Annotated in this window: 47 protein-coding genes and 1 riboswitch (1 of these 48 running past the window's edge); of the genes, 28 read left to right on the top strand and 19 right to left on the bottom strand. The window is 65.6% G+C overall.

Annotated features, from left to right (window positions below; translation table 11 throughout):
- From J2X67_RS25225 to J2X67_RS25170, 12 genes are all read right to left on the bottom strand, one after another.
- A partial coding sequence (locus J2X67_RS25225) for a tryptophan 7-halogenase (RefSeq protein ID WP_309957596.1) occupies positions 1-507 on the bottom strand: 507 nt, incomplete at its 3' end.
- Positions 508-603: 96 nt separating this feature from the next.
- Positions 604-1,518 carry a serine O-acetyltransferase EpsC gene (gene epsC, locus J2X67_RS25220; RefSeq protein WP_309957595.1) on the bottom strand — a complete coding sequence of 305 codons (915 nt, stop codon included), beginning with the start codon at positions 1,516-1,518 and terminating at the stop codon, positions 604-606.
- A gap of 140 nt (positions 1,519-1,658) precedes the next feature.
- Positions 1,659-1,874, bottom strand: a complete 216-nt coding sequence (locus J2X67_RS25215) for a molybdopterin-binding protein (RefSeq protein WP_007829250.1) — start codon at positions 1,872-1,874, stop codon at positions 1,659-1,661.
- Positions 1,875-1,939: 65 nt separating this feature from the next.
- The gene (locus J2X67_RS25210) at positions 1,940-3,229 is read right to left on the bottom strand and encodes an aminotransferase class I/II-fold pyridoxal phosphate-dependent enzyme (RefSeq protein WP_309957594.1); all 1,290 of its coding nucleotides are present in this window, start codon (positions 3,227-3,229) and stop codon (positions 1,940-1,942) included.
- Positions 3,230-3,263: 34 nt separating this feature from the next.
- Complete coding sequence (locus J2X67_RS25205; protein ID WP_309957593.1) at positions 3,264-4,094, bottom strand: ATP-binding cassette domain-containing protein; 831 nt, start codon at positions 4,092-4,094, stop codon at positions 3,264-3,266.
- Entirely contained in the window at positions 4,091-5,080 is a 990-nt protein-coding gene (locus J2X67_RS25200; RefSeq protein ID WP_309957592.1) for an aliphatic sulfonate ABC transporter substrate-binding protein, read from the bottom strand. Before J2X67_RS25200 ends, J2X67_RS25205 begins: the two co-directional genes overlap by 4 nt.
- 11 nt (positions 5,081-5,091) lie before the next feature.
- Complete coding sequence (gene ssuC / locus J2X67_RS25195; protein WP_309957591.1) at positions 5,092-5,940, bottom strand: aliphatic sulfonate ABC transporter permease SsuC; 849 nt, start codon at positions 5,938-5,940, stop codon at positions 5,092-5,094.
- Positions 5,941-5,948: 8 nt separating this feature from the next.
- Positions 5,949-7,118 (bottom strand): FMNH2-dependent alkanesulfonate monooxygenase, encoded by a 1,170-nt coding sequence (gene ssuD / locus J2X67_RS25190; protein WP_309957590.1) that lies wholly within the window; start codon positions 7,116-7,118, stop codon positions 5,949-5,951.
- Positions 7,119-7,301: 183 nt separating this feature from the next.
- The gene (locus J2X67_RS25185) at positions 7,302-8,258 is read right to left on the bottom strand and encodes a sulfonate ABC transporter substrate-binding protein (protein ID WP_309957589.1); all 957 of its coding nucleotides are present in this window, start codon (positions 8,256-8,258) and stop codon (positions 7,302-7,304) included.
- Positions 8,259-8,292: 34 nt separating this feature from the next.
- Positions 8,293-8,427, bottom strand: a complete 135-nt coding sequence (locus J2X67_RS25180) for a hypothetical protein (RefSeq protein WP_309957588.1) — start codon at positions 8,425-8,427, stop codon at positions 8,293-8,295.
- A 100-nt stretch (positions 8,428-8,527) separates the two neighbouring features.
- Positions 8,528-9,112 carry an NADPH-dependent FMN reductase gene (gene ssuE, locus J2X67_RS25175; protein ID WP_309957587.1) on the bottom strand — a complete coding sequence of 195 codons (585 nt, stop codon included), beginning with the start codon at positions 9,110-9,112 and terminating at the stop codon, positions 8,528-8,530.
- A 21-nt stretch (positions 9,113-9,133) separates the two neighbouring features.
- A complete protein-coding gene (locus J2X67_RS25170; RefSeq protein WP_274708806.1) occupies positions 9,134-10,159 on the bottom strand; it encodes a sulfate ABC transporter substrate-binding protein in 1,026 nt (341 codons plus the stop codon).
- A gap of 137 nt (positions 10,160-10,296) precedes the next feature.
- Here J2X67_RS25170 and J2X67_RS25165 point away from each other — a divergent pair, with 137 nt between their 5' ends.
- Both J2X67_RS25165 and mnmC read left to right on the top strand, forming a co-directional pair.
- The gene (locus tag J2X67_RS25165) at positions 10,297-10,569 is read left to right on the top strand and encodes an oxidative damage protection protein (protein WP_070060844.1); all 273 of its coding nucleotides are present in this window, start codon (positions 10,297-10,299) and stop codon (positions 10,567-10,569) included.
- Between the two features lie 7 nt (positions 10,570-10,576).
- Complete coding sequence (mnmC, locus tag J2X67_RS25160) at positions 10,577-12,418, top strand: FAD-dependent 5-carboxymethylaminomethyl-2-thiouridine(34) oxidoreductase MnmC (protein ID WP_309957586.1); 1,842 nt, start codon at positions 10,577-10,579, stop codon at positions 12,416-12,418.
- Here the strand turns inward: mnmC and J2X67_RS25155 are convergent.
- Positions 12,415-12,750, bottom strand: a complete 336-nt coding sequence (locus J2X67_RS25155; protein WP_309957585.1) for an antibiotic biosynthesis monooxygenase — start codon at positions 12,748-12,750, stop codon at positions 12,415-12,417. The genes mnmC and J2X67_RS25155 overlap by 4 nt on opposite strands.
- A gap of 113 nt (positions 12,751-12,863) precedes the next feature.
- Here J2X67_RS25155 and J2X67_RS25150 point away from each other — a divergent pair, with 113 nt between their 5' ends.
- Together J2X67_RS25150 and J2X67_RS25145 are read left to right on the top strand one after the other, a co-directional pair.
- Positions 12,864-13,763, top strand: a complete 900-nt coding sequence (locus tag J2X67_RS25150) for a transglutaminase family protein (RefSeq protein ID WP_258506031.1) — start codon at positions 12,864-12,866, stop codon at positions 13,761-13,763.
- Positions 13,764-13,962: 199 nt separating this feature from the next.
- Entirely contained in the window at positions 13,963-15,468 is a 1,506-nt protein-coding gene (locus J2X67_RS25145) for an alpha/beta hydrolase (protein ID WP_309957584.1), read from the top strand.
- Between the two features lie 58 nt (positions 15,469-15,526).
- Here J2X67_RS25145 and J2X67_RS25140 read toward each other — a convergent pair whose 3' ends face one another.
- Both J2X67_RS25140 and J2X67_RS25135 read right to left on the bottom strand, forming a co-directional pair.
- Positions 15,527-17,050, bottom strand: coding sequence for a HAMP domain-containing sensor histidine kinase (locus J2X67_RS25140; RefSeq protein WP_309957583.1), 1,524 nt, complete (start codon positions 17,048-17,050; stop codon positions 15,527-15,529).
- Positions 17,047-17,775 (bottom strand): response regulator transcription factor, encoded by a 729-nt coding sequence (locus tag J2X67_RS25135; RefSeq protein ID WP_309957582.1) that lies wholly within the window; start codon positions 17,773-17,775, stop codon positions 17,047-17,049. The genes J2X67_RS25140 and J2X67_RS25135 overlap by 4 nt, the downstream gene beginning before the upstream one ends.
- A gap of 97 nt (positions 17,776-17,872) precedes the next feature.
- On the opposite strand from J2X67_RS25135, the gene J2X67_RS25130 reads away from it, so the two are divergent.
- From J2X67_RS25130 to msrA, 4 genes are all read left to right on the top strand, one after another.
- Positions 17,873-18,505 (top strand): cytochrome b/b6 domain-containing protein, encoded by a 633-nt coding sequence (locus J2X67_RS25130; protein ID WP_309957581.1) that lies wholly within the window; start codon positions 17,873-17,875, stop codon positions 18,503-18,505.
- Positions 18,505-19,296, top strand: coding sequence for a molybdopterin-binding protein (locus J2X67_RS25125; protein ID WP_309957580.1), 792 nt, complete (start codon positions 18,505-18,507; stop codon positions 19,294-19,296). The genes J2X67_RS25130 and J2X67_RS25125 overlap by 1 nt, the downstream gene beginning before the upstream one ends.
- A gap of 102 nt (positions 19,297-19,398) precedes the next feature.
- Positions 19,399-19,650, top strand: a complete 252-nt coding sequence (locus J2X67_RS25120; protein ID WP_309957579.1) for a pentapeptide MXKDX repeat protein — start codon at positions 19,399-19,401, stop codon at positions 19,648-19,650.
- Positions 19,651-19,746: 96 nt separating this feature from the next.
- Positions 19,747-20,448 (top strand): peptide-methionine (S)-S-oxide reductase MsrA, encoded by a 702-nt coding sequence (gene msrA, locus J2X67_RS25115; RefSeq protein WP_309957578.1) that lies wholly within the window; start codon positions 19,747-19,749, stop codon positions 20,446-20,448.
- A gap of 3 nt (positions 20,449-20,451) precedes the next feature.
- Here the strand turns inward: msrA and J2X67_RS25110 are convergent, their stop codons facing one another.
- On the bottom strand, positions 20,452-21,483 hold the full coding sequence (locus J2X67_RS25110) for a class I fructose-bisphosphate aldolase (protein ID WP_309957577.1): 1,032 nt from the start codon (positions 21,481-21,483) through the stop codon (positions 20,452-20,454).
- A 52-nt stretch (positions 21,484-21,535) separates the two neighbouring features.
- A complete protein-coding gene (locus J2X67_RS25105; RefSeq protein WP_309957576.1) occupies positions 21,536-22,708 on the bottom strand; it encodes an FAD-binding oxidoreductase in 1,173 nt (390 codons plus the stop codon).
- Between the two features lie 85 nt (positions 22,709-22,793).
- Between J2X67_RS25105 and J2X67_RS25100 the strand changes: the two genes are divergently transcribed.
- The 16 genes from J2X67_RS25100 (at position 22,794) to J2X67_RS25025 (ending at position 40,030) form a co-directional block, all read left to right on the top strand.
- Entirely contained in the window at positions 22,794-23,687 is an 894-nt protein-coding gene (locus tag J2X67_RS25100; RefSeq protein ID WP_309957575.1) for a LysR substrate-binding domain-containing protein, read from the top strand.
- Between the two features lie 179 nt (positions 23,688-23,866).
- Positions 23,867-24,829, top strand: coding sequence for a MurR/RpiR family transcriptional regulator (locus J2X67_RS25095; RefSeq protein WP_309957574.1), 963 nt, complete (start codon positions 23,867-23,869; stop codon positions 24,827-24,829).
- Positions 24,826-25,788: an isoaspartyl peptidase/L-asparaginase gene (locus tag J2X67_RS25090; RefSeq protein WP_309957573.1), complete on the top strand. Its 963-nt coding sequence runs from the start codon at positions 24,826-24,828 to the stop codon at positions 25,786-25,788. Before J2X67_RS25095 ends, J2X67_RS25090 begins: the two co-directional genes overlap by 4 nt.
- Before the next feature lie 30 nt (positions 25,789-25,818).
- A complete protein-coding gene (locus J2X67_RS25085; protein ID WP_309957572.1) occupies positions 25,819-27,696 on the top strand; it encodes a dipeptide ABC transporter ATP-binding protein in 1,878 nt (625 codons plus the stop codon).
- A 58-nt stretch (positions 27,697-27,754) separates the two neighbouring features.
- Positions 27,755-29,305, top strand: a complete 1,551-nt coding sequence (gene gsiB, locus J2X67_RS25080) for a glutathione ABC transporter substrate-binding protein GsiB (RefSeq protein WP_309957571.1) — start codon at positions 27,755-27,757, stop codon at positions 29,303-29,305.
- Between the two features lie 134 nt (positions 29,306-29,439).
- Positions 29,440-30,360, top strand: coding sequence for a glutathione ABC transporter permease GsiC (gene gsiC, locus J2X67_RS25075; RefSeq protein WP_281150698.1), 921 nt, complete (start codon positions 29,440-29,442; stop codon positions 30,358-30,360).
- 10 nt (positions 30,361-30,370) lie between these two features.
- Positions 30,371-31,291, top strand: coding sequence for a glutathione ABC transporter permease GsiD (gene gsiD / locus J2X67_RS25070; RefSeq protein ID WP_309957570.1), 921 nt, complete (start codon positions 30,371-30,373; stop codon positions 31,289-31,291).
- Positions 31,292-31,303: 12 nt separating this feature from the next.
- Complete coding sequence (locus tag J2X67_RS25065; RefSeq protein ID WP_309957569.1) at positions 31,304-32,386, top strand: P1 family peptidase; 1,083 nt, start codon at positions 31,304-31,306, stop codon at positions 32,384-32,386.
- 19 nt (positions 32,387-32,405) lie between these two features.
- Entirely contained in the window at positions 32,406-33,227 is an 822-nt protein-coding gene (locus tag J2X67_RS25060) for a M55 family metallopeptidase (RefSeq protein WP_309957568.1), read from the top strand.
- Between the two features lie 242 nt (positions 33,228-33,469).
- On the top strand, positions 33,470-35,248 hold the full coding sequence (locus J2X67_RS25055; protein WP_309957567.1) for a nitrite/sulfite reductase: 1,779 nt from the start codon (positions 33,470-33,472) through the stop codon (positions 35,246-35,248).
- On the top strand, positions 35,245-35,640 hold the full coding sequence (locus J2X67_RS25050) for a DUF934 domain-containing protein (RefSeq protein ID WP_309957566.1): 396 nt from the start codon (positions 35,245-35,247) through the stop codon (positions 35,638-35,640). Before J2X67_RS25055 ends, J2X67_RS25050 begins: the two co-directional genes overlap by 4 nt.
- A gap of 21 nt (positions 35,641-35,661) precedes the next feature.
- Positions 35,662-36,294 (top strand): phosphoadenosine phosphosulfate reductase family protein, encoded by a 633-nt coding sequence (locus J2X67_RS25045; RefSeq protein WP_281150693.1) that lies wholly within the window; start codon positions 35,662-35,664, stop codon positions 36,292-36,294.
- A gap of 32 nt (positions 36,295-36,326) precedes the next feature.
- Positions 36,327-37,280, top strand: a complete 954-nt coding sequence (gene cysD / locus J2X67_RS25040; protein ID WP_309957565.1) for a sulfate adenylyltransferase subunit CysD — start codon at positions 36,327-36,329, stop codon at positions 37,278-37,280.
- The gene (locus tag J2X67_RS25035; RefSeq protein WP_309957564.1) at positions 37,280-38,617 is read left to right on the top strand and encodes a GTP-binding protein; all 1,338 of its coding nucleotides are present in this window, start codon (positions 37,280-37,282) and stop codon (positions 38,615-38,617) included. The genes cysD and J2X67_RS25035 overlap by 1 nt, the downstream gene beginning before the upstream one ends.
- A gap of 43 nt (positions 38,618-38,660) precedes the next feature.
- Positions 38,661-38,990: a ferredoxin FdxA gene (gene fdxA / locus J2X67_RS25030; RefSeq protein WP_157613716.1), complete on the top strand. Its 330-nt coding sequence runs from the start codon at positions 38,661-38,663 to the stop codon at positions 38,988-38,990.
- Positions 38,987-40,030 carry an NAD(P)/FAD-dependent oxidoreductase gene (locus tag J2X67_RS25025; protein ID WP_309957563.1) on the top strand — a complete coding sequence of 348 codons (1,044 nt, stop codon included), beginning with the start codon at positions 38,987-38,989 and terminating at the stop codon, positions 40,028-40,030. The genes fdxA and J2X67_RS25025 overlap by 4 nt, the downstream gene beginning before the upstream one ends.
- On the opposite strand, the gene J2X67_RS25020 is transcribed toward J2X67_RS25025, so the two are convergent.
- The gene (locus J2X67_RS25020) at positions 40,017-41,321 is read right to left on the bottom strand and encodes an aminotransferase class III-fold pyridoxal phosphate-dependent enzyme (RefSeq protein WP_309957562.1); all 1,305 of its coding nucleotides are present in this window, start codon (positions 41,319-41,321) and stop codon (positions 40,017-40,019) included. The genes J2X67_RS25025 and J2X67_RS25020 overlap by 14 nt on opposite strands.
- A gap of 111 nt (positions 41,322-41,432) precedes the next feature.
- Between J2X67_RS25020 and J2X67_RS25015 the strand changes: the two genes are divergently transcribed.
- Positions 41,433-42,167, top strand: a complete 735-nt coding sequence (locus J2X67_RS25015; RefSeq protein WP_309957561.1) for a TetR/AcrR family transcriptional regulator C-terminal domain-containing protein — start codon at positions 41,433-41,435, stop codon at positions 42,165-42,167.
- Between the two features lie 27 nt (positions 42,168-42,194).
- Positions 42,195-42,302: riboswitch (TPP riboswitch) on the top strand.
- 76 nt (positions 42,303-42,378) lie between these two features.
- Entirely contained in the window at positions 42,379-43,734 is a 1,356-nt protein-coding gene (locus J2X67_RS25010; protein WP_309957560.1) for a cytosine permease, read from the top strand.
- On the opposite strand, the gene thiD is transcribed toward J2X67_RS25010, so the two are convergent.
- Positions 43,685-44,548 carry a bifunctional hydroxymethylpyrimidine kinase/phosphomethylpyrimidine kinase gene (gene thiD, locus J2X67_RS25005; RefSeq protein WP_309957559.1) on the bottom strand — a complete coding sequence of 288 codons (864 nt, stop codon included), beginning with the start codon at positions 44,546-44,548 and terminating at the stop codon, positions 43,685-43,687. The two genes, J2X67_RS25010 and thiD, sit on opposite strands and share 50 nt — an antisense overlap.
- Before the next feature lie 140 nt (positions 44,549-44,688).
- Here thiD and J2X67_RS25000 point away from each other — a divergent pair, with 140 nt between their 5' ends.
- Both J2X67_RS25000 and thiS read left to right on the top strand, forming a co-directional pair.
- Positions 44,689-45,780 carry an FAD-dependent oxidoreductase gene (locus J2X67_RS25000; protein ID WP_309957558.1) on the top strand — a complete coding sequence of 364 codons (1,092 nt, stop codon included), beginning with the start codon at positions 44,689-44,691 and terminating at the stop codon, positions 45,778-45,780.
- Positions 45,777-45,865, top strand: the beginning of a protein-coding gene (gene thiS, locus J2X67_RS24995; RefSeq protein WP_309957557.1) for a sulfur carrier protein ThiS. It continues 115 nt past the right edge of the window; only the first 89 of its 204 coding nucleotides appear in the window; the start codon lies at positions 45,777-45,779; its stop codon lies off the right edge, out of view. The genes J2X67_RS25000 and thiS overlap by 4 nt, the downstream gene beginning before the upstream one ends.

Raw genomic sequence — 45,865 nt, 5'->3', positions numbered from 1 at the left:
CCAGCTGCGCTTGGCGCCGTCGTCCATCTCGGCCTGCACCGTGGCGCCATCGGCGTCGAACGCCACATCGCGCACCTTGCAGCCCTCGATCGTTTCCGCGCCGCGCGTGGCGGCATTGCGAAAGAGCAGTTCGTCGAGTTCCGAGCGGCGCACCTGCCAGGCCGAGTCGAGCGACTTGTCCCAGCCCTCCGCAAAATCGACATAGCTGCGGTGTTCGTGGTCCGGCGAGACAAACTCGATGCCGAACTTGGGCATGCCGATTTTCTCGACCTGGTCGCGCACGCCCAGCTTGTCGAAAAGCTCCACGTTGGCCGGCAGCAGCGATTCGCCGATATGAAAGCGCGGGTGATGCGCTTTCTCGAGCAGCACCACCTTGCGGCCCTGCTGCGCGAGCAACGCTGAAATCGTCGAACCCGCGGGCCCGCCGCCGATCACGAGTACGTCGCAGGATTCGTCGGCCTCCCGCGGCATGGAAGAAGCAGAAGAAGTAGCTTGAGGCAAGGACATGCGAAGACAGGCGCCATTGTTGACAATCGTTAAGCATAGCGCGGCTGGCCTGCGCCCCGCACCGCGCAATGGTGCGATGGGCGCTGCCAGGCAGTCCTATGGCGCGCCGGTTTTCGGTGCGTTCTGCAGGCTGGCCTGCGTCACGCTCGCGCCCGCGGGCACGTTGTCGGTAATCCACACGTTGCCGCCGATGACGGCGCCCTTCCCCAGCGTGACTCGCCCCAGGATGGTGGCGCCGGCGTAGATCACCACGTCATCCTCCACCACCGGATGCCGCGGAAGGCCCTTTTGCAGGTTGCCCTCGGTATCTGTCGGAAAGCGCTTGGCCCCCAGTGTCACAGCCTGGTAAAGCCTCACGCGCTTGCCGATGACAGCCGTTTCGCCAATGACGACGCCCGTGCCGTGGTCCATGAAAAAGCCCGCGTCGATCGTCGCGCCGGGGTGAATGTCGATGCCCGTTTGCGCATGCGCCAGCTCGGCCACGATGCGCGCCAGGAGCGGCAGGTCGAGCTTGTAGAGCTCGTGCGCGAGCCGGTGGTGAATCATGGCCAGCACGCCCGGGTAGCAAAGCAGCACCTCGTCGACACTGCGCGCGGCGGGGTCGCCCTGGTAGGCCGCGAGCACGTCGCTGTCGAGCAGGCGGCGCAAACCCGGGAGCGCGCTTGCAAACTGGCGAACGGCGCCGGTGGCAATCTGGTCGATCTCGCTCGCGGGCCGCGGCTCGTGGCGGGCATTGAAGTTCAGCTCCAGGCGCGCCTGCACCAGCAGCGAATGCAATGCGGTGTTCAGCGTGTGGCCAACGTAGAAATCCTCGCTCTCGTGGCGCAGTTCAGGCGGGCCAAGCCGCATTGGAAAGAGCGCCCCCTTGAGCGATTCCACGATCTGCGCAAGCGCATCGCGCGACGGAAATTCGCGTGCACCGGGCTCGCGCGAACGGCGCTGCGAGTCGCGCCATTCGTTGCGCGCACCGTGCAGCGCCCGAACGATGTCGCTCACATCAAAATTGACCATCTTGCTTTCTCCGGGACATGTGTAGCCACACTGTAGAAGCCCCCGGCGCTTGTGCCAAGAACTGAAAACCCGGTGACGCGGCAACCTGAAAAAAAACCCGGCGCCAGGACGGCGCCGGGTGTCGCAAGCCCGAGGGTCCGTCAGAGCTTCGCGATCGAAACCTCCGTCGACTTGACCAGCGCGACCACGTCGGAACCCACCTTGAGCTGCAGTTCGTCGACCGAGCGCGTGGTGATGACCGAGGTCACGATACCCCAGGCGGTTTCGACGTCGACTTCGGAGACGACGTCGCCGCGGATGATCTCGCGGACCTTGCCCTTGAACTGATTGCGTACGTTGATGGCTTGAATGGACATGGTGTTTCTTTCTCTTTCAGGTTGAACGAATGATTCGGGTGGGTGAATGAACCAAGGCGATGCGGTCAGCCGGCCGCGGCGGACAAGGCCTGGTCGAGGTCGGCCAGCAGGTCGTCGATGTGCTCGATGCCCACCGACAGGCGCACGGTGTCTTCCGTGACGCCGGCTCGCGCCAGCTCTTCGGGCGAAAGCTGCCGGTGCGTGGTCGAGGCCGGGTGCGTGGCCAGGGAGCGCACGTCGCCGATGTTCACGAGCCGCGTGAAGAGCTTCAGCGCATCGAGAAACTTTGCTCCGCCCTCGCGGCCGCTTCCAATGCCGAAGGTCAGCACGCCGCTCGACTTGCCGCCGAAGTACTTCCTGGCCAGCGCGTGGTCGGGGTGGTCTTCGAGCGCCGCATAGTTGACCCAGTTGACTGCCTTGTGCGTCTTGAGGTGCTGCGCCACGGCAAGCGCGTTGCTGCTGATGCGGTCCATGCGCAGCGCCAGCGTCTCGATGCCCTGCAGGATCAGGAAGGCGTTGAACGGCGAAATGGCGGCTCCCGTGTTGCGCAGCGGCACCACGCGGGCGCGGCCAATATAGGCGGCCGGGCCCAGTGCCTCGGTGTAGACCACCCCGTGGTAGCTCACGTCGGGCTCGTTCAGGCGCCTGAAGCGCTCCTTGTGCTCGGCCCACGGAAACTTGCCCGAATCGACGATGGCGCCGCCGATGCTGGTGCCGTGGCCGCCCAGGTACTTGGTGAGCGAATGCACCACGATGTCCGCGCCGTGCTCGATGGGCCGGCTCAGGTATGGAGAGGGCACCGTGTTGTCCACGATCAGCGGCACGCCGTGGCGATGCGCAATTTCGGCGATGGCCGCGATGTCGGTCACGTTGCCCGCCGGGTTGCCGAGCGATTCGACGAACACCGCCTTGGTCTTCTCGTCGAACAGCTTCTCGAAGCTCTTCGGATCGCGGTGGTCCGCAAAACGCGTGGTAATGCCGAATTGAGGCAGCGTGTGCGCAAACAGGTTGTAGGTGCCGCCATACAGCGCCGTGCTGCTGACGATGTTGTCGCCCGCCTCGGCAATCGTCTGGATCGCGTAGGTAACGGCCGCCTGGCCCGATGCCAGCGCAAGGGCTGCAATGCCGCCTTCGAGCGCGGCCACGCGCTGTTCGAGCACGTCCTGCGTCGGGTTGTTGATGCGGGTGTAGATGTTGCCCGGCACCTTCAGGTCGAACAGGTCTGCGCCGTGCTGGGCGCTGTCAAACGCATAGGCCACCGTCTGGTAAATGGGCGGCGCCACGGCGCGCGTGGTCGGCTCGGGCGAATAGCCGGCGTGCACCGACAGGGTTTCGAATTTCCAGTTTTGTGACATGGCGTTGCCTTTCTGTTTTTGCGAACGGGCGGGTTCAGACTGCCCAGCGCAGCGTGTGCGCCGACGGCTGCAGCCACTTGGCGTCTGTCTCGGCGGGCTCTGCTTCTCCGGCCTTCTGCAGCACACGGTCGAGAATGCGTTTCTCGATGGCGGCAAAGGCCGGGTCGCCTTGCGAGCGCGGCCGGGCGAGCGCAATGTTTTCGTCCAGCGCAATGCGGCCGTCCTCGATCAGGATCACGCGGTCGGCAAGCGCCACGGCTTCCTGCACGTCGTGCGTGACCAGCAGGGCCGTGAAGCGGTGGCGCTGCCACAGGTTCTCGATGAGCCGGTGCATCTCGATGCGTGTCAGTGCGTCAAGCGCTCCCAGCGGCTCGTCGAGCAGCAGAAGGCGCGGGTGATGCACCAGCGCCCTGGCCAGCGACACGCGCTGCCTTTGCCCGCCCGACAGGCGCGCCGGCCATTCGTTCTCGCGGTCGGCCAGGCCAACATGCGCGAGCACCTCCTTGCCGCGCGCCCTGGCTTCGCCCGGCAGGCCCAGCGTGACGTTGTCGAGCACGCGGCGCCATGGCAAGAGGCGCGCCTCCTGAAACATGATGCGGGTGTCGTCATGCAGGCCGTCGATGGCCTTGCCGTCCGTGTAAAGCCCGCCAGACGTCGCTTCTTCGAGCCCGGCAATGAGCCGCAGCAGCGTGCTCTTGCCGCAACCGCTGCGGCCCACGATGGCAATGAACTGACCGGGCTCGATGGTGAGCTGCGTGTTGCGCAGCACCTCGCGATCGCCGTAGCGCTTGTGCAGGCCGCGCGCCTCCAGGCGCACGCCGCCGGCAATGGCTGTCGGCTGTATGTCTTCAAGAACTGCGCTCATGATGATTTAAGGCTCGGTTGAAACAGCGCCACGTCGAGCGCGTTGATTTTTCTGGGCAGCAGCTTTTCCGCGAAGAAGGCATCGGCGATGCGCTGCTGCTCGGTGAGTGCTTCGGCCAGCACTGGGCGCACCGCGTAGCTGCGGCGTGCATTGGCTTGTTCGATCTTTGCGGCGTCCAGACCCCAAACCGGCGACAGCAGGGCTGCCGCTTCCTTCGGGTTCTGCTTGACCCAGTTGCCGGTCTTTTCAAGTTCGGCGTACACCACACGCAGCACGTCAGGGCGGCCCTTCGCGAACTTGGTGCTTGCAAGGTAGTAGCGCTGGTATGAGGCGATGCCCGTGCCGTCGGCCAGCACGCGCACCTTGGCCTGGCGCTGGGCCGCCGCGAGAAACGGGTCCCACACCACCCAGGCGTCGATGGCGCCGCGCTCGAAGGCGGCCCGGCCATCGGCCGGCGTCAGGTAGGCCGGATCGATGTCCCTGAAGGACAAGCCGGCCTTCTCGAGCGCCGCAATCAGCAGGTAGTGCGCGCCGGCCGCCTTGGCAAAGCCGATTTTCTTTCCCTTCAGGTCGGCCACCGATTTGAGCGGCGAATCCTCGCGCACCACAATGGCCTGCGCCGCGGGCGAAGGCGCCTCTTGCGCGACGAAGGTCAGGTCGGCGCCCGCGGCCTGCGCAAACACCGGCACGGTGTCGGCCACGTCGGCGCTGATGTCCAGATTGTCGAGGTTCAGCGCTTCGAGCAGCGGCAGGCCGCTGGTGAACTCATGCCAGCTCAGCGTGGCATTGAGCGACGCAAGTTGCTTTTCGAGCGTGCCCTGCACCTTCAGCAGCGCGATCAGCGTAGAAGACTTCTGATATCCGAGCCGCACCGTCACGGGCCGTGCAGCGGTGCCCTGGGCGAGCGCGGCGCCCGCGCCCAGCGCGCCCAGGCCGGCCAGTCCGGTGACGACGGTACGGCGAGAAATTGTGGAATGCGTGTGCATCTGCCCTGCCCTCACTTCGGCTTCTTCTGGTAGCCGGGGTGCCAGCGCAGCCACCACTGCTCCAGCCCGCGTGCGAACAGGTCGGCCAGCTTGCCGAGCAGTGCATACAGCAGGATGCCCACCAGCACGATGTCGGTCTGCAGGAACTCGCGGGCGTTCATGGTGAGATAGCCGATGCCTGCCTGCGCCGAAATGGTTTCGGCCACGATGAGGATCACCCACATCAGCCCGAGCGAAAAGCGCAGCCCCACCAGAATGGAAGACAACGCGCCCGGCAAGATGACCTCGCGGTACAGCTGCCAGCGAGAAAGGCCGTAGGTGCGCCCCATCTCGATCAGCTGCGGATCCACGTTGCGAATGCCGTGAAAGGTGTTCAGGTAGATCGGAAAGAACACCGACACCGAGATGAGAAACAGCTTGGCCGACTCGTCGATGCCAAACCACAGGATGACGAGCGGAATGAGCGCCAGCGCCGGAATGTTGCGCACCATCTGGATGGTCGAATCGAGCAGTGTCTCGAAGAACTTCACCGAGCCTGTCAGAAGGCCCAGCACCAGTCCCGTTCCCCCGCCAATGGCCAGGCCCGCGAGCGCACGGCCTGCGCTCACCTTGACGTGCGTCCAGAGCTCGCCCGAAACCGCCAGGCTCCAGGCCGCCTTGACCACGTCCACCGGCGCCGGGAGCACCCGGGTGGAAAGCCATCCCAGGGATGAAGCGATCTGCCAGAAGACGATGAGCCCCACCGGCACGAGCCACGGCACCAGCCGGCCCGCAACGTTGGCGCAAAAGGCCTTGAGCGCCCCGGGAGCGCTTTCTCTGGCAGGCGCGAGCGCCGGGAGTTCCTGCACTTGTTCGGTCATGACGGTCCTTAGCTTTGGGAGGCGAGGCGCGAAGGCGCATCGAGATTGGCGACGACTTCGCCGAAAGGCCCGCTCAGCGAGCCGCCCGCGAGCCGCGTTTGCGCCCTGCGCGAAAGCAGCGGAAACACCAGCTCTGCGAAGCGGTAGGCCTCTTCGAGATGCGGGTAGCCCGACAGAATGAACTTGTCCAGGCCGAGCGCCGCGTATTCCTCGATGCGCGCCGCCACGGTCTTCGCATCACCCACCAGCGCGGTGCCCGCGCCGCCGCGCACAAGGCCCACGCCGGCCCAGAGGTTGGGCGAAATTTCGAGGTCTGCACGCGAGCGCTTGGCACCGCCCGCATGCAGCGCAGCCATGCGGCGCTGCCCTTCCGAATCCATGCGCGCAAAGGCGGCCTGGGCGCGGATCACGGTGTCGTCGTCCACACGGCTGATCAGCTCGTCGGCGGCCTTCCAGGCGGCTTCTTCAGTTTCGCGCACGATCACGTGCAGCCGAATGCCGAACTCGACCTTGCGGCCCTTGCGCGCGGCACGGTTGCGCACGTCGGCAATTTTCTTGCCCACCTCGGCGGGCGGCTCGCCCCACGTGAGATAGGCATCGACCTGCTCGGCCGCGAGTTCGTGCGCAGCGCCCGATGAACCGCCGAACCACACCGGCGGATAAGGCTTTTGCACCGGCGGAAACAGCAGCTTCGCACCCTTCACGCTCAGGTGCTGCCCTTCGTAGTCGAAAGACTGGCCGTCGTGGCTGCGCGCAAGAATCTCGCGCCAGATGCGGATGAACTCGGCCGATTGCTCGTAGCGGGCCGCATGGTCCAGGTAGACGCCGTCGCCTTCGAGCTCGGCCTGGTCCCCGCCGGTGACCAGGTTCACCAGCACGCGACCGCCCGACAACCGATCGAAGGTCGCGGCCATGCGCGCAGCCAGGCTGGGCTGGTGCAGGCCGGGCCGCACCGCAACCAGGAACTTCAGCTTCTTCGTCGCGCCGATCAGGCTCGATGCGATTACCCAAGGGTCTTCGCACGAGCGGCCTGTCGGGATGAGCACGCCTTCATAGCCCAGGTTGTCGGCGGCGCCGGCAATCTGCTGAAGGTAGGCCAGGTCGACCTGGCGCGCGCCCTCGGTGGTGCCGAGATAGCGGCTGTCGCCATGGGTGGGTAAGAACCAGAATATCTGCATGTCTTCTTTCCGTCGGTTGGGCCGGGGGTCAGATGGCAAAGAAAAAACCGCGCACGCGAGGCGGCGCGAGCCGCAGGCGAGGCAACGGGGAACACGCGCGGCGGGCCTTCGGCTCCGGAATGCCCCATGCGCGCCTGGTGGTTGCCAGCACGCAGGCAGCGCGGTTGCAAGGGGTTTCGCGCGTCACGCAATGCCCGCTGGCGCGGCCTCGAGCACGTTGATTCGCTTTGGAATCAGCTTCAGGTCGAAGAAGGTGTCGGCGATCTTTTGCTGCTCGGCAAGAATCGCCTTGGTGATGGGGCCGGTTCCGTAGACCGCGCGTGCCACCGTGAGGTCGGCCACCGGCTTCGGCAGGCCCCAGAGGGCGGCCAGCTCGGCGGCAAGATCGCTCTTGTTGGCGGTGCCCCAGGCGTCGATCTTGCCGATTTCCTCAGTCACGATGGCCAGCACGTCGGCGTTCTTCGCCGCATAGTCGAGTGACGAGAAGTAGTACGAGCGGTTGCCCACCACGCCGGTCGCATCGGCCAGCACGCGCGCTTCGAGCGACTTTTCGGCGGCGGCAAGGAACGGGTCCCAGATCACCCATGCGTCGACCGAGCCCTTTTCGAATGCGGCGCGCGCGTCGGCCGGCGGCAGGTAGACAAGGTTCAGGTCGCTGTACGCAAGGCCGTGCTTCTCGGCCAGCTTGACGATGAAGTAGTGAACGTTCGAGCCCTTGTTGAGCGCGATCTTCTTTCCCTTCAGGTCGGCCACAGACTTGACGGCAGAGCCTTTGGGCACCAGCACCGCTTCCGACTGCGGGCGCTGCAGCGTGGCGGCCACATACGCCAGCGGCGCGCCTGCGGCCTGCGCAAAGATGGGCGGCGCCTCCCCCACGTCGCCAAAGTCGATGGAGCCGACATTCAGCGCTTCGAGCTGCACAGGGCCGGCGGTGAACTCGGTCCACTTGAGCGACACGCCGAGAGGCGCAAGCCGCTTTTCGAGCGTGCCGCGGCCCTTGAGAATGCTGAGCAAGCCCTTCTGCTTGCCGATGCGAAGCTGGCGCGCAGGCGTTTGTGCAAGTGCGCCGAACGAAGGCAGCGCGACAGCGGCGGCGACCCCCTGCAGCAGGCGGCGGCGCGGAATCAAGATCGAAGTCATGAAGTTGTTCTTTCGAATGCGGGGAGCACCGGCCTCAGGCCGAGATGAAGCCGACGATGAGCGCAACGGCGGTGACGACGACAGTGCTAATGGCGAGGTCTCGCAACGCGTGCCAGATGGAACGGGGCGGCGTATCGAGCGCGGAGTCTTCGGTGGCAACGGGGTTCACGTGTGGGTTCCTTTGGGCAAAGCTGTCCCCTCGCCGCTTGTGGGCGAAAAAAGGGGGACGGAGATGGGGCCGGCTGAAGGCCGGATCGACGGGGGGCCCGTCAGACGCTACATCGCACCCGTGAGAACGGCACCGGCTCGAAACCGTGCGTGGCGGGCAGCTTCAGCCCTTCGATGGCGAGCACCTCGACAGCCTCGTTGAGCCGCTCGGCAAGGTCGCCGTGCACCTGGTAGGCGTTCTCGGGCGTCAGCGTGATCTGCGAATCGGTTGCGTAGACACCCGGAAGAATGTGGCGCGCCGAAAGCGCATGAAGCACCGGCCGCAATGCGTAGTCGAGCGCAAGCATGTGATGCGGACTGCCGCCGGTGGCCAGCGGCAGCACCGTCTTGCCCTTGAGCGCGTTCTGCGCGAGCAGGTCGAGAAAGACCTTCAGCACGCCGCTATAAGCCGCCTTGTAGACCGGCGTGGCCACCACGACCACGCGTGCTTGCGCCACCTGCGCAATGGCGCGCTCGATGGCCGGATGGTTCCAGTCGGCCAGCAGCAGCGCCTCTGCGGGCAGATCGCGAATTGCGAACCGCTCGATGCGCGCATTGCGGCCGGCAAGCCGCTCGCCCACGGCCTCGAGCAAGGCGGTGGAGCGCGACGGCGCCGAGGGGCTGCCAGCAATCAGGAGAACGGACACGAGCGGCTTTCCTTGTTTGTATTACTTGTAGATCTGGTCGAACGAGCCGCCGTCGGCAAAGTGCGCCTTGTCAGCCTTGGCCCATCCGCCAAACGCTTCGTCGATGGAGACCAGCGTGAGCTTGGGAAACTGCTTGTCGTACTTGGCCTTGGCCTTTTCAGAGGTCGGGCGGTAGAAGTTGCGGCCCGCAATGTCCTGGCCCTCATCCGAGTACAGGTACTTAAGGTATTCCTCGGCCACGGCACGCGTGCCCTTCTTGTCGACCACCTTGTCGACGACCGCCACCGTGGGCTCGGCCAGGATGGAAATCGAAGGCACCACGATCTCGAACTTGTCGGTGCCGAACTCCTTCAGCGCCAGGAACGCCTCGTTCTCCCAGGCCAGCAGCACGTCGCCCACGCCGCGCTGAACAAAGGTAATGGTCGAGCCGCGCGCGCCGGTGTCCAGCACGGGCACGTTCTTGAACAGGCTGCCGATGAATTCCTTGGCCTTGGCGTCGCTGCCGTACTTGCGCTTGGCAAATTCCCACGCGGCCAGGTAGTTCCAGCGGGCGCCGCCGGAGGTCTTGGGGTTGGGCGTGATCACCTGCACGCCCGGCTTCACCAGATCGCTCCAGTCTTTCAGGCCCTTGGGGTTGCCCTTTTTCACCAGGAACACGATGGTGGACGTATACGGCGCCGAGTTTTGCGGCAGGCGCTTCTGCCAGCCTTCCTTGACGACACCGCCGTGGGTAACCAGCGCGTCGATGTCGCCGCCGAGCGCCAGCGTGGCCACGTCGGCGTCGATGCCGTCGATGATCGAACGGGCCTGCTTGCCCGAGCCGCCGTGCGACTGCTTGATGGTTACGTCCTGGCCGGTTTTGGCCTTCCAGTATTTGGCAAAGGCGCGGTTGTAGTCGACATACAGCTCGCGCGTCGGGTCGTAGGACACGTTGAGCAGCGTCACGGGCCCGGCGCCTTGCGCAAACGACGGCAACGCTGTCAGGGCCATGGCACCGGCCACGCCGGCACCCAGGGAAAGCTTGATAAAGTCGCGGCGAAGGCTCATGGTGTCTTACTCAAAAAGGCATATCAATGAAGCTACGTATTCTGAATACGACATATGGAATCTGGAACGACCGAGTTCTCAGTTCTAAATAGCAAAATCAACTAAGCAACCGCTTTCCCCACCAGAGGCAATCAAAAATGGCACGCATGGTTCAGTGCATCAAGCTCGGCAAAGAGGCCGAAGGGCTCGACTTCCCGCCCTATCCCGGAGATCTGGGCAAGCGCCTTTGGGAGAACGTCAGCAAGGAAGCCTGGGCCGCCTGGCTCAAGCAGCAGACGATGCTGGTCAATGAAAACCGGCTGAATCTGGCCGATTTGCGGGCCCGCCAATACCTGGCCCGCCAAATGGAAAAGCACTTCTTCGGCGAGGGCGCCGACGTGGCCCAGGGCTACGTTCCCCCCTCGAACTAAGACCGCCTTGGCCGCCGAGCCCGTCGCCTGGCGCGCCGACGGCGTGCCGTACAGCGAGCGCTTCGGCGACATCTACCACCCCGAAACCGGAGCACTGGCGCAGGCTCGCCACGTGTTTCTGGGCGGATGCGGGCTGCCCGAGGCGTGGTCGGGCCGGCCGAAATGGCTGATTCTCGAAACCGGCTTCGGGCTGGGCCTTCACTTTCTGACAACTTGGCAGGCATGGCGTGCGGATGCGAACCGGCCGCGCCTGCTGCACTTCGTCTCGATCGAGGCGCACCCCGTCGGGCCTGAAGACCTGTTGCGCGCCGCCGGGACTTACCCCGAACTGATGCCGCTGGCCAATGAGCTTGCCGCGCAGTGGCAGGGGCTGCTGCCCGGCTTTCACCGGCTGGCCTTTGACGCAGGCCGCGTGATGCTCACGCTGTGCATCGGCGACGTGCATCCGATGCTGCGCGCGCAGCGGTTCGAGGCCGACAGTGTCTTTCTCGACGGCTTCAGCCCCGAGCGGAACCCCGCCATGTGGTCGCCCGACACGCTCAAGGCCGTGTCGCGCTTTGCCCGCCAGAGCACCCGTATCGCGGCCGGGGCGTATGACCGAGCGGTGGGCGATGCGCTTTCGCAGAACGGTTTCCAGCTCGAAATGCGGCCAGGCCTGACGCCCGGGCGCGACTGCCTGGCCGGCGTGTTCGCCCCCGCCTGGACGGTCCGCCGCCGCGGCCCGGCGCCCGGGCATGTCGAAACGCCGGGCCGCTGCGCGGTGATCGGTGCCGGGTTGGCCGGTGCGGCGGTCGCCGCCAGCCTTGCGCGTCGCGGGTGGCAAGTCACGGTGCTCGACGCGGCCGAGCGGCCCGCCGCCGGCGCTTCGGGTCTGCTGGTGGGCGTGCTGGCGCCGCATGTGTCGCCCGACGACGCCCTGCTCTCGCGGCTCACGCGTGCAGGCATTCGCGCCACCTGGTTGGAGTTGGAGCGCCTGCTGGAAGAAGGCCGCGACTGGCATGCCGGCGGCGTGCTGGAGCGCAGGCCCGAAGGCGACACCCGCGTGCCTGCGGGATGGAGCGAAAACGGCCCGAACGAGTCGTGGCCCGCGAGCGCTGCGCAGCTGTCGGGTGCCGGTTTGTCCGTCGATGCGCCCGCGCTCTGGCATGCGCGCGCCGGCTGGGTGCGACCCTCCAGGTTGATCGAAGCGTGGCTGCGAGAGCCGGGCATCGAGTTTCGCGGCGGCGCTGCCGTCTCACGGTTGGTGCATGGCGCGGCCGGCTGGCAATTGCTGGATGCCGCTGGCCGGTTGCTGGCCGAAGCCGACCGGGTGGTTGTTGCAGCGGGCTACGAATCGGGCCGCTTCGCACCAACGCTTCCGTTGCAACCCGTGCGCGGCCAGGTCGCGTGGGGCCGCATGGCGGAAGACCTTGCATTGCCGGCCACGCCACTCAACGGCGACGGCCATCTGATCGCCCATGTACCCACAGACGAAGACGCCCTGCTCTGGCTTGCCGGCGCCACCTTCGACCGCGACAGCACTGACGTGGCGGCTCAGGCAAACGACACCGAGGCAAACCAGGCGCGCCTGAAGCGCCTGCACCCGGGCGCCGCGGCAGCACTTGCACCGGCTTTCGAGAGCGGCGGAGCCCAAGCTTGGGTGGGCATTCGTTGCGCCTCCGCCGATCGGCGCCCGCTGGTCGGCCCGGTGGGCGATGCGGGCCTGTGGGCCTGCACAGCGCTGGGTTCGCGCGGCCTCAGCTTTGCGGCGCTTTGCGCCGAGCTGCTGGCTGCGCATTGGCATGGTGAGCCGCTGCCGCTGCCCGCCAACCTGGCCAAGGCCCTCGGCACTGCCAGAGCCGCGCTCTAAGCGCCCGCGTTGCCGACCGGCGCCAGCATGTGGTCGATCTTGCTGTCGCCGTAGATGCGCACCACTTCGGAAATCACGACCTTGTAGCCGTCGAGCCAGTTGGCCTGCGCCGCCTTGGCTTGCTGGTGCACCGGATGCCGGATCAGCGCCTGCAGCGCGTCGAGCGAATCCCAGTAGTAGACGTTCGACACCAGCCCGTTGCCCGTGTTCTCCCACGTCTCCTCGCCCAGGTAACCGGGCAGCGACTTGGCGACCGCCGCAATGGTCTGGTCGAGGCGATGGAATTCGTCGTCGAACTGCTTCTTGGCAAAGATGAAGGTGGCGGAATACATGGAGCGTCAATGCAGGTGATGAAGGCCGGGCGGGCGCCGATTCTGCGGCACAGGGCTGCGGCAAGCCAACGGAAAGCCCCCGCTGGCCCCGCCGACACGTGAGAATGCACCGCATGGCCATTCAGTACGACATTACGCACACCACCGTCTACCGCTACAAGAAACCGGTGACCTTCGGGCTGCACCGCGTCATGTTTCGGCCCCGCGACAGCCACGACCTGCGGGTGCTTGCCACCGACCTGCAGGTGAGCCCGCAATCGTTCACGCGGCTCATCCAGGACCCGCATTCGAACTCGGTTGCGCTGGTGCAACCCATGGGCGAGGCCACCGAGCTGCGAATCGTGTGCTCCTTCACCATCGAGCATGTGCCGGCGCAGCAAGACCAGCTAGCGCTCGACCCGGCCGCCGAGTTCTTGCCCTTTGCGTATTCGGTGCAGGAGCGTCTCGACCTGGAGCACTATCTGCGGCCGCACCACGACGACGATGCAAACGGAACGCTCATCCGCTGGGCTCACCAGTTCCTGCACACCGACAAGCCCAACAGCACGCGCGAAGTGCTCACGCGCATGAACGCGCACATCGGCCAGAGCCTCGAATACAAGGCGCGCGACGAAGAAGGAACGCAAACGCCGCTCCAGACGCTGGCGCTCGGCAGCGGCAGTTGCCGCGACTACGCGCTGCTGATGATGGAAGCCACGCGCCGCCTGGGCATTGCCACCCGTTTTGTCTCGGGCTACATCTACGACGCGGCGCTCGACCGCGCAGCCCAGTCGCCCGGTGAATCGATGACAGGCGCCGGCACCACGCACGCCTGGCTGCAGGCCTACCTGCCGGGCGTCGGCTGGCTGGCGTTCGATCCGACCAACAACCTCATGGGCAGCGGCCAGTTGATTCGCGTCGGCGTCACGCGAGACCCGGCGCAGGCCGCGCCAATCTCCGGCAGTTGGTATGGCGACGCCGAAGCCTACGACGGGCTGGAGGCCACGGTGGTGGTTACGCGCCGCAAAGAGTGACGCCTCTGTGCACCGGCATGGCACTGGTGTCGCGTACGAGATAGCAGCTACGGGAAACCCCGGACCGTTGCGCCCCGCAACGCCCCTACGCTGCGCCGCCGGTCCAGCGAAATAGCACGGTCGTTCTCTACGGCCTGGCCATGCAGCGCTGCGCCTGGCTTCTTCTTCCCAACGCCACAAGAACGGAGAGAGACATCCCATGCATTCCGCGCGCCTGACACTCCTTGCCCTTGCAGCCAGCCTTGCCGTCGCATCCTGCGGCGGTGGTGGCGGTGGGGGCGGCTTTGCGTTCACCCCGCTGCCGCCGGCTCCGGCACCCGCGCCGCCCCCTCCTCCGCCGCCCCCGCCGCCGCCCGAAGAGACGCGCCTGCAAGACAGCCGCAATTCATTCGCGCCCGCCGATGCTTCGGCCACCACCTTTGCGGCGCTCGCCGCGGCTGCCGGCGACACCGTCGACAACGCCACCACCAGCCGCTGGGCCGGCATGCTCGGCGGCGCGCAGTACCACGTCGAGGTGCCAGCCAACTGGAACGGCAAGCTCGTGATGTACGCGCACGGATACGCCGGTGACGTCAACCTGCTGAAGGTGAACGATCCGTCGATTCGCCGCTACCTCATCCAGAACGGCTACGCGTGGGCCGCATCGAGCTACAGCAAGAACTTTTACGACGTGCGCGCCGGCGTGGAAGACACCAACGCGCTGGCCCTGCAGTTCAACGCCATTGCCAAGGCCAACGGCCGCGAGCTCGCGGCGCCTTCAAAAATCTACATTACCGGCCACTCGATGGGCGGCCACATCACGGCGGCAGCCATCGAGGACGAGGCCTATGCCACCGCCAACCACAAGGTGAAGTACAACGGCGCGGTGCCAATGTGCGGCGTGGTCGGCGACACCGAGCTGTTCGACTACTTTGCAGGCGCGCAGGTCGCCGCCCAGGCTCTTGCCGGGCTGCCCAAGTACCCCACCGTCAACTGGCTGGACATCAGGACACAGGTCACGGGCACGCTGTATACGGCGTTTCCGGGTACGCCCACGGCCACTGGCCTGAAGTTCGGATCGGTGGTGAAGAACCTCACCGGCGGCGAGCGGCCCATGTTCGACCTGGGCTTTACGCAGGGCGGTTCATTCGCCGCGGTGTGGGGCGTGTTCGGCAGCGACGGCACGGTCAACGGCATCTTGAACAGGAGCACGCTCGACACCAACCGCTTTACCTACACGATCGATGGCGATGTGCCGGGAACGACCGCGCTGAACGCATCGGTGCTAAAGCTCACCGCTGCGGCCGACGCCAACCGCCTGCGCACCGACGGCCTGCGCTGGATTCCCAAGGCCAACGGCGAATTCAAGATTCCGGTGGTTACGCTGCACACGCTGGGCGACCTGTACGTGCCCTTCAGCATGGAACAGATCTACAACCAGCGTGTTGCAGCCAAGGGCAACAGCGCCTGGCTTGTGCAGCGCGCGGTGCGCGGCATATCGCATTGCGACTTCACGATTGCCGAGCAGGTCGAAGCCTTCGACGCGATGGTCAAGTGGGAGCGCGACGGCGTGAAGCCGGCGGGCGACGATGTGATTACCGCGGCCACGGTGGCAGACCCGGCCTATGGCTGCACGTTTACCCGCCCGCTCGGCACGGTGGACGAAAGCAGCACCAGCCAGGCAACGCGTCCGGGTGCGGCGGCGGCGCGCCCCTGCCCGCCCTGAGGCGCGCCCCGGGCCCGAACTGCCGAACCGGCACGTCGGGCCCGAAGGCTCGGGCGCTTCAGGCGCCCGCAGCCCCGCCCAGCTGAAAGCGGAACACCGCGCCCTTGTCGGGCTGCTGCACGAGCCTGATGTCGCTGCCGTGCAGCTGCAGGATGCGCTGCACGATCACCAGGCCCAGCCCGCCGCTGCCGGAGCCATCGCTGCGCGCGCCGCTCATGAACACCGGGCGAACGAAGAGCCCTTTCTGCAACTCGCCCGGAATGCCCGGCCCCGTGTCGCTTACCTGCACCGCTACGCCCGAGCTGGCAGGCCGCAGCTGAACCTCGATCCGGCCGCCGGCTGGCGTGTGGCGGATGGCGTTGTCCAGCAGGTTGGTCAGCACGCGCTCGATCATTCCGAGGTCGGCCGACACCACCGGCAGGCCCGGCGCAATGTCGGGCCTGAGCTGCTGCTGGCGGGCTTCGGCCGCGAGTTCGAACTTCTGGAACACGTCCTGCACCAGATCGGCCAGCGCGAAGTTCTCCTTCTCGGGCTTGACCACGCCGTATTCGAGCCGCGCCAGTTCGAACAGCTCTTGTGCGAGCCGGCCCACCTTGCGGCTTTGGCCGAGCGCTATTTCAAGATAGCGCCGGCGCTCTTCTTCGCTGAGCGTTCCGGCCTTGAGCAGCAGGGTTTCAAGATACCCGTGCAGCGACGTGAGCGGCGTGCGCAGATCATGAGAGATGTTTGCGAAGAGCTCGCGGCGCTGCTGGTCTTGCAGCGTGAGCTCGCGCCATTGCTCGGCAATGCGTTGCGTCATCTGCGTGAAGGCCTGGCCCAGCAGTGCGATCTCGTCGCCGCCGCGCGAGAGCCGCTCCAGCGTGGCCGCCTCGCTCCCATTCGGGGCCAGGCCCTCGGTCTCCAGCGAAGCGACACCCTCGGTCTCGAAGCGCTTCACGGCGCGGGTCAACTCGCGCAGCGGCCGCGTGATGAGCCGGAAGGCCGCCAGGCCTGCAATGAGCCCGAGCAGCGCCACCAGCGCCATCGACCAGAGCGTGGTGCGCAGGAGGCTGTCGGTTGCGAGCCTGGCCGCCAGCGCGTCGTAGTCTTCACCTTGCAGCACCACGTAGACATAGCCCGCATCCCGTCCACCCATCTTGAGTGGCGCGGCGCTGAAAACCTTGGCTGCGCTCGCGCTGCGCGGATCGTCTCCCACAATGGGAAGCGCAGCGCCCGACAGGAGCTTGCGGATCGGCTCGAGCGCGACGCGGTCGCGCTTCAGGTGCCCGGGCGGCGCAGCCTGTGCCTCGATGCGGCCGTCCAGCCCCAAGAGGTAGACCTCCACGCTGGGGTTGACCGCCATCAGCTTGTCGAACAGATCCTTCACCGCGTCCTGGTTGAGCCCGCCGGGGCGCATCAACTCGGAGTTGCCGGCAATGTGCGCCGCCAGCCCGCTCGACAGGCGCTGCACCACTTCCTGCCCGTGCAACCCGCTCGCGCGCACCTGCAGCCAGGCCGAGGCGCCGCAGCAGGCCAGCAGCAGCACCGCGAACACCATCGAGAGGCGGCGCGAGAGCGTGGCCCAGGCGGCCCGCGCCCTCATGCGCTCCCCTCCTCGCCAGCCCCGGAGGGCAAGAGCTTGTAGCCTCGGCCCCAGACTGTCAGGATGCGTCGCGGCTCGGCGGGATCGGCCTCTACCTTGGTGCGCAGCCGGTTGATGTGGGTGTTGACCGTGTGCTCGTAGCCGTCGTGCTGGTAGCCCCAAACCTGATTGAGCAGGTCGAGCCGCGAAAACACCTTGCCGGGATTGCGCGCAAAGAAGTACAGCAGATCGAACTCGCGCGGCGTGAGCTCGATGAGCCTGGCATCGACGCGCACTTCTCGTGCCAGCGGGTCGATGTCGAGATTGCCCAGCGTGAGGCTGCCCGACTCCATGCGCGCATTGCGCGCCAGCGCATCGGTGCGCCGCAGCAGCGCCTTGACGCGAGCCACAAGCTCCAGCACCGAAAAAGGCTTGGCCAGGTAGTCGTCGGCGCCCAGCTCCAGCCCCAATATGCGGTGCACTTCGCTCGACCGCGCACTGATGATGATGATCGGCGTGTAGCGCGCCATGGCGCGGGCCCTGCGGCAGATCTCGAGGCCGTCCACCCCGGGCAGCATCAGGTCGAGCACCAGCGCGTCCCATTGGGCGCGCTCCAGTTCGCGCAGGCCGGCGTGGCCGTCGGCTGCGTGGCTGACCTCGTAGCCTTCGTCGCGCAGGTGCATGCGCAGAAGCTCGGCGATGTGGGCGTCGTCCTCGACGATCAGCACGCGTTTGGCGGTATCCATGGCGCCGATTGTCCCGCCAACCGGCTTCGGGAGTTATCACGATTAATTGAACTTTGCGTGATGAATCGGCCATGGGGTGCGCCCAAGAATCCGCTCCATGACCAGCAACGCCATCGCAAGCACCGCACCCAATGCCCGCCCCATCCACCCGCTGTGGATGCGCATCACGCATTGGCTCAACGCCCTCGCGGTTCTGGTGCTGGTGACGAGCGGCTGGCGCATCTACAACGCTTCGCCTCTCTTTGCGTTCCGCATTCCGGACGCGGTAACGCTGGGCGGCTGGCTCGGCGGCGCGCTGCAATGGCATTTCGCGGCCATGTGGCTGCTGGTGTTCAACGGCTTCGTCTATTTGGCAATCAACATCGCAAGCGGCCGGCTGGCCACCAGGTTCTTTCCGGTCACGCCCGCCGGCGTCTGGCACGACGCGCTGGCCGCACTCAAGGGCCAGCTCTCGCACGCCGACCCGCGCCGCTACAACAGCGTGCAGAAGCTGGCCTACCTGTTCGTGATGCTCGATATTGCCTTGATCGTGCTTTCCGGCCTCGTGCTGTGGAAGTCGGTGCAGTTCGCCGTTCTTCGCGACCTGATGGGTGGCTACGAGCTTGCGCGCCGCATCCATTTTTTCGGCATGGCATCGCTGGTTGCCTTTGTCGCCGTGCACCTGGTGATGGTGGCACTCGTGCCCCGCACCCTTCTCACCATGATCCGCGGCCGCGCGCCAAAGCAATGATGAAGATATTCAAAGCTCCCCGACTGACCGGCGTCGACGGCGATGCCGTGGTGCGCGAGGCCCGTACGCTGATTGCCAGGCAGCTCGACCAGCCTGCGCGCCGCGCCTTCCTGCAGCGCTCGCTCACGCTCGGGGGCCTTTCGCTGCTCACGGGCTGCAGCATCAGCGACGACAGCCACGTGGAAGCGGCGCTCTCGAAGATCTCGCGCTTCAACGACAAGGTGCAAGGCCTGATCTTCAGCCCGACGCAGCTTGCTGAAACCTACCCCGAATCGATGATCACGCGGCCCTTCCCGTTCAACGCCTACTACGGCGAGGACGAGGTCCGCGAGGTCGACGAGGCCGGCTACCGGCTCGAAGTGACCGGCATGGTCGCCGACAAGCGCAGCTGGACGCTGGCCGAGCTGCGCGCCATGCCGCAGCACGACCAGGTCACGCGCCACATCTGCGTCGAAGGCTGGAGCGCAATCGGCAAATGGGGCGGCGTGCGCTTTGCCGACTTTCTGCGCCGCATCGGCGCTGACACCACCGCCAAATATGTCGGATTCAAGTGCGCTGATGACTACTACACCAGCATCGACATGCCCACCGCACTGCACCCGCAGACGCTGCTCACGCTCAGCTACGACGGCCAACCATTGCCGCCGAAGTACGGCTTTCCGATGAAGCTGCGGATGCCCACCAAGCTTGGCTACAAGAACCCCAAGCACATCAAGGCGATGTTCGTCACCAACACCTATTCAGGTGGCTACTGGGAAGACCAGGGCTACAACTGGTTCGGAGGGAGCTGAGCCGCACCCGTGCGACTCGACTGCCGATGAAAGCGCGAGGCCGTGTTCCAGAGGGACCGTGCCGTTCTCTTGAAAAATGAAACCTCAACTGGAAGATTCCGAATGAACAAGCTCACTGCAACCCTGCTCGCAACCTGCATCGCCTTTGCCGGCGCCTCGGCCTTCGCCGCTGACGACATGGCCAAGGATGGTATGGCCAAGGATTCGATGGCAAAGGACGGCATGAAGAAGGACTCGATGGCCAAGGACTCCATGTCCAAGGACGGAATGAAGAAAGACTCGATGTCCAAGGATGGCATGAAGAAGGACAGCATGTCCAAGGACACGATGGGCAAGGATGAAATGAAGAAGTAAAAGGCACGGGTACGCGGCATTGACGCCCGCCGCAATCGGCGGCAATGTCGCTTCCATCCGCCCGGCATCACAGACTCACTCGCATCGGAACAGCACATGAGAATCCTCGCATTCACCGCCGCCGCGCTCGCAGCCGCGGCAATGGCCTGGCCTGTCGCGTCTTCGGCTGCCGAGCCCGGGCGGCGCGTGCCGGCGCCTGCGGTCGACCTTGCGGCCCCGCCCACCCTCAAGTACGACACCGCGGTTTTTGCCGGCGGCTGCTTCTGGGGTGTGCAAGGCGTGTTCCAGCGCGTCAAGGGCGTGAGCAACGCCGTGTCGGGCTATGCCGGCGGCGATGCCAAGACGGCGCGCTATGACGACGTCGGGTCGGGCCGCACCGGCCACGCCGAATCGGTTCGAATTACCTACGACCCGCAGCAGATCAGCTACGGCAAGCTGCTGCAGATCTATTTCTCGGTCGTGCACGATCCGACCCAGCTGAACCGGCAGGGCCCCGACACCGGTCCGCAGTACCGCTCGACCGTATTTGCCGAGAACATCGAACAGGCACGCATTGCCAAGGCGTACATCACGCAGCTGAACCAGGCCCAGACCTTCGGCAAGCCGCTCGCGACCACCATCGAAATATCGAAGCCCTTCTATGCGGCCGAGGCCTATCACCAGGACTTCCTCACGCGGTACCCGAGGCATGCGTACATCGTGTTCCACGACCAGCCGAAGATCGAGGACTTGAAGAAGCTGTTTCCCGAAGACTACCGGCAGACGCCGGTGCTGGTGAATACGGCAAAAAGCAGTTGAGGCTCAGCCCGGCTCGGGCGCATCCGCCAGCGCGTCGTATGCGCCGCGCCGCGCAGCCTGGTTGCAACGGGCGCGGTACACCAGTGCCTGCTGGGCCGCTGCAACATTGGCGGCGTCGCCCTTCCACGCATCCAGCGCCGGCTGCTGCACCGCGCGCGAATACGAAAACGCCAGAGCCCATGGCAGGCGCGAACCGAATGCCGCGTTCATGGCATTCAACCGGGCCGATGCGAGCTGTGCCGATTGGCCTCCCGAGAGGAATGCGATGCCCGGCACCGCCGCAGGCACAGTGCGCAGAAGGCACGACACCGTGGCCCCGGCAACCTCGTCCACGCCCTCCTGTTTCGGGCAGTCTTGCCCGGGCAACACCATGTTGGGCTTCAGCAGCATGCCTTCGAGCAGCACGCCCTGAAGGCGCAACTGCGCAAACACCGCATGCAGCGTGTCTTCGGTGATCTCGGCGCAGCGCGCGAGGGAATGATCACCTTCCATCAGCACCTCGGGCTCGACGATCGGCACCAGCCCGGCCTCTTGGCACAGCGCCGCATAGCGGGCCAGCGCATGGGCGTTCACCTCGATGCATGCAGGGCTGGGCAAACCAGGGCCCGGTGTAATGACGCCTCGCCATTTCGCGAAACGGGCGCCCATGCCGGCGTATTCGGCCAGCCGCTCGCGCAGTCCGTCCAGGCCCTCGGTCACCGTCTCTCCGGGGTGGCCCGCCAGAGGCTTCGCGCCGATGTCGACCTTGATGCCGGGGATGATTCCCGCCGCCTCGAGCGCCGACACAAAGGACGCGCCTCCGCTCGTGCGCTGCCGTATGGTTTCGTCGAAAAGAATCGCGCCGCTGATGGATGCACCCAGGCCCGGCGCAGTCACGATCAGCTCGCGCCAGCTACGTCGCGCGTCTTCGGTCTGGGGAATGTTCAGCTTCGCGAAGCGCTTGTGGCAGGTGGCGTTGCTTTCGTCCATTGCGAGCAAGCCCTTGTCGCCGGCAACCAGCGCTTGTGCGGTATCGATCAACGCCTGTGCGGTCATGATGCTGTGGCCCTCGCTTGCGAAGCATGGTACGCCTCCGCCCGGCCTCCGGCTAGATGACGTTCTTCTCGACCAGCGGCCTGTTTTCGAGAATGCGTGCAAACGAAACCGGCGACAGGTCGAGCGTGCGGTATTCGCCGTAGCGGATGAGTTCCGCCACGCCGCGCCCCGCCGCGGGGCATTGCTGCAGGCCGTGCCCCGAGAAGCCGTTGGCAAAGTAGAGGTTGTCGCAGTCCGGGTGCAGCCCGAGGATCGCGTTGTGGTCGAACACGTTCATCTCGTAGTAGCCGGCCCATGCGCTGGTCATTCGAATGGCCTCGAACGAAGGCACGCGTGCAGCCAGTGCCGGCCAGATGAAATCGTCGAAAACGCGGTAGTCGACCTCGAGCGGCGCATCGTCTCGGTCCCTGTCCTGCGGCGGGGCAAAACCGCAAATGAACCGGCGCCCTTCGGGGCGCAGCCAGATGCCCGATGTGTCGATGATCAGCGGGCAGCCGGGCAAGGTCTCGGGACACGAAAAGCTGAACACCATGCGGCGGCGGCCGCGCACCGGCAGATCGATGCCCGCCCAGCCCGCCACCTTTGCGGCCCAGGCGCCCGCGGCATTGACCACCACGTCGGCCTCGATCGGGTCGCCAATATCCAGTTCCACGCCCGTCAGCGTGCGGCCGCTGCGCTGCAGCCCCGTTGCCTTCGCCTGCACATAACGGGCGCCTTGTGAAATGGCCTTCTTGCGAAACGCCTGAAGAAGGCTGTAGCCGTCGTACCAGCCCTCGCCCGAAAGGCCAAGTGAAGCCAGCGCGACGCCTTCGGTTGAAATCCACGGAAAGCGGGCCTCCAGCTGCTCGGGCGTCAGCAACACCACGTCGACGCGGTGCGCCCTTTGCGTTGCATGGTTCTCGCGCAACACCTCGACGCCCTCCGGCGAAGCCAGGTACAGGTACCCGGGTTCGACCAGGCCGATATCGGGCACGTTGTCGCCCACGCGCAGGGTTTCGCCAAGGCGGCGAAAAAAGTCGATCCCGTAGAGGGACATCTCGATGTTGATGCCGGTGGAGAACTGCTGCCGGATCGAACTCGCAGACAAGGCCGACGAAGCCTGCGTGTACGAGAAATCGCGCTCGACCACGGTCACGTCGAACGGCTCTTCCGCGGGGTCCTGGTTCAGAAAATAGGCTATGGCAGAACCGATGGCTCCGCCGCCGATGATCACCACACGACGCATGAAATACCTTTCTTGCTGCTCGCCGACAGGTCCATTCTTACAAGCGCCGGGAAAAACCGCGAGGCCCGCACGCAGAATAGCAACGATGAGAAAAGACATTCCCAACCTGGGCGCGCTCCAGGCCTTCGAGGCCTCTGCGCGCCTGGGGAGCTTTACCCGCGCGGCAGCCGAACTGGCCCTCACGCAAAGCGCCGTCGGGCGGCAGGTGGCCACGCTCGAGCAGCGGTTGGGCGTGCCGCTGTTTTCGCGTGTGCGGCGGCGGCTCACGCTTACCGAAACCGGGCGCGAATATGCGGCGCGCATTCGCCGCCACCTGGACCAGATCCGACGCGACACGCTCGAAATCAGCGCCGGCCATGACATGGGGTTTGTGCTCGAAGTGGCGGTAGTGCCCACCTTTGCCACCCAATGGCTCATTCCGCGGCTACCCGATTTCAGCCAGCAGCACCCGAACATCACCGTCAATCTCTCGGCGCGCTCGCAACCCTTCTCTTTTCAGGAAAACGCCTATGACGCCGCCATTTATTTCGGTGACCAGTTCTGGCCAAGCACGCAGGGAGGGCTGATTTTTTCCGAAGGTGAGATGGTCCCTGTGTGCAGCCCGGCTTTTCGCGATGCCAATGGGCCGTGGGACGAACGTGCCTTCGAGCGTTGCCGCCATGTGCACCTGAGCACCCGGGCGCACGCCTGGCGCGACTGGTATGCGCAGCAGGGCTGGGACTACACCCTGCACGCCTCCCGCGGACCACGCTACGAGCTTTTCACCATGGTGACCGCCGCCGCTGCGGCCGGCATGGGCGTGGGGTTGGCGCCGCGCATTCTGATCGAGCGCGAACTGCGGACCGGCGAGCTTGTGGTTCCGATCGACCGGCACCTGGACGTCAGCCAGGGCTACTACTTCGCCTATCCCGAAGGCCCGCCGGCCTCGGGAGCGCTGGAGCATTTCAAGCGCTGGGTGCTCGGGCTTACGCCGGCCTGAAGAAGGCAGGCGGCTCCGGTCCTGCAGTTCCTGCGGGCGCAAAACCGTTTGAAGAATCGGGCCGAAGCAGGCCCGTAATTTGCTCATTCGATCAAAAATGACAGAAAATTTTCTTTTTTGTCTTATATTTGAAAACTGATTTACATAAAGCACTCCCCTTCGGAGTGCACGGCCCACGAATGAGCACCAACGTAGAGACCACCGGCACCACTGTGGCCCAGCGCATTGCGCAGGCGCTGCCGCGGCTGACGCGCTCGCACCGCCAGGTGGCCGACTACGTGCTGGAGCACCCGCTACAGGTCGCCACGCTGCCCATCGACGAGCTGGCCGCTGTGGTGGGCGTGTCGGTTGCCACGGCCAACCGCTTTGCGCGGGCGCTGGACTTCGACGGCTACGCCACATTTCGCGCCGAGCTCGTGCGCGGCTTCGAATCGCTGGTGGCGCCGGTGGAGCGCTTGCGCGGCAACCTCGAGCATCCCACCACGGTGGCCGAAGTGTTTGCCACCGCGCTGGACGAGAGCCGCCGCAACATCGAAGCCACGCGCCAGTCGCTGGACTACGCCGCCTGCGAGGCCGCAGTGCAGCGCATCCTGAAGGCGCGCTCGGTGTACATCGGCGGCTTTGGCGCCAGCGCATGGCTTGCGGGGCTGTTGCAGCATGGCCTGGACGGCAGCTGCAACGACGTGCGAATGCTCTCCAGCGTAAGCGGGGTCACCCACGCGGCGCGCACGCTCATGCATGCGGGTCCGCAGGACCTGTTCATAGGCCTCACCTTTCCGCGCTACCTCACCGATACCGTGGCGCTGGCGCAGATTGCGCGCGGCCAGGGCTGCGCGGTATTGGCGCTGACCGACAGGCCAAGCTCGCCGCTCGCGCCGCTGGCCGATGTGGTGCTTTATTGCCAGACCGAAACCAGCTACCGGCCGAACTGCGAAACCAGCGTGCTGGCGTTGATCGAGGCGCTGACCAGCGCGGTGGCGCTGCGCGCCCCGCGCGCGGTGCAGTCCGCGAGCCGCATCCTGCAAGCCGTGCGGCCCTGGCTGCATGGCGCTCAGGGCCTGGCGCGGTCTGAACCGTCCGCACAGCCCGCAAGCGCATCACCGGCCGGCGCTCGCAAGAAGAACAAGAAATCGTCCACATGACAAACAGCACAAGCACACCGGTCATCGCCATTCACGGCGGCGCCGGAACCATCAGCGCCGCAACCACCAGCGCGGCCCAGGCGCAGGCCTATCACGACGCGCTGCAGAACATCGTGCGCGCCGCGCAGACCGCATTGCTGAAGGGCGCATCTGCACTCGACGCCACCTGCCTTGCGGTCGAAATGCTCGAAGAATGCCCGCTCTTCAACGCGGGCCATGGTGCAGTTTTCACGCATGACGAAACCCACGAACTCGACGCGGCGGTCATGGACGGCGCCACGTTGGCGGCCGGCGCCATTGCCGGCGTGTGCCACATTCGCCGGCCGGTGCGCGCCGCGCGCGCCGTGCTGCAAGACGGCGCCCACGTGCTGCTGGCCGGCGCGGGCGCCGAGGCCTTTGCACGCGAACACGGGCTCGAAATGGTCGAGCCCTCTTTCTTCTCGACCGAAGCGCGCCGCCAGCAGCTTTACCGTGTGCGGGATACGGGCCGCGTGGTAACCGACCACGAAGGCGCCTCCATGACCCCGCCGCTCGACGAAGACAAGAAGTTCGGCACCGTGGGCGCCGTGGCGCTCGACATTCACGGCCATCTGGCCGCAGCCACCTCGACCGGCGGCATGACGAACAAGCGCGTCGGCCGCATCGGCGATTCGCCGCTGATCGGCGCTGGCACCTATGCAGACGACCGCACGGCCGCAATCTCTTGCACCGGCAGCGGCGAAATGTTCATCCGCGTTGCGGCCGCCTACGACGTTTGCGCGCGCATGGCCTACGGCGGCGCCACGCTCGAAGCCGCCACGCATGCGGTGGTGCACCAATCGCTACCCGCCATCAATGGCACGGGCGGCCTGATCGCCGTCGACCGCCACGGCAACCTGAGCCTCGCCTTCAACACTGAAGGCATGTACCGCGGCCACGCGCGCGGCAACGAAGCCCCCTGCACAGCCATCTTTGCCTGACGCGCAAGCCCCTCTTTTTCTCGCACCGCCATGTCCTCCCCTGCCCTCGCCCTGCCAGACGGCCGTGTTCTCGCCGTCGACGATCTCACTGTGCGCTTCTCGACCTCCGAGCGCACGGTCGATGCCGTCAAGAACCTGTCCTTCCATGTCGACCACGGCGAAACGCTTGCGGTGGTGGGCGAATCGGGCTCCGGCAAGTCGGTCACTTCGCTCGCGCTGATGCGGCTGGTGGAACATGGCGGCGGCCGCATCCTGGGCGGGCGAATGGCGTTTCGCCGCCGCAGCGGCGAAGTGCTCGACCTTGCTCAGGCGCGCGACGCGGAGATGCGCAACATCCGCGGCGCGGACATCGCCATGATCTTCCAGGAGCCGATGACGTCTCTCAACCCGGTGTTCACCGCCGGCGAGCAGATTGCCGAGGCCATTCGCATCCACCAGGGCAAGAGCAACGCAGCCGCGCGCGCCGAGGCGTTGCGCATGCTCGAACTGGTGCGCATACCTGAAGCGCGCAACGTGCTCGACCGCTTTCCGCACCAGCTGTCGGGCGGCATGCGCCAGCGCGTGATGATTGCAATGGCTCTGTCGTGCAAGCCGCAGCTGCTGATTGCGGACGAGCCCACCACCGCGCTCGACGTGACGATCCAGGCGCAAATCCTGCAGCTCATTCGCGAGCTGCAGAAAGAGATGCGCATGGGCGTGCTCTTCATTACGCACGACATGGGCGTGGTGGCCGAAATTGCCGACCGCGTGCTTGTGATGTACCGCGGCGACAAGGTGGAGGCCGGCAGTTCGGACACGGTCTTTGCCTCGCCTCAGCACCCGTACACGAAGGCGCTGCTGTCGGCGGTGCCCAAGCTCGGCGCCATGCAGGGCACCGACCTGCCCGCCAAGTTCGAACTGCTGCGTACCGAGGGCAGCGCCAATACCGTGCCGGTCACCGACGCCACGCCGCAAACCACGGTGCGTGAAGACGCCGGCCCCATCCTTCGCGTGCGCGACCTGGTCACGCGCTTCGATGTGCGCAGCGGCCTTTTCGGCCGCGTGAAGCGGCGCGTGCATGCGGTGGAAAAAATCAGCTTCGACCTCTACCCCGGCGAAACGCTGGCGCTGGTGGGCGAATCGGGCTGCGGCAAGTCGACCACCGGCCGCTCGCTGCTGCGCCTGGTCGAAAGCCAGAGCGGCGCCATCGAGTTTGGCGGCCAGAACATCCGCGAACTGCCGACGCGCGAACTGCAGGCGCTGCGCCGCAATATCCAGTTCATCTTTCAAGACCCGTTTGCCTCGCTCGATCCGCGCGTCACCGTGGGCTTCTCGATCATGGAGCCGCTGCTGATCCACGGCATTGCCAAGGGCGCCGAAGCGCAACAGCGCGTCGACTGGCTGCTGCAGAAGGTGGGGCTGCCGCCAGAGGTGGCGCAGCGCTATCCGCACGAGTTTTCAGGCGGCCAGCGCCAGCGCATTGCCATTGCGCGCGCACTCGCGCTCAACCCCAAGGTGGTGGTGGCGGACGAATCGGTGTCGGCGCTGGACGTTTCGATCCAGGCGCAGATCGTCAACCTCATGCTCGACCTGCAGCGCGAACTGGGCGTGGCGTTTCTCTTCATCTCGCACGACATGGCCGTGGTGGAGCGAATCAGCCACCGGGTGGCGGTGATGTACCTTGGGCAGATCGTGGAGATCGGCCCGCGCCGCGCCGTGTTCGAAGCGCCGCAGCATGCCTACACCCGCAAGCTGATGGCTGCGGTGCCGGTGGCCGATCCGTCGCGCCGCCACAAGCCGCGCGCGCTGCTCGAAGGCGAGATTCCCAGCCCCATTCGCGCCGTGGGCGACGAGCCCGACGTGCCGCCGCTGGTGCAGGTGGCACCTGGGCACTTTGTCGCGCGGCACGCCGTTGGCGGCGCCTTCTGAATTTTTCAACCCGCAGGCCCTCCTGCTTTTTTCCCTCGAACCGACTGGAGCTCTTTCCATGAAGCAATCTTCTTCCTCCCTGCGATGGGCATCGGCACTGCTGGGCCTGGCCGCCTTTGCAATGACCGGCACGGCAATGGCCGCGAAAGACGCGGTGTTGTCGATCGGCTACCAGCCCGAAACGCTCGACCCCTACAACACCAACACGACCATCACCACGGCCGTGACCAAGACCTTCTATGAAGGCCTGTTCCAGTTCGACAAGGACCTGAAGGTGCAGAACGTGCTGGCCGAAGGCTACGAGGTGTCGAAGGACGGCCTGGTCTACACCATCAAGCTGCGCCAGGGCGTCAAGTTCCACGACGGCACCGACTTCAACGCAGAAGCCGTCAAGTTCACGCTCGACCGCGTGCTGAACCAGGACAACAAGCTGCTGCGCTACAACCAGTTCAACCGCGTGAGCAAGGTCGAAGCGGTGAACGCCAGCACCGTGCGCATCACGTTGAAGGAGCCCTTCGGCCCCTTCATCAACTCGCTGGCCCATGCGTCGGCCGCGATGATCTCGCCCACCGCCCTCAAGAAGTGGGGCAACAAGGACATCGCCTTCCACCCCGTGGGCACCGGCCCGTTCGAGTTCGTCGAGTGGAAGCAGACCGAAGCCGTCAAGGCCAAGAAGTTCGACGGCTACTGGAAAAAGGGCTACCCCAAGGTCGACACTGTGCAGTGGAAGCCCGTGCTCGAGAACAACACGCGCGCGGCCATGCTGCAGACTGGCGAAGCCGATTTCGCGTTCCCGATTCCCTACGAGCAAGCCGAGCTGCTGAAGAAGAGCGACAAGCTCGAAGTGGTGGCCATTCCTTCGATCATCACGCGCTTCCTGGCATTCAACATGCTGCAGAAGCCCTATGACAACCCGAAGGTGCGCGAAGCCATCGGCTACGCCATCAACAAGGAAGCCCTGGCCAAGGTCGCGTTCGGCGGCTATGCATTCCCCGCGCAGGGCGTGCTGCCGCAGGGCGTGAGGTTTGCCGAGAAGATGGCACCCATTCCCTACGACGTGAAGAAGGCCAAGGAGCTGCTGGCGGAAGCCGGCTATCCGAACGGCTTCGAATCGGTGCTGTGGAGCGCCTACAACAACACGACCAGCCAGAAGACCATCCAGTTCGTGCAGCAGCAGCTCGCGCAGGTTGGCATCAAGCTGCAGGTGCAGGCGCTCGAAGTGGGCCAGCGCACCGAGCAGGTCGATGCATGGCCCGATCCCAAGACGGCCAAGGTGCGCATGTACTACACGGGCTGGTCTTCGTCGACCGGCGAAGCCGACTGGGGCCTGCGCCCGCTGTTCGCCTCTGAAGCCTGGGCGCCCAAGCTCAACAACATGTCGTTCTACAAGAGCGACGTGGTGGACAACGCGCTCGCCAAGGCACTGATCACCGTGGACGACAAGGAAAAGGCCGCGCTCTACAAGACCGCGCAGGAAGAAATCCGCAAGGACCTGCCGCGCGTGCCGCTGGTAACCGAGCAGAACCTGTCGGCGCATTCCAAGCGGCTGTCGGGTGTGCACGTGATGCCTGACGGCAACATCAACATCGACGCTATCGCTGTGAACTGACCCACCCCGAAGCGGCTCACTTCGTGTAGCCGCCTTCCCCTCAAGGGGGCGACACCAGCGGCCCGGCAAAGCCGGTTCCGCGGTGTCTCCCGATGGGGCCCGAAGCCTCGACGAGGGCTGATTGCCTGTATGACATGCTGAATTACTTTCTCAAACGACTGTTGGGCCTGATCCCGACGCTGCTCATCGTGGCAGTGCTGGTGTTCCTGTTCGTCCACATGCTGCCGGGCGACCCGGCGCGCCTTGCCGCCGGCCAGGACGCCGACGAGCAGACCGTGGCCATGGTGCGCGCGGAACTGGGCCTGGACAAGCCGCTGCCGCAGCAGTTCGTGAGCTTCTTCACCCACATGCTGCAGGGCGACTTCGGCACCTCGATCCGCACGCGGCGGCCGGTGGCAACGGAGATCGGCGAGCGCTTTTTTCCGACGGTGATGCTCACCATCACCAGCATGGTCTGGGCGGTGATCTTCGGCATGGGCATCGGCATCGTTTCGGCGGTGTTCCGCAACCAGTGGCCCGACCGCCTTGGCATGACGCTGGCGGTGTCGGGTATTTCCTTTCCTGCATTTGCATTGGGCATGCTGCTGATGCAGATCTTCTCGGTTCAGCTCGGCTGGCTGCCCACAGTGGGGGCCAGCAGCTGGAAGCACTACATCCTGCCTTCGATCACGCTGGGCGCGGCCGTGGCCGCCGTAATGGCGCGCTTCACCCGCGCATCGTTCGTCGAAGTGATCCAGGAGGACTTCGTTCGCACCGCGCGTGCCAAGGGCGTGCGCGAACGCACAGTCATCATCAAGCACTGCCTGCGCAACGCGCTCATTCCCGTGGTCACGATGATGGGCCTGCAATTCGGCTTTCTGCTGGGCGGCTCGATTCTTGTCGAGGCGGTGTTCAACTGGCCAGGCCTTGGCCGCCTCCTGGTCGATGCCGTGCAAATGCGCGACTACCCGGTCATCCAGACGCTGGTGCTGCTGTTCTCGCTCGAATTCATTTTGATCAACCTGGTGGTCGATGTGCTGTATGGCTACATCAACCCCACCATCCGCTACAAGTGAGGCAGCCGACATGACCCAAGCTACCGGCGTGTCTGCCGAAAATATCTCTCCGCCCGTGGTGGCGGTTCAATCCGCGGGCAAGGTCCGCACGCCGTGGGGCGAATGCTGGCGCCGCTTCAAGAAGCAGCCCGTGGGCATCGTTGCGGCGATGTTCGTGTTTCTGCTGGTGTTCGTTGCGGTGTTCGCGCCGTGGATCGTGCCCTTCGACGCGGAAAACTTCTTCGACTACGACATGCTGAACACGGGCCCCTCGGCCACGCACTGGTTCGGCGTCGATCCGCTGGGCCGCGACATCTTCAGCCGCATCCTGATGGGTGCGCGAATTTCGCTTATGGCCGGTTTTCTGTCGGTGCTGGTGGGTGGCTTTGTCGGCACGGCCTTCGGCCTGCTCGCGGGCTACTACGAAGGCTGGTGGGACCGCATCGTGATGCGCATTTCCGACGTGCTGTTCGCGTTTCCGGGCATTCTGCTGGCGCTGGGCGTGGTGGCCATCCTGGGCAGCAGCATGACCAACGTGGTGGTGGCGGTGTCGGTGTTCAGCGTGCCGGCGTTTGCGCGCCTGGTGCGCGGCAACACGCTGGTGCTCAAGCAGCAGACCTACATCGAGGCCGAGCGCAGCATCGGCGCGTCTGACTGGACCATCATCGTGCGGCACATCCTGCCGGGCACGATCTCGTCGATCGTCGTGTATTTTTCGATGCGCGTGGGCACGTCGATCATCACGGCGGCCAGCCTTTCGTTCCTCGGCATGGGCGCACAACCGCCAACGCCCGAATGGGGCGCCATGCTCAGCGAAGCACGCGCCGACATGGTGACCTCGCCGCACGTGGCGCTGTTCCCGAGCCTGGCCATCTTCTTTACCGTGCTGGCTTTCAACCTGCTGGGCGATGCGCTGCGCGACGCGCTCGACCCGAAGATCGACCGCCAGTAACCGGGGCCTCGCATGCCATCGATTCCGCACATCGGCCACCTGCCCGCAGGCAAGCGCAACGCCATTACCGACGTGCAGGGGGTTCTGGTTGGCCATCGCACGCTGGACGAAGCCGGCGTGCAGACCGGCGTCACGGTCGTTCGCCCGCATGGCGGCGACGCTTTCCGCGACAAGGTGCCGGCCGCGGCCGTGGTGCTCAACGGCTTCGGCAAGAGCGTGGGGCTGGTGCAGGTCGAGGAACTGGGCGTGCTGGAAACGCCGATTGCTCTCACCAACACCTTCTCGGTCGGCACGGTTGCGACGGCGCAGATCCGCGATTGCGTGGCGGCCAATCCCGAATCGGGCCGATCGCTGCCCACAGTCAATCCGCTGGTCTTCGAGTGCAACGACGGTTTTCTCAACGACATCCAGCGCATGGCGGTGGCCGAGGCCGACTACCTGCGCGCACTCGAAAGCGCGAGCGTCGATTTCGAGCAGGGCTCGGTGGGTGCGGGCCGCGGCATGTCGAGCTTCCAGTTCAAGGGCGGCATCGGCAGTGCATCGCGCTGCGTGCCGTCGCGCCAAGGCGGCGTGTACACCGTGGGCGCCCTCGTACTGGCCAACTATGGCCGGCTGCCGCAACTGGTGCTGGCCGGACGGGCGGTGGGCGTACGCCTCGCGGCGCAATTGGCTTCACAAGACGCTGCCTCGCAAGACGCCGCCGCACAGGCAAGCACGGCAGCCGAGCCCGAAAAAGGCTCGATCATCATGCTCATTGCCACTGACGCGCCGCTGGACGCACGGCAGCTTCGGCGCCTGGCGTTGCGTGCGGGTGCCGGGCTGGCGCGCACGGGCTCGGTTTTTGGCCATGGCAGCGGCGACATCGCACTGGCGTTTTCAACCGCCTACACCGTGCCCGACCGGGCCGAACGGCCAATGCCTGCCGTCGCCATGCTGCACGACAGCCTGCTTGACGATATCTTCCAGGCTGCAGCCGAGGGCACCGAACAGGCGATTGCCCACGCGCTCTGGCATGCCACGGCGGTAACCGGCCGCAATGACCACCACCGGCGCGCGCTTTCAGAGCTCTTGCCGCCCTCTTCCTTTTTCGCTTGAACCGCAGGTATTGCCCCGCATGAAAGTTCTGATCTCCACCGACATCGAAGGCGTGGCCGGCGTTTACCACCAGGAGCAGGTGCGCCCCGGCAATCCGGAGTTCGAGCGGGCCCGCCTGCTAATGGCGCGAGAGGCCAATGCCGCCATTGCCGGCGCCTTCGAGGCAGGCGCCACCGAGGTGCTGGTCAACGATTCGCATGGCGGCTTTCGCAACATGCCGCCCGACGTGCTCGATCCGCGCGCCCGCGTGGTCCAGGGCAAGCCGCGCTACCTGAGCATGGTGGCGGGCGTGGAAGAAGAAGGCGTGGAAGCGGTCTGCATGGTGGGCTACCACTCGCGTGCACAGGGGCGCGGCATCCTTGCCCACACCATCAACAGCTTTGCGTTTGCCGGCATCTGGCTGGGCGACCGCGAGCTTGGCGAGGCAGGACTTTACGGCGCGCTGGCCGGCGAATACGGCGTGCCGGTGGTCATGGCCAGTGGCGACGACGTCTTCATTACCGAAAACCAGCCGGTTCTTCCGCACGCGGTATTCGTGGAAACCAAGCGAGCCACGGGCTTCAGCAGCGGCGTTTCACTCTCGCCCGAACAATCGCGTGCGGCCATCCATTCCGGGGTTGTGCAGGGTTTGGCGGGTCGGGCAAGCGCCGCCCCGCTCGTCTTGGAAGGGCCGCAGGTGGTCACCCTGCGCACCCAGTCGCCCGCAATGGCCGATCTGTTCTGCCAATGGCCGTCGTTCGAACGCGTCGACGGTGTGACCTTGCGTTTCACGGCGGGCTCGGTAGAAGCCGCGGTTCGCATGCTGAACTGCTGCTCGGCCATGTCGGCCATGCTGCGCTGAAGGGCTCACCGCCGCCTCGGGCTCTCCGCGGGCCTTATCCTAGGCCTGCGAGCCACCCTCGCCCTTATCCAGAATAAGCATTCAACCGCCCGGCAACCCGCATGGGCGCTGGAGAATAAGCTTATCCGCATAAGACGCGAACCAAAAAATAGTTTGCTTCCATAAGGCGTGCTTACAGAATCTCGGCTTCTTGCTGGGGCGCCCCGTTGGACGTGCGGCACCGCACTTCTTCAAGACTCACGATGTACCAATACACAGATTTCGATCGCCAGTTCGTCCACCAACGGGCAGCCCAATACAGAGACCAGCTCGAGCGCTGGCAAAAGGGCAAGCTCGCCGAAGACGAGTTCCGCCCGCTGCGGCTGCAAAACGGCTGGTACGTGCAACGCTATGCGCCCATGCTGCGCGTGGCCGTGCCGTACGGCGAGCTCTCGAGCCGCCAGCTGCGCGTGCTGGCCCGCATTGCCCGCGAATACGACGAGCCGGAGGCAGAGGTCTACAAGAAGGCCATTGAGACGCAGGGCCTGCTCGGCAGCCACAAGCTGCCCACGCACTACGCTCACTTTTCGACACGCCAGAACGTGCAGTACAACTGGATTCCGTTGTCCAAGTCGGCCGACGTGATGGACCTGCTGGCTTCCGTCGACATGCACGGCATTCAGACCAGCGGCAATTGCATTCGCAACATCACCAGCGACGAGCGCGCCGGTATTGCGGTCGACGAAGTTGCCGATCCGCGTCCGTTCGCGGAAATCATGCGCCAGTGGAGCACGCTGCACCCTGAATTCGCCTTTTTGCCGCGCAAGTTCAAGATTGCGATTACCGGCGCCACCGAAGACCGCGCCGCCACCGGCTGGCACGACGTGGGCCTGCACGTGGTGAAGAACGAAGCCGGCGAAATCGGTTTTCGCGTGCAAGTGGGCGGCGGCATGGGCCGCACGCCCATCATCGGCACCGTGCTGCGCGAGTTCCTGCCCTGGCAGCAGATCATGAATTACCTCGAGGCGGTGATCCGTGTCTACAACCGCTATGGCCGCCGCGACAACATCTACAAGGCGCGCATCAAGATTTTGGTAAAGGCCGAAGGCCAGCGCTATATCGACGACGTGGAAGCCGAGTACAAACAGATCATCGAGCACGACGGCGCGCCGCACACCATCACGCAGGAAGAGTACGACCGCGTGGCCGCCTCGTTCGTGCCGCCGACTCTTGCAACCCGCGTGCTGCAGAGCGCCGAAAAAACCGACGCCGAACTGCGCGCCCATGCCGCCGACGACGTGCAGTTTGCCCGCTGGCTGGCCCGCAACGTGGCCCCGCACAAGAACCCCGCGCTGCGCGCCGTCACCTTGTCGTTCAAGCGCCTGAAGCAGGCGCCCGGCGATGCCTCGGCCGACCAGCTCGACACGCTCGCCGTACTGGCCGACCGCTTTTCGGCCGGCGAAGCCCGCGTTACGCACGACCAGAACATCGTGCTGCCCTGGGTGCATGCCGAAGACCTGCACGCGCTGTGGCTCGCCGCCCGCGCGGCCGGCTTTGCCAGCGCCAACGTGCACCTGCTCACCGACATGATCGCCTGCCCCGGCGGCGACTTCTGCGCACTGGCCAATGCGCGCTCGATTCCCATTGCCGAGGCCATCACCGAGCGGTATCAAGACCTGGACGAGCTCGACGACCTGGGCGAGATCGACCTGCACATCAGCGGCTGCATCAACTCGTGCGGCCACCACCACAGCGGCCACATCGGCATCCTGGGCGTCGACAAGGACGGCAAGGAGTGGTACCAGGTCACCCTGGGCGGCTCCGATGGTTCCGCCCTCAGTGGCACGCCGCAGGCTGGCAAGGTGGTCGGTCCCTCGTTCTCGGCGGCCGAAGTGCCGGGCGTGATCGAAGCCGTGCTCACCACCTACCGCGACACCCGTCAGAACGGCGAAACCTTCATCGACACGCTCCGCCGCGTGGGCCACGACCCGTTCAAGGCCGCCGCCAACGGTGCGCGCTTCAAGGTGGAGGAAGCAGCATGAACCGCAAGCTGAACATCCTGGCTGCCGAAGAACACGTCGACGACGGCGACCCGAAGGTGCTGCAACTGCCCAACGATGCAGACCCGCTCGCCATCGAGGTGTGCCTGGAAGACATCGAGCGCATCGACCTGAATTTTCCGAAGTTCACCGACGGCCGCGCGTACAGCCAAGCCTTTTTGCTGCGCCGCCGCCTGGGCTTCAAGGGCGACATCCGCGCCACGGGCGACGTGCTGATCGACCAGCTGGTGCAGATGGAACGCACCGGTTTTTCGAGCGCCGTGCTCAAGGAAGGCGTGGACGCCTCCGACGCGCAGCGCCAGTTCGACCGCTTTGCCGCGTTCTACCAGGGCGACGCGGTGCAGCCGGCGCCGCACTTCGTGGCCAGCAACTGAGCCCGCACAGGAAATCCAGACATGAGCATCGCCACGGACATCGACTTTGCACGCATCAACACCGAACTCGGCCGCAACGCCGAGGGACTGGTGGACTGGGCGATCGGCCTCGGCCAACCCGCAATCGTTACCACCAACTTTCGCCCGTTCGAGGCCGTGATCCTTCACATGGTCACGCGTGCCAAGCGCGATGTTCCTGTGATCTGGATGGACAACGGCTACAACACCGAGGCCACCTACCGCTTTGCCGACGAGGTGACGAAGCAGTTGGGGCTGGATTTGCATATCTACCTTCCGCGCCGCTCACGCGCGCACCGTGAAGCGGTGGAGGGCCCGACCCCGGCGCTCGACGATCCGCGCCATGCCGCCTTCACCGAAGAAGTGAAGCTGGAGCCCTTTGCCCGTGCACTGCGCGAAACGGCGCCCAAGGTGTGGTTTACCGCGCTGCGGGCCACCGACACCGCCGTGCGCGCACAGATGGACCCGGTCAGCGTCAACCCCGACGGCCTGATCAAGGTTGCGCCGCTCCTGCACTGGTCGTCCAAGGATTTGTACGAGTACTGCGAAGCGAACGGCCTGCCCAACAACTTCGACTATGTGGACCCGACCAAGGGCGAAGACAACCGCGAATGCGGCTTGCATCTTTCGCACTGAACGATCGATCTCCGCATTCAGGACCCCATCCGATGAACGCCCGTACCGAAGCCGAACTTTTGCAGCCCCCGATGCATTCTCCTGCGCACCTGTCCAACACCCACCTCGATGCGCTCGAGGAAGAAACCATCTTCATCCTGCGTGAAGTCGCGGCCGCCTTCGAGCGCCCCACCCTGCTGTTTTCGGGCGGCAAGGATTCGCTGGTGCTGCTGAAGTGCGCCGAAAAGGCTTTCGGCGTCGGCCGCATTCCGTACCCGCTGCTGATGATCGACACGGGCCACAACTTCCCTGAGGTTACGGCCTACCGCGACCAGCGCGCCAAGGAACTGGGCGCCGAGCTCATCGTGCGCAGCGTCGAAGATTCGATGGCGCGCGGCACCGTGCGCCTGGCGCATCCCGGTGAATCGCGCAACGCGCACCAGTCGGTCACGCTGCTCGAGGCGATTGAAGAATTCCGCTTCGATGCGCTGATCGGCGGCGCCCGCCGCGACGAAGAGAAGGCACGCGCCAAGGAGCGCATCTTTTCGCACCGAGACAGCTTCGGCCAATGGCAGCCCAAGGACCAGCGCCCCGAACTGTGGACACTGTTCAACACGCGCCTGGCCCCGGGAGAGCACTTCCGCGTGTTCCCCATTTCGAACTGGACCGAACTCGACGTGTGGCAATACATCGAGCGTGAGCACGTCGGCCTGCCGTCGATCTACTACACGCACAAGCGCGAAGTGGTCGAACGCCGAGGCCTTCTGGTGCCGGTAACCGAACTCACCCCGCCGCGCGACGGCGAAACGGTGCAGGTGCGCGATGTGCGCTTTCGCACCGTGGGCGACATCACGACCACCTGCCCGGTCGAGAGCCTGGCGGCCGATGCCGGCGACGTGGTGCTCGAGACGCTGTCGGTCGACGTGAGCGAGCGCGGGGCCACGCGCATGGACGACATGACTTCGGAAGCTTCGATGGAGAAGCGCAAGAAAGACGGATATTTTTGATGAGCACGACGACGGCAACCCTCGATAGCAACGCCCTGCACGGCGACACCGGCACCGCCTTGCGCTTCATCACCTGCGGCTCGGTGGACGACGGCAAGAGCACGCTCATCGGCCGCCTGCTGGTCGACAGCAAGACCGTGCTGCAAGACCAGCTCGCCGGCGTGCAGCGCGGCGGTGAAACCGACCTGGCCTTGCTCACCGACGGCCTTTCGGCCGAGCGCGAACAGGGCATCACCATCGACGTGGCCTATCGCTACTTTTCGACCGCCAAGCGCAAGTTCATCATCGGCGACGCGCCGGGGCATGAGCAGTACACCCGCAACATGGTCACGGCCGCCTCCGCAGCCGATGCCGCCGTGGTGCTGGTCGATGCCACCAAGCTGGCCTGGGCCGCCGAGGTGGAAGACGGCACCGTGGTCAAGCGCGAGCTGCTGCCGCAAACCCGCCGCCACACGCTGCTGACCCATCTGCTGCGCGTGCAGTCGATCGTGTTCGCAGTCAACAAGCTCGACGCCATCGACGATGCCGCCCTGGCCTTCGAACGCATCTCGACTGCGCTGAACGCCTTTGCCGAAGCAGCCGGCGTACAGGTGGCCGCCATCGTGCCGATCTCTGCCCTCAAGGGCTGGAACGTGGCTACGCGCCATGCCGACTGGGTCGGCTACGAAGGCCCGAGCCTGCTCGAACTGCTCGAAGAGCTGCCGGTGACTGTGCAGGACGAGGCCGTGCCTTTCGCCTTTCCGGTGCAGTGGGTCGAAAAGTTCTCTTCCTCGGCCGACACTTCGCAGGGCCGCCGCGTGTTCTGGGGCCGTGTGGCCTCGGGCCATGTAGAGCCCGGCCAGCGCGTGACCGTACTGCCCAGCAACCAGACGGCCACGGTCGCCCAGGTACTGAGCCACACGCGCCAGCCGACGACGGTGCATGCGGGCCACAGCGCCGGCATCGTGCTCGACCGCGAGGTGGACGTGTCTCGCGGCGACTGGCTGCTGGCGCCCGGCGCCTTCGAGCCCGTGCGCGAAATTACCGCCACAGTCGCCTGGCTCGACGACGAACCGCTGGTTGCGGGCCGGGTCTACTGGGCGCTGCAAGGCCACCGCTGGGTCAAGGCCAAGGTGGCGCGCATCGTCGACCGGGTGAACATCACCACGCTTGAATCGGAGCCGACGGCACAGCTGGAGGCCAATTCCATCGGCGACGTGGTGCTTGCGCTGCAGCAGCCGCTGGCCGTTCTGCCGTTCACGCAATCGCGCGCATTGGGCTCGCTGGTGCTGGTCGATACGGCCACCCACAAGACCGCCGCCGCCGTGCTCGTGCAGCCTGCCGCCGCAAAGGCCTAAAATCTCGGGTTTTCCCGACCCACATACTGACGTTAGAAGACAAATGACCCACGTCGTCTCTGAAGCCTGCATCCGCTGCAAATACACCGACTGCGTGGACGTATGCCCCGTGGATTGCTTCCGCGAAGGTCCCAACATGCTGGTGATCGACCCGGACGAATGCATCGATTGCGCTGTTTGCATTCCTGAATGCCCGGTCAATGCAATCTACGCCGAGGAAGACCTCCCGGCCAACCAGATCGCCTTCATCAAGCTCAACGCCGAGCTCGCGCTGGCCGACGGCTGGAAGAGCATCACCAAGCGCAAGCCGGCACTGCCCGACGCTGAAGAGTGGAAAGACAAGACCGACAAGATCGGCGAACTGATCCGTTGAACCCGGCAGGCGCAGCCCCCGTCGAGACCGACGCGCTGATCATCGGCGCCGGTCCGGTCGGGCTGTTCCAGGCCTTTCAGCTCGGCCTGCTCGAAATTTCCTGCCACATCGTCGATGCGCTGCCTGCCGCGGGCGGCCAGTGCGTGGCGCTCTATGGCGACAAGCCGATCTACGACATTCCGGGCACACCGGCCACCAGCGGGCGCGATCTTGCGCAATCGCTGCTGAAGCAGGTTGCGCCGTTCAAGCCGCAGTTCCACTTCGGCGAGCAGGTTGCCACCCTCGCCCGCCAGGCCGATGAGCGCTTGCTGCTGACGACATCGGCAGGCAAGGCCTTCCAGACCAAAACGGTATTCATTGCCGCAGGCGTCGGCGCCTTCGTGCCCAAGCGCATTGCAGTCGAAGGCATTGCGCAGTTCGAAGGCAGCTCGGTTTTCTATCACCCCGATTCGCTCGACCGCTTTGCCGGCCAAACGGTGGTGGTGAATGGCGGCGACGACCTTGCGCTGCAAACCGCGATCGCACTCGCGGCCATTGCCAGACAGGTCACGCTGGTTCACCGGCGCGACGGGTTCCAGGCCGACGAAGGCCTGGTCGCTTCAATGCGTGCGCTGGTGGCAGAAGGCAAGCTGGCGTTCAAGGTGGGCCAACCCACCGCTTTCGACGGCAAGCAACTGCAGATCACCACGCCGGACGCGACCACGGTCAATCTATCGCTCGATGCGCTGGTGGCGTGCCTCGGCATTTCGCCGCGCCTGGGCCCCATTGCCGACTGGGGACTGGAGCTGGAACGCAAGCAAGTGCCCGTCGACACGGAGAAGTACGAAACCCGCGAGCGCGGCGTGTTTGCGGTGGGCGACATCAACACCTACCCGGGCAAGAAGAAGCTCATCGTCTGCGGCTTTCACGAGGCCACCCTGGCCGCCTGGGGCGCCGCGGCGCTGGTGTTTCCGGGCAAGGCGATTCCGCTGCAGTACACAACCACCAGCACGCGGCTGCACGAGCTGCTGGGCGTGGCTGGTTCCGCTACTTCGCGCTAGGCAGCAGGGCCCGGTATTCGCCCATGAAGCTGCCGATGGCGGCGACGAAGCGGTCGATGTCCGCATCCTGCAACGGCAGCGAGAGCACGACAAAGCCGCGCGGCGAGGCATAGATGCCCTGGCTCAAAAGGTGAAAGAACAGCAGCTGGCGCACTCGCCCGTCCACCTGCGCAAGATCGTCCACGCGCTGCACTTCTCCTCGCAGGAAATGCGCATTCATCAACGACCCCACGCCGGTGAACTGCATGGCCACGTCTTCCTTCGTGCACAACGCGTTGAGCCGCGCACGCATCGCATCGCCGCGCTCGGCCAGCGCGCCGGCTGCCTCGGGGGTGAACAGCCTGGTGAGGCCGGCATATCCGGCCGCCATGGTCATCACGTTGTTGTTGAAGGTGCCCGAATGCGAGAGCGAGCCCGTGCGCGGATCGAACTGCGCCATGACGTCTGCACGCCCGCCGAAAGCCCCAAACGACATGCCGCCGCCGATGTACTTGCCCAGCGTGGTCAGGTCTGACCGGATGCCCAGCTTGTTGGCAAGGCCGCTCGGCGCCAGGCGCGAGGTCATGACCTCATCGAAAACCAGCAGCGCACCCACCTTGGTCGCGCCATCGCGAAGCGCGCGCAGAAAGTCGAGCCGCCCCGGAATGCAACCGCTCGCGCCCTGCATGGGTTCGACCAGGATGGCGGCAATTTCGGCCCCGTGCGCCTCGATCTGCTCGGCCGCGGCCTGAACGTCGTTGTAGGGCAGCACCAGAAAGTCGAAGGGCACGGTCGTCGGCAAGGGCTTGGCGCCAAAGCCGAGCACGCCGCCGTGATAGCCGCCCGAGAACACCACGATCTTTCGGCGGCCGGTGAAGTGCAGCGCGGCCGTAAGCGCCATCAGGTTTGCCTCGGTGCCCGAGTTGGTGAAGCGCAACTGCTCGATCTGCGGAAAGCGTTCGCAGATGGTTCTTGCCAGCCGCCCCTCGAGCAGGTTGTGCCCCGTGAGGTTGATGCCACCCTGCATTGCCTCAATGACGGCATCGCGGATTTCCGGTGCCGAGTGGCCGTATACACCGGCCGTGTACTCGGCGATGAAATCTGCATAGCGGTGGCCGTCGGCGTCCCAAAGTGCCGCGCCCTCGCCCTTGGCGATGGTGAGCGGAAACGGCGCGTAGAAAAGTACCGAGCGGCTGTTGGCACCCGGCATATAGCGCGTCTGCTCCTCGAACTGGCGCCGGCTCGCGGGGTTGCTGGCGACAAAGCGCCGATGCGCCTCGGCAAGGGCTTGGTCGATTGCAGCATCAGTCATGGACTGGTCCTTCGAAAGTGGGAGGTCAGGGATTGATCTCCGGTTAATTGATCAATGCTCAATTAATATTGTTTATACAATCAATTTCATCCCCACACAATGGCGGCATCCATGAAGAAGACCGCACCCGAAACCAAACCCAAGACCGCGGGCCGCCCCGCCGGCGGTGGCGCGCTGTCGAAGCGGCTCATCGCCCAAGCCGCCCTGGCCCACATCGACGAGTTCGGCCTCGGCGCCTTCAGCATGCGCGAGATTGCGGCGCGCCTGGGCGTCTACCCGGCCACGGTGCATTGGCATGTGAGCACCCGCGAGGCGCTGCTTGCCGAAGTGGCCGCCATGGTGATGGCCGACGTCACGCCGCCGCCCGGCCAAGCGGGCTGGCAGGAATGGATTGCGCAACTGTTTCGCCGCTGCCGGGCGGCAGTGCGCCGCCACCCCAACGTGGCCCAGTTGCTGGGCGCGCAACTGGTGTCGAACGGCAGCCTGCCCACCGAGCTGGTCGAAGGCGTGCTTGCAGCCTTGGTCGAAGCCGGGTTCGAAGGGCAACCGCTGTTGGAGGCGTACAACTGCGTGATCGCGGCCATGCTCGGGTTCGTGACGATGGAGTTCTCGCCCCTGCCCGCGGACAACACCCAGGCCTGGGCCGAAGAATTGCGCGAGCGCGTCCACACCATTCGCCCGCTCGATCACCCGGTGCTCACGCGCAACCTGCCGCTGCTGGCAAACCAGGCTTTCATCGTGCGGTGGGACAACGGCGCCGCCGTGCCGCTGGACAGCAGCTTCGAGCGGCATATCCAGATCGTCATCGATGGTTTGGAAGCTTTTGCGCGCAGGCTCGTACAATAGTTTCCGCTTTTGCGCCACGGCGCGGAGCACCACCGCTAGGGGTGTCGAACCGGAATAAGTTCCGGGGCTGACTGAGAGAGTCCCTTTGAACCTGACTGAGGTAATCCTCGCGCAGGGAAGCTGGTCCGGCGGCCTGTCGCGTTGTCTCGCGTGATGGCTCCGCCGCCGGAGCCTCGCCCACCTGCCAAACCTTTTGCACTGGAGCAACTGGATGGCACACGACAACGACAATTTTTCTTCGGCCAACGAGGCGCTGACGCCTTTGCCCGCGTCACAGCGCGTGTTCGGCTGGCACGACCACGCCTCGCTCTGGTTCAGCCTGGGCGTGGGGCTGCTGGTAATGCAGATCGGCGCCTACCTGGTGCCGGCGGTGGGCACACGCGATGCGGCCATTGCCATTGTGCTGGGCTCGCTGCTCGGCGCGGGCCTATTGGCCTGGACGGCACGGCTCGGCTGTGAAACCGGGCTTGCAAGCGCAGGGCTGATGCACGCCACCTACGGCAGCGCTTTCGCACGACTGCCGGTGCTGCTCAACATCGTGCAGCTGGTGGGCTGGACTACCTTCGAACTGGTAATCATGCGTGAAGGCACGCAGGCTATCGGCCAGCAGGCGTTCGGCCTTACGCTCACCGGCCCGTTGGGCAGCGCGCTTACCACCCTGATCTGGGGCGCGGTGCTGCTGGCGCTGCTCGCAGGCTCCATGGTCAAGCTGGTGCGGCGCTTCGTCAGTCGCTTCGGCCTGCCGCTGGTGGTGCTGTCGCTGCTGTGGCTCACCTGGCAGTTCGCAACGCGGCTGGAGGCCAAGGGGCTGGACGCGTTCTGGGCGCATCCGGGTGCCGGGGGCATGGGCATGTTCAGCGCGCTCGACCTGGTGATTGCAATGCCGGTGTCCTGGCTGCCGCTGGTGGCCGACTATGCGCGGCACGGCAAACGCAGCGCGAACGGACAGCGTGGCCTGGGCAGCGCATTCACCGGCACCTGGCTCGGCTACGCGCTGGCCAACATCTGGTGCTATGCGCTGGGCGTGATGGTTGTGAGCGTGGCCGAGCCAGGCACCGGGCTGGTTACCGCATTGCTGCTCGCCCAAGGCGGCCTGGTGGCGCTGGGCCTCATCCTCATTGACGAGCTCGACAACGCCTACGGCGACGTGTACTCGGGCGCGGTGTCCACCCACAGCCTGCTGCCGCGCTGGAGCGTGCGGCGCTGGGGCCTGCTGATTGCGGCGCTGTGCACCGCCCTGGCGCTGGTGCTGCCCATGCACACGCTCGAGCCGTTCCTGCTGATGCTGAGCTCGGTGTTCGTGCCGCTCTACGGCGTGATCTTGGGAAGGCTGGGCGCAGGCCGGGCCATTGCCTCGGCCGGCAACCGCCGTGTCGACCTTGGCGCGGCGCTGATCTGGATCGCCGGTATTGCGGCTTATCACGCCGCGGCCAAGTGGGCGCCCCAGTTCGGCTCTGCGCTGCCAACGCTGGCGGCAACCTTCTTGCTGGCGTGGCTCAGCCGGCCCAAGCCGGCATCTACAGCAACGGCAGGCGGTGCATCGGCACTGGCGCAAAACCGTGGTTGAGCGGACCGTGCCCCTTGCCGATTTGCACGTTGGTACCCGCCGCCATGGCACCGAGCACGAACGCGCGTGCGCGCTCCACGGCCTCGGGCAACTCCAGGCCCAGCGCCAGGTGCGCGGCTATCGCGGACGACAGCGTGCAACCGGTGCCATGCAGGTTGCGGCTTGCAATGCGGGCCGAGGCCAGGCGCTTGCGCAGGCCGCCGCGCCCCAACAGCACATCGACCACTTCGTCACCCGGCAAATGCCCGCCTTTGAGCAGCACAGCTTGCGCGCCGAGTGCCAGCAGTTCTTCGGCTGCTCCGTCGAGCGCATCGACGCCGTCGATGGCGTGGCCGATGAGCAAGGCGGCTTCATCGAGATTGGGCGTAACCACCGCGGCGCGCGGAAACAGTTCTCGCACCAGCACCTGGACCGTCTCTGCGGCAATCAGGCGGTCCCCGCTGGTCGCCACCATGACCGGGTCGAGCACCACATTCGGCAACCGGTAGTGATCGATGGCCCAGGCCACTACATCGACCACCTCGGGCGCATGCAGCATGCCAAGCTTGACCGCATCGACACCGATGTCTTCGACCACGGCCTGGATCTGCGCCTTGAGAAAAGCCGGCGGCACACCGTGAATGCCCGACACGCCGCGCGTGTTCTGCGCGGTGAGCGCAGTGATCGCGGTCATGCCGTAGCAGCCGAGCGCGGCGAAGGTCTTCAGGTCGGCCTGGATGCCCGCACCACCGCCGCTGTCGGAGCCGGCAATCGAGAGCACGCGCACGTAGCGCTGGGGCGCTTGGGGCGCGTCGGAGTGTGCAGCTTGGGTCATGCTGAAAATTATCGGCGACTCGCCTTGCCTTGCTCCCTCCCCTCCCGGGGGAGGGTCGGGCTGGGGGCAATCGGCGCATCCGTTGCGCGCTCTGCCCGCCCCCATCCCAACCTTCCCACAGCGGGGGAAGGAGCAACGCCATGAGCCTTCCGTTTCAATCGGCCGCCATTCTCGGCGCGGGGCTGATGGGCCGCCTGCTCGCGGTCACGCTGGCGCGGGCCGGCTGCAAGGTCGAGTTGTTCGATGCAGCAGGTCCCACGGCCGAAGGCGCGGCGGCGCGCGTGGCGGCCGCCATGCTCGCGCCGCTGGCTGAATCCGCAGTGGCTCCAGCTTCAGTGGTGCGCATGGGCCACTACGCATTGACGCGCTGGCCCGAACTGCTGGCGCCGCTCACGCAACCTGTGTTCTTTCAGCGCGAGGGCACGCTGGTGCTTTGGCACCGGCAAGATGCCGCCGAGGCGGCGCGGCTCGCGCGCGTGTTGGCCCGCACCGGCCAGCAGGTGCCCGAACTCGCCCCCATGCAAACGCTCGACGGCAGCGGCATCGCCGCGCTCGAGCCTTCATTGGGCCAGCGCTTCGCACAGGGGCTTTTGCTCCCCGGAGAAGGCCAGCTCGACAACCGCGCTCTGCTCTCATCGCTGCTCGCCACGCTGGAGGCCAGCCCGAACGTGCAGCTGCACTGGCAGTCGCCACGCGCACCAAGCGATTTCTCTCCGGGCGCCCCCGGCCAGCCCGACCGCGTGATCGACTGCCGCGGCCTGGGAGCAAAACCTCAATGGAATGCACTGCGCGGCGTGCGCGGCGAAGTCATTCGCGTGCATGCGCCGGAGGTGGCATTGCAACGGCCCACGCGGCTGGTGCATCCGCGATATCCGCTCTACATAGCGCCCAAGCCCGGCGGCGTGTTCGTGATTGGGGCGACCGAGATCGAATCGGACGATATGTCGCCCGCCAGCGTGCGCTCTACGCTCGAGCTATTGAGCGCAGCCTACGCGGTGCACAGCGGTTTTGCCGAGGCCCGCATTCTCGAGATTGCGACGCAATGCCGCCCCACGCTGCCCGACAACCTGCCCGCCATCCGCCAGGTGCACCCGCGCGTGCTGCAGATCAACGGCCTGTACCGCCACGGCTTCATGATCGCGCCCGCCGTGCTCGACGCAGCCATGGAACTGCTTGTGCACGGCCGCTCTGCTCTTGCGCAAGGGCTTGGCCTGGAGATTTCCGAAACATGACGATCGACGTGCTGATCAACGACAAGCCTTTTGCGCTGCCCGAAAGCGCCACGCTGGTAGATGCGCTGGCCGCGCTGAACGCCGT

This window comes from Variovorax sp. 3319 (genome assembly GCF_031456585.1).
Classification (GTDB): domain Bacteria; phylum Pseudomonadota; class Gammaproteobacteria; order Burkholderiales; family Burkholderiaceae_C; genus Variovorax; species Variovorax paradoxus_P.
This window is presented reverse-complemented; position numbering and strand designations above follow the sequence as displayed.

Coding starts and splice junctions, on each gene's coding strand:
- J2X67_RS25200 (WP_309957592.1), bottom strand. CDS start 5,080: ATGCACACGCATTCCACAATTTCTCGCCGTACCGTCGTCACCGGACTG.
- J2X67_RS25145 (WP_309957584.1), top strand. CDS start 13,963: ATGCATTCCGCGCGCCTGACACTCCTTGCCCTTGCAGCCAGCCTTGCC.
- ssuC (WP_309957591.1), bottom strand. CDS start 5,940: ATGACCGAACAAGTGCAGGAACTCCCGGCGCTCGCGCCTGCCAGAGAA.
- gsiB (WP_309957571.1), top strand. CDS start 27,755: ATGAAGCAATCTTCTTCCTCCCTGCGATGGGCATCGGCACTGCTGGGC.
- J2X67_RS25110 (WP_309957577.1), bottom strand. CDS start 21,483: ATGACCGCACAGGCGTTGATCGATACCGCACAAGCGCTGGTTGCCGGC.
- J2X67_RS25045 (WP_281150693.1), top strand. CDS start 35,662: ATGAGCATCGCCACGGACATCGACTTTGCACGCATCAACACCGAACTC.
- J2X67_RS25135 (WP_309957582.1), bottom strand. CDS start 17,775: ATGGATACCGCCAAACGCGTGCTGATCGTCGAGGACGACGCCCACATC.
- cysD (WP_309957565.1), top strand. CDS start 36,327: ATGAACGCCCGTACCGAAGCCGAACTTTTGCAGCCCCCGATGCATTCT.
- J2X67_RS25055 (WP_309957567.1), top strand. CDS start 33,470: ATGTACCAATACACAGATTTCGATCGCCAGTTCGTCCACCAACGGGCA.
- J2X67_RS25095 (WP_309957574.1), top strand. CDS start 23,867: ATGAGCACCAACGTAGAGACCACCGGCACCACTGTGGCCCAGCGCATT.
- J2X67_RS25185 (WP_309957589.1), bottom strand. CDS start 8,258: ATGACTTCGATCTTGATTCCGCGCCGCCGCCTGCTGCAGGGGGTCGCC.
- J2X67_RS25010 (WP_309957560.1), top strand. CDS start 42,379: ATGGCACACGACAACGACAATTTTTCTTCGGCCAACGAGGCGCTGACG.
- ssuD (WP_309957590.1), bottom strand. CDS start 7,118: ATGCAGATATTCTGGTTCTTACCCACCCATGGCGACAGCCGCTATCTC.
- J2X67_RS25170 (WP_274708806.1), bottom strand. CDS start 10,159: ATGAGCCTTCGCCGCGACTTTATCAAGCTTTCCCTGGGTGCCGGCGTG.
- J2X67_RS25205 (WP_309957593.1), bottom strand. CDS start 4,094: ATGAGCGCAGTTCTTGAAGACATACAGCCGACAGCCATTGCCGGCGGC.
- gsiC (WP_281150698.1), top strand. CDS start 29,440: ATGCTGAATTACTTTCTCAAACGACTGTTGGGCCTGATCCCGACGCTG.
- gsiD (WP_309957570.1), top strand. CDS start 30,371: ATGACCCAAGCTACCGGCGTGTCTGCCGAAAATATCTCTCCGCCCGTG.
- J2X67_RS25020 (WP_309957562.1), bottom strand. CDS start 41,321: ATGACTGATGCTGCAATCGACCAAGCCCTTGCCGAGGCGCATCGGCGC.
- J2X67_RS25140 (WP_309957583.1), bottom strand. CDS start 17,050: ATGAGGGCGCGGGCCGCCTGGGCCACGCTCTCGCGCCGCCTCTCGATG.
- J2X67_RS25065 (WP_309957569.1), top strand. CDS start 31,304: ATGCCATCGATTCCGCACATCGGCCACCTGCCCGCAGGCAAGCGCAAC.
- J2X67_RS25125 (WP_309957580.1), top strand. CDS start 18,505: ATGAAGATATTCAAAGCTCCCCGACTGACCGGCGTCGACGGCGATGCC.
- thiD (WP_309957559.1), bottom strand. CDS start 44,548: ATGACCCAAGCTGCACACTCCGACGCGCCCCAAGCGCCCCAGCGCTAC.
- J2X67_RS25155 (WP_309957585.1), bottom strand. CDS start 12,750: ATGTATTCCGCCACCTTCATCTTTGCCAAGAAGCAGTTCGACGACGAA.
- J2X67_RS25165 (WP_070060844.1), top strand. CDS start 10,297: ATGGCACGCATGGTTCAGTGCATCAAGCTCGGCAAAGAGGCCGAAGGG.
- J2X67_RS25215 (WP_007829250.1), bottom strand. CDS start 1,874: ATGTCCATTCAAGCCATCAACGTACGCAATCAGTTCAAGGGCAAGGTC.
- J2X67_RS25015 (WP_309957561.1), top strand. CDS start 41,433: ATGAAGAAGACCGCACCCGAAACCAAACCCAAGACCGCGGGCCGCCCC.
- epsC (WP_309957595.1), bottom strand. CDS start 1,518: ATGGTCAATTTTGATGTGAGCGACATCGTTCGGGCGCTGCACGGTGCG.
- J2X67_RS25130 (WP_309957581.1), top strand. CDS start 17,873: ATGACCAGCAACGCCATCGCAAGCACCGCACCCAATGCCCGCCCCATC.
- J2X67_RS25100 (WP_309957575.1), top strand. CDS start 22,794: ATGAGAAAAGACATTCCCAACCTGGGCGCGCTCCAGGCCTTCGAGGCC.
- msrA (WP_309957578.1), top strand. CDS start 19,747: ATGAGAATCCTCGCATTCACCGCCGCCGCGCTCGCAGCCGCGGCAATG.
- J2X67_RS25120 (WP_309957579.1), top strand. CDS start 19,399: ATGAACAAGCTCACTGCAACCCTGCTCGCAACCTGCATCGCCTTTGCC.
- J2X67_RS25000 (WP_309957558.1), top strand. CDS start 44,689: ATGAGCCTTCCGTTTCAATCGGCCGCCATTCTCGGCGCGGGGCTGATG.
- J2X67_RS25035 (WP_309957564.1), top strand. CDS start 37,280: ATGAGCACGACGACGGCAACCCTCGATAGCAACGCCCTGCACGGCGAC.
- fdxA (WP_157613716.1), top strand. CDS start 38,661: ATGACCCACGTCGTCTCTGAAGCCTGCATCCGCTGCAAATACACCGAC.
- J2X67_RS25105 (WP_309957576.1), bottom strand. CDS start 22,708: ATGCGTCGTGTGGTGATCATCGGCGGCGGAGCCATCGGTTCTGCCATA.
- J2X67_RS25090 (WP_309957573.1), top strand. CDS start 24,826: ATGACAAACAGCACAAGCACACCGGTCATCGCCATTCACGGCGGCGCC.
- J2X67_RS25085 (WP_309957572.1), top strand. CDS start 25,819: ATGTCCTCCCCTGCCCTCGCCCTGCCAGACGGCCGTGTTCTCGCCGTC.
- J2X67_RS25060 (WP_309957568.1), top strand. CDS start 32,406: ATGAAAGTTCTGATCTCCACCGACATCGAAGGCGTGGCCGGCGTTTAC.
- J2X67_RS25050 (WP_309957566.1), top strand. CDS start 35,245: ATGAACCGCAAGCTGAACATCCTGGCTGCCGAAGAACACGTCGACGAC.
- J2X67_RS25210 (WP_309957594.1), bottom strand. CDS start 3,229: ATGTCACAAAACTGGAAATTCGAAACCCTGTCGGTGCACGCCGGCTAT.
- J2X67_RS25150 (WP_258506031.1), top strand. CDS start 12,864: ATGGCCATTCAGTACGACATTACGCACACCACCGTCTACCGCTACAAG.